At 72.6% G+C, this 47,134-nt stretch carries 40 protein-coding genes; 28 read left to right on the top strand and 12 right to left on the bottom strand.

Annotated elements, in window-relative coordinates; genetic code table 11:
- Both NFU81_RS31780 and NFU81_RS31775 read left to right on the top strand, forming a co-directional pair.
- Positions 1 to 318 (top strand): ROK family protein (locus NFU81_RS31780; protein ID WP_422665340.1); only part of this gene is annotated, 318 nt, incomplete at its 5' end.
- Positions 319 to 509: 191 nt separating this feature from the next.
- Positions 510 to 4,154 (top strand): glycoside hydrolase family 3 C-terminal domain-containing protein, encoded by a 3,645-nt coding sequence (locus NFU81_RS31775; protein WP_274037727.1) that lies wholly within the window; start codon positions 510 to 512, stop codon positions 4,152 to 4,154.
- Positions 4,155 to 4,235: 81 nt separating this feature from the next.
- Here NFU81_RS31775 and NFU81_RS31770 read toward each other — a convergent pair whose 3' ends face one another.
- Positions 4,236 to 5,240, bottom strand: coding sequence for a sugar phosphate isomerase/epimerase family protein (locus tag NFU81_RS31770; RefSeq protein ID WP_251497770.1), 1,005 nt, complete (start codon positions 5,238 to 5,240; stop codon positions 4,236 to 4,238).
- Between the two features lie 79 nt (positions 5,241 to 5,319).
- On the bottom strand, positions 5,320 to 6,480 hold the full coding sequence (locus NFU81_RS31765; RefSeq protein WP_251497788.1) for a Gfo/Idh/MocA family protein: 1,161 nt from the start codon (positions 6,478 to 6,480) through the stop codon (positions 5,320 to 5,322).
- A gap of 252 nt (positions 6,481 to 6,732) precedes the next feature.
- Here NFU81_RS31765 and NFU81_RS31760 point away from each other — a divergent pair, with 252 nt between their 5' ends.
- Entirely contained in the window at positions 6,733 to 7,917 is a 1,185-nt protein-coding gene (locus tag NFU81_RS31760) for an ROK family transcriptional regulator (protein ID WP_251497767.1), read from the top strand.
- Positions 7,918 to 7,923: 6 nt separating this feature from the next.
- Here the strand turns inward: NFU81_RS31760 and NFU81_RS31755 are convergent, their stop codons facing one another.
- Positions 7,924 to 8,700 (bottom strand): VOC family protein, encoded by a 777-nt coding sequence (locus NFU81_RS31755; RefSeq protein ID WP_251497764.1) that lies wholly within the window; start codon positions 8,698 to 8,700, stop codon positions 7,924 to 7,926.
- 135 nt (positions 8,701 to 8,835) lie between these two features.
- Between NFU81_RS31755 and NFU81_RS31750 the strand changes: the two genes are divergently transcribed.
- Complete coding sequence (locus NFU81_RS31750) at positions 8,836 to 9,663, top strand: sulfurtransferase (RefSeq protein WP_251497761.1); 828 nt, start codon at positions 8,836 to 8,838, stop codon at positions 9,661 to 9,663.
- 570 nt (positions 9,664 to 10,233) lie between these two features.
- Here NFU81_RS31750 and sepH read toward each other — a convergent pair.
- The 3 genes from sepH to NFU81_RS31735 all read right to left on the bottom strand — a co-directional run bounded on the left by sepH (position 10,234) and on the right by NFU81_RS31735 (position 14,248).
- On the bottom strand, positions 10,234 to 11,313 hold the full coding sequence (gene sepH / locus NFU81_RS31745) for a septation protein SepH (protein ID WP_251497758.1): 1,080 nt from the start codon (positions 11,311 to 11,313) through the stop codon (positions 10,234 to 10,236).
- A 384-nt stretch (positions 11,314 to 11,697) separates the two neighbouring features.
- The gene (locus tag NFU81_RS31740) at positions 11,698 to 13,047 is read right to left on the bottom strand and encodes a D-arabinono-1,4-lactone oxidase (RefSeq protein ID WP_422665339.1); all 1,350 of its coding nucleotides are present in this window, start codon (positions 13,045 to 13,047) and stop codon (positions 11,698 to 11,700) included.
- A complete protein-coding gene (locus NFU81_RS31735) occupies positions 12,977 to 14,248 on the bottom strand; it encodes an MFS transporter (protein ID WP_251497737.1) in 1,272 nt (423 codons plus the stop codon). Before NFU81_RS31735 ends, NFU81_RS31740 begins: the two co-directional genes overlap by 71 nt.
- A 125-nt stretch (positions 14,249 to 14,373) precedes the next feature.
- Between NFU81_RS31735 and NFU81_RS31730 the strand changes: the two genes are divergently transcribed.
- Together NFU81_RS31730 and NFU81_RS31725 are read left to right on the top strand one after the other, a co-directional pair.
- Complete coding sequence (locus tag NFU81_RS31730; RefSeq protein WP_251497734.1) at positions 14,374 to 15,534, top strand: ferrochelatase; 1,161 nt, start codon at positions 14,374 to 14,376, stop codon at positions 15,532 to 15,534.
- An 8-nt stretch (positions 15,535 to 15,542) separates the two neighbouring features.
- Positions 15,543 to 16,367: an inositol monophosphatase family protein gene (locus NFU81_RS31725; protein ID WP_251497732.1), complete on the top strand. Its 825-nt coding sequence runs from the start codon at positions 15,543 to 15,545 to the stop codon at positions 16,365 to 16,367.
- Between the two features lie 78 nt (positions 16,368 to 16,445).
- Here the strand turns inward: NFU81_RS31725 and NFU81_RS31720 are convergent, their stop codons facing one another.
- A complete protein-coding gene (locus NFU81_RS31720; RefSeq protein WP_198535727.1) occupies positions 16,446 to 16,619 on the bottom strand; it encodes a hypothetical protein in 174 nt (57 codons plus the stop codon).
- Between the two features lie 232 nt (positions 16,620 to 16,851).
- Between NFU81_RS31720 and NFU81_RS31715 the strand changes: the two genes are divergently transcribed.
- From NFU81_RS31715 to NFU81_RS31700, 4 genes are all read left to right on the top strand, one after another.
- Positions 16,852 to 17,505 carry a response regulator transcription factor gene (locus NFU81_RS31715; protein ID WP_251497729.1) on the top strand — a complete coding sequence of 218 codons (654 nt, stop codon included), beginning with the start codon at positions 16,852 to 16,854 and terminating at the stop codon, positions 17,503 to 17,505.
- A 4-nt stretch (positions 17,506 to 17,509) separates the two neighbouring features.
- Positions 17,510 to 18,769, top strand: a complete 1,260-nt coding sequence (locus NFU81_RS31710; protein ID WP_251497726.1) for a sensor histidine kinase — start codon at positions 17,510 to 17,512, stop codon at positions 18,767 to 18,769.
- 451 nt (positions 18,770 to 19,220) lie between these two features.
- Entirely contained in the window at positions 19,221 to 19,520 is a 300-nt protein-coding gene (locus NFU81_RS31705) for a DUF4193 domain-containing protein (protein WP_033173914.1), read from the top strand.
- 5 nt (positions 19,521 to 19,525) lie between these two features.
- Positions 19,526 to 20,359, top strand: coding sequence for a hypothetical protein (locus NFU81_RS31700; RefSeq protein WP_308208340.1), 834 nt, complete (start codon positions 19,526 to 19,528; stop codon positions 20,357 to 20,359).
- A gap of 4 nt (positions 20,360 to 20,363) precedes the next feature.
- Here NFU81_RS31700 and NFU81_RS31695 read toward each other — a convergent pair whose 3' ends face one another.
- The gene (locus NFU81_RS31695) at positions 20,364 to 20,819 is read right to left on the bottom strand and encodes a DUF3093 domain-containing protein (protein WP_251497723.1); all 456 of its coding nucleotides are present in this window, start codon (positions 20,817 to 20,819) and stop codon (positions 20,364 to 20,366) included.
- A 79-nt stretch (positions 20,820 to 20,898) separates the two neighbouring features.
- On the opposite strand from NFU81_RS31695, the gene NFU81_RS31690 reads away from it, so the two are divergent.
- The 11 genes from NFU81_RS31690 to NFU81_RS31640 all read left to right on the top strand — a co-directional run bounded on the left by NFU81_RS31690 (position 20,899) and on the right by NFU81_RS31640 (position 35,897).
- A complete protein-coding gene (locus NFU81_RS31690) occupies positions 20,899 to 21,504 on the top strand; it encodes a PaaI family thioesterase (protein WP_251497721.1) in 606 nt (201 codons plus the stop codon).
- Positions 21,501 to 22,025, top strand: a complete 525-nt coding sequence (gene dut / locus NFU81_RS31685; protein WP_251497718.1) for a dUTP diphosphatase — start codon at positions 21,501 to 21,503, stop codon at positions 22,023 to 22,025. The genes NFU81_RS31690 and dut overlap by 4 nt, the downstream gene beginning before the upstream one ends.
- A gap of 2 nt (positions 22,026 to 22,027) precedes the next feature.
- Positions 22,028 to 22,798: a DUF3710 domain-containing protein gene (locus NFU81_RS31680; protein WP_251497716.1), complete on the top strand. Its 771-nt coding sequence runs from the start codon at positions 22,028 to 22,030 to the stop codon at positions 22,796 to 22,798.
- 269 nt (positions 22,799 to 23,067) lie between these two features.
- Complete coding sequence (locus NFU81_RS31675; RefSeq protein ID WP_251497713.1) at positions 23,068 to 26,415, top strand: ABC transporter permease; 3,348 nt, start codon at positions 23,068 to 23,070, stop codon at positions 26,413 to 26,415.
- A 196-nt stretch (positions 26,416 to 26,611) separates the two neighbouring features.
- Positions 26,612 to 29,446 carry an FtsX-like permease family protein gene (locus tag NFU81_RS31670; RefSeq protein WP_251497711.1) on the top strand — a complete coding sequence of 945 codons (2,835 nt, stop codon included), beginning with the start codon at positions 26,612 to 26,614 and terminating at the stop codon, positions 29,444 to 29,446.
- Between the two features lie 50 nt (positions 29,447 to 29,496).
- Entirely contained in the window at positions 29,497 to 30,489 is a 993-nt protein-coding gene (locus NFU81_RS31665) for an ABC transporter ATP-binding protein (RefSeq protein WP_422665338.1), read from the top strand.
- Positions 30,486 to 31,235 carry an ABC transporter ATP-binding protein gene (locus NFU81_RS31660; protein ID WP_422665337.1) on the top strand — a complete coding sequence of 250 codons (750 nt, stop codon included), beginning with the start codon at positions 30,486 to 30,488 and terminating at the stop codon, positions 31,233 to 31,235. The genes NFU81_RS31665 and NFU81_RS31660 overlap by 4 nt, the downstream gene beginning before the upstream one ends.
- 175 nt (positions 31,236 to 31,410) lie before the next feature.
- Positions 31,411 to 33,951 (top strand): sensor histidine kinase, encoded by a 2,541-nt coding sequence (locus NFU81_RS31655; RefSeq protein ID WP_251497707.1) that lies wholly within the window; start codon positions 31,411 to 31,413, stop codon positions 33,949 to 33,951.
- Positions 33,952 to 34,013: 62 nt separating this feature from the next.
- Positions 34,014 to 34,697 (top strand): response regulator, encoded by a 684-nt coding sequence (locus NFU81_RS31650; RefSeq protein WP_251497779.1) that lies wholly within the window; start codon positions 34,014 to 34,016, stop codon positions 34,695 to 34,697.
- Between the two features lie 24 nt (positions 34,698 to 34,721).
- Positions 34,722 to 35,120 (top strand): OB-fold nucleic acid binding domain-containing protein, encoded by a 399-nt coding sequence (locus NFU81_RS31645; RefSeq protein WP_078582256.1) that lies wholly within the window; start codon positions 34,722 to 34,724, stop codon positions 35,118 to 35,120.
- A gap of 3 nt (positions 35,121 to 35,123) precedes the next feature.
- A complete protein-coding gene (locus NFU81_RS31640) occupies positions 35,124 to 35,897 on the top strand; it encodes a DUF3159 domain-containing protein (protein WP_422665336.1) in 774 nt (257 codons plus the stop codon).
- Between the two features lie 30 nt (positions 35,898 to 35,927).
- On the opposite strand, the gene NFU81_RS31635 is transcribed toward NFU81_RS31640, so the two are convergent.
- Together NFU81_RS31635 and NFU81_RS31630 are read right to left on the bottom strand one after the other, a co-directional pair.
- The gene (locus NFU81_RS31635; RefSeq protein WP_251497704.1) at positions 35,928 to 36,602 is read right to left on the bottom strand and encodes a potassium channel family protein; all 675 of its coding nucleotides are present in this window, start codon (positions 36,600 to 36,602) and stop codon (positions 35,928 to 35,930) included.
- Positions 36,599 to 37,267: a potassium channel family protein gene (locus NFU81_RS31630; RefSeq protein ID WP_251497702.1), complete on the bottom strand. Its 669-nt coding sequence runs from the start codon at positions 37,265 to 37,267 to the stop codon at positions 36,599 to 36,601. Before NFU81_RS31630 ends, NFU81_RS31635 begins: the two co-directional genes overlap by 4 nt.
- Before the next feature lie 202 nt (positions 37,268 to 37,469).
- On the opposite strand from NFU81_RS31630, the gene NFU81_RS31625 reads away from it, so the two are divergent.
- On the top strand, positions 37,470 to 39,521 hold the full coding sequence (locus tag NFU81_RS31625) for an APC family permease (protein ID WP_251497699.1): 2,052 nt from the start codon (positions 37,470 to 37,472) through the stop codon (positions 39,519 to 39,521).
- 78 nt (positions 39,522 to 39,599) lie between these two features.
- A complete protein-coding gene (locus NFU81_RS31620) occupies positions 39,600 to 40,928 on the top strand; it encodes a class I SAM-dependent RNA methyltransferase (RefSeq protein ID WP_251497697.1) in 1,329 nt (442 codons plus the stop codon).
- Positions 40,929 to 41,264: 336 nt separating this feature from the next.
- Here NFU81_RS31620 and NFU81_RS31615 read toward each other — a convergent pair whose 3' ends face one another.
- Positions 41,265 to 41,720: a MarR family winged helix-turn-helix transcriptional regulator gene (locus NFU81_RS31615; RefSeq protein WP_251497696.1), complete on the bottom strand. Its 456-nt coding sequence runs from the start codon at positions 41,718 to 41,720 to the stop codon at positions 41,265 to 41,267.
- Positions 41,721 to 41,826: 106 nt separating this feature from the next.
- On the opposite strand from NFU81_RS31615, the gene NFU81_RS31610 reads away from it, so the two are divergent.
- Positions 41,827 to 42,852, top strand: coding sequence for an aldo/keto reductase (locus tag NFU81_RS31610; RefSeq protein WP_251497773.1), 1,026 nt, complete (start codon positions 41,827 to 41,829; stop codon positions 42,850 to 42,852).
- Positions 42,853 to 43,149: 297 nt separating this feature from the next.
- Positions 43,150 to 44,310, top strand: a complete 1,161-nt coding sequence (locus NFU81_RS31605; RefSeq protein WP_251497693.1) for a Gfo/Idh/MocA family protein — start codon at positions 43,150 to 43,152, stop codon at positions 44,308 to 44,310.
- A 41-nt stretch (positions 44,311 to 44,351) separates the two neighbouring features.
- Here NFU81_RS31605 and NFU81_RS31600 read toward each other — a convergent pair whose 3' ends face one another.
- On the bottom strand, positions 44,352 to 44,903 hold the full coding sequence (locus NFU81_RS31600) for a DUF1697 domain-containing protein (protein WP_251497690.1): 552 nt from the start codon (positions 44,901 to 44,903) through the stop codon (positions 44,352 to 44,354).
- 187 nt (positions 44,904 to 45,090) lie between these two features.
- Here NFU81_RS31600 and NFU81_RS31595 point away from each other — a divergent pair, with 187 nt between their 5' ends.
- From NFU81_RS31595 to NFU81_RS31585, 3 genes are all read left to right on the top strand, one after another.
- Complete coding sequence (locus NFU81_RS31595) at positions 45,091 to 46,431, top strand: AAA family ATPase (RefSeq protein ID WP_251497674.1); 1,341 nt, start codon at positions 45,091 to 45,093, stop codon at positions 46,429 to 46,431.
- Complete coding sequence (locus NFU81_RS31590) at positions 46,428 to 46,784, top strand: nucleotide pyrophosphohydrolase (protein WP_251497671.1); 357 nt, start codon at positions 46,428 to 46,430, stop codon at positions 46,782 to 46,784. Before NFU81_RS31595 ends, NFU81_RS31590 begins: the two co-directional genes overlap by 4 nt.
- 143 nt (positions 46,785 to 46,927) lie before the next feature.
- Positions 46,928 to 47,134, top strand: a 207-nt coding sequence (locus NFU81_RS31585) for a DUF6099 family protein (protein ID WP_251497668.1), incomplete at its 3' end; no start/stop codon positions are given.

The following is a 47,134-nucleotide window of genomic DNA, read 5'->3' as shown; positions in this document are numbered from 1 at the left end:
GCGGCAGGCGGCGACCCCGCGGCGGCCGGTGCGCTGCGCGAGGTCGCCGGGGCGATCGGGCGGGGCGCGCTGGGCCTGGTCGACCTGCTGGACATCGACCTGATCGTGCTGGGCGGCCCGTTCTTCACCGACGACGCGGCGCCCTTCTACCTGGAGGAGATCGGCCGGGTGGTGAACGACTTCCCGCTCGCCCGCCGGCTGCGCCGGGTCGAGGTGGAGCGCTCGGTGCTCAGCGCGGAGGCCGCGGCGGTCGGTGCCGCCTCGACCATCTTCCACGCCACGTTCACTCCGCGGCTGCGCGGCAGGGAACGCGCCTGAGTTCCGCCGCCATCGGGCCGAACCGTCCTGTGAATTCGGCCGCCGCCCTTGACCTTGTGTCAAACCTGGCCACACACTGCCCAGTTGTTACCGCAATCCCGGAACTTTCTTCGGACTTTTCTTCGGAACTTGCGCGGAAGTCGGTCGATGGATCCGGTCCCTGATCCCTGTTCGACGACGACGGAGGCAGGATGGACCAGCGAAGGCGCCGGCGCGCGGGCCTGGCGGCAGCGTGCGCGATGGCGTGCGCGGCCGCGATGACCGCGGGTCATGGGGCTACGGCCGCGGCCGACACCCCGCGCGCGACGGCCGCGGCGAGCCCGATCTACCTGGACACCCACCACTCCTTCCAGGAGCGTGCCGCGGACCTGGTGTCCCGGATGACCCTGCAGGAGAAGGTCCAGCAGCTCAGCACGAACAGCGGCCCGGCCATCCCGCGGCTCGGCGTCCAGCAGTACACCTACTGGAGCGAGGGCCAGCACGGCGTCAACCAGCTCGGCGCCGACCAGCACAACGGCGGTGTCCAGGGCGGTGTCCACGCCACCAGCTTCCCCGTCAACTTCGCCTCGTCGATGTCCTGGGACCGCGACCTGATGTACCAGGAGACCACCGCGATCTCCGACGAGGTGCGCGGTTTTCTCGACAAGTCGCTTTTCGACAAGGGGCAGAACAACCTCGGCCCGTCCGCCGACGACTACGGCTCGCTGACCTACTGGGCGCCCACCGTCAACCTCGACCGCGACCCGCGCTGGGGGCGCACCGACGAGGCGTTCGGCGAGGACCCGTACTTCGTGGGGCAGATGGCCGGGCAGTTCATCGACGGCTACCAGGGCAACAACCAGGACGGCAGCCCGCAGACCGGGTACCTCAAGGTCGCCGCGACCGCCAAGCACTACGCGCTGAACAACGTCGAGGACAACCGCACCGGCATCAGCTCCGACGTCGACGACACCGACCTGCGCGACTACTACACCGCCCAGTTCCGCGACCTCATCGAGCAGGCGCACGTCGCGGGCCTGATGACGTCGTACAACGCGATCAACGGCACCCCGTCGGTGTCGGACACGTACACCACCAACGAACTCGCCCAGCGCACCTACGGCTTCGACGGCTACATCACCTCCGACTGCGGCGCGGTGGGCACCAACTGGCGGCTCTTCCCCGGCGGACACGACTGGGCGCCGCCTGGCTGGACCACCGACCACAAGGACAACCCGACCTGGACCGAGACCGCCACCGGCAGGACGATGTCGGGCCAGGCGGGCGGCCAGGCGTACGCGCTGCGGGCCGGCACCGACCTCAACTGCACCGGCGACGAGGCCACCACCGCCAACATCCAGGAGGCCGTCGAGGCCGGCGCCCTGAGCGAGGGCGTCATCGACACCGCGCTGGTCAAGGTCTTCACCGTGCGGATGGCCACCGGCGAGTTCGACCCGGCCGGCTCCGCGCCGTACACCGCGCTCACCGCCGACCAGGTCGAGAGCCCCGCGCACCAGGCGCTGGCCACCAAGGTCGCCGACAACTCGCTGGTGCTGCTGCAGAACGGCAAGCCGGCCGGGGCCAAGGCGCCGCTGCTGCCGGCCGACGTGAAGGCGGCCAAGAAGGTCGTCGTCCTCGGCGACCTCGCCGCCACCACGTCGCTCGGCCTGTACTCCGGCGAGCCGACCCACACCACGACCCCGCTGCGGGGCGTGCAGAACGCCGTGCACGCGGTCGACCCGTACGCCTCCGTCGTCTACGACGCGGCCGGCACGTCCTCCACCGCGACCACCCCGGCGGCGCTCAGCGACACGACGAAGGCCGCGATCAAGGCCGCCGACCTCGTCGTCGTCTTCGTCGGCACCACCAAGGCCGACGGCGACGAGGGCAACGACCGCGACAACCTGGCCATGCCCGGCAACTACGGCTCGCTCATCGACCAGACCGCCGCCCTCGGCAACGACAAGACCGCGCTGGTGATCCAGTCCGACGGGCCGGTCAAGCTGGACGACGTGCAGGGCAAGGTCTCCTCGATCCTCTTCAGCGGCTACAACGGCCAGGACCAGGGAACCGCGCTGGCCGACGTGCTGTTCGGAAGGCAGAACCCGTCCGCACACCTCAACTTCACCTGGTACAAAGACGACTCGCAGCTGCCCGACAAGCAGGACTACGGCCTGACCCCCGCCGAGACCGGCGGACTCGGCCGCACCTACCAGTACTTCACCGGCGCCCCGACCTACCCCTTCGGCTACGGCCTGAGCTACACCACGTTCTCGTACCGGAACGTCACGGCGAGCACGTCGAAGACCACGGCGGACGGCACCGTGAAGATCGGCGTCGACGTCAGCAACACCGGCAGGACCGCCGGTGCCGCCGTCGCCCAGCTCTACGCGGCCACCCCCTTCGCCGTGGCCGGTGTCGACATGCCCCGGCAGCGGCTCGCGGGCTTCGCCAAGACCAAGGTGCTCGACCCCGGCAGGTCCCAGCACCTGACCTTCACCGTGAAGGCCGCCGACCTGTCGGTGTGGGACGCCGCGCACTCCCGGCAGACCGTGCCCGCCGGCGGCTACCGCTTCTCCGTCGGCCCGGACTCCGCGCACCCCGCGGGCAGCACCACGGTGAAGGTCACCGGCGCCCTCACCCCGACGGTGCAGACCGTCACCGTCCAGCCGGAGAACGTCGTCTTCGACGCCGGCGACACCTTCAGCCTGGCCGGCAGGAACCGCTGGATCAAGGACGACACCGACCACTCCAAGGAGCAGCGCGACACCTCCATCCACGCGGACGGCGTCGTCGAGGCGGTCAACAACGACCAGTCCTTCGTGGACCTGGCCACGGCCGAGGTCACCTACGCCAGCAGCAACCCGGCGGTCGCCTCGGTCGACGAGGACGGCACCGTCCACGCGGTCGCGGACGGCGTCGCGACCCTGTCGGCCACCGTCGGCGGCGTCACCGGCTCCGCGCCGATCGTGGTCCGCAACACGCTCACCCTCAAGGCACTGCCCGTCGCCGCCGCGGGCAGCACCCTGGAGGCGACCACCACCTACACCAACGGCAGCCCGCAGCCGGTGCGGGACATCGCCGTCGCGCTCGCCGCCCCGGACGGCTGGACCGCCACCGCGGACACCCCTGACGTCTTCGGCGAGGTCGCCCCCGGCCAGTCGGTCACCACCACCTGGTCCGTGACCGTCCCCGACGGCGCGGAACCCGCCGCCTTCACCCTGGACGCGACCGTCTCCACCCCGGCGGGCGACTACACCACGCAGGCGCCGGTGACCGTGCCGTACGCCTCGGTGAGCGCCGCGTTCGACAACTCCGGCATCAGCGACGACGCGAACACCAAGACCGGCAGCATCGACGCCGAGGGCGCCAGCTTCTCCCTGCAGGCGCTGTCCGCGCTCGGCTGGAAGCCGGGCCAGAGCACCGAGCACGACGGGATCCCCTTCCCCTGGCCCGCCACCGCGGGCACCGGGAAGCCCGACAACGTCGTGGCCGGCGGCCAGGCCGTCCAGATCACCGGGAGCGGCAGCAGGCTCGGCTTCGTCGGCACCAGCACCTTCGGCAGCACCTCGGGCACCGGCACCGTCGTCTACACCGACGGCACCACGCAGACGTACGCCCTCGCGCTGTCCGACTGGTGGGCCGGCTCACCCACCCAGGGCAGCGACTTCGCCGCCTCCACGCCGTACCTGAACAACGGCGGCGGGCAGCAGACGCAGACCGTGCACATGTCCGCGGCGACCGTCGACCTGCTGCCGGGCAAGACCGTGCAGGCGATCACCCTGCCGAACGTCAGCAAGGGCCAGGTGGACCACCAGGTGGGCATGCACCTGTTCTCCGTCACCATCGGCGGCTGAGACCGCAGCCGGCGCACAAAGACGGCCGCCCCGCCCGGTGACCCCGGGCGGGGCGGCCGTGTGTCCGGCCCCCGTACGCGCTCAGGAGGAGCTGAAGGCCGAGTCGAAGGACGCGGCGGGCGGCTCGATCGCGGCCAGCGCCCGCACGTGCGCCAGCGCCTGGGGGGCGCCCAGCGTGCGGTCCATCCCGGCGTCCTCCCACTCCACCGAGATCGGCCCCGCGTAGCCGATGCTGTTGAGCATCCGGAAGACCGGCTCCCACGGCACCTCGCCGTGCCCGGTCGAGACGAAGTCCCAGCCGCGCCGCGGGTCGCCCCACGGCAGGTGCGAACCCAGCCGCCCGTTTCGCCCGTTCAGCTGCTTGACGGACTCCTTGCAGTCGACGTGGTAGATGCGGTCCTTGAAGTCCCACAGGAAGCCGACCGGGTCCAGGTCCTGCCACACGAAGTGGCTCGGGTCGAAGTTCAGCCCGAAGGCCGGGCGGTGGCCGATCGCCTCAAGGGTGCGCACGGTCGTCCAGTAGTCGTACGCGATCTCGCTGGGGTGCACCTCGTGCGCGAAGCGCACACCCACCTCGTCGAAGACGTCCAGGATCGGGTTCCAGCGGTCGGCGAAGTCCTGGTAGCCGCGGTCGATCATCTCCGGCGGCACCGGCGGGAACATCGCCACGGTGTGCCAGATCGACGACCCGGTGAAGCCCACCACGGTGTCCACGCCGAAGGCCGCCGCGGCCCGCGCGGTGTTCTTGATCTCCTCGGCCGCCCGCTGCCGCACGCCCTCCGGCTCCCCGTCGCCCCAGATCCTGGGCGGCAGGATGCCCTTGTGGCGCTCGTCGATCGGATGGTCGCAGACCGCCTGCCCGGTCAGGTGGCAGGAGATCGTCCAGCACTTCAGCCCGTGCTTGTCCAGGGTGTCGCGCAGCCGCGGCAGGTAGCCGTCGTCGCTGAGCGCCGCCTCGACGTCGAAGTGGTCGCCCCAGCAGGCGATCTCCAGGCCGTCGTAGCCCCACTGCGAGGCCAGCCGGCACACCTCGGTGAAGGGCAGATCGGCGAACTGGCCGGTGAAGAGCGTGACGGGTCGTGCCATGTGCGGCCTCCTGTGGCAGCGGATGGGCTGTGTCGGGGCGTTCCGGGACGTGCGTGCGGTCAGGATTTCGCCGGTGCGGTCAGGACTTCGCCGGTGCGCCCTGCACTGGGATGTGGACGCCGAGCGCCGCCGCGCTGGACTCGACGGCCGCGAGCACCTTCTGCACCTGGAGCCCGTCGCCGAACGACGGCCGCGGGTCCGTACCCTCCGCGACGGCCGTGACGAAGTCGCGCACCTGGTGGGTGAAGGTGTGCTCGTAGCCGATCAGGTGGCCCGGCGGCCACCAGGCGTCGAGGTACGGGTGGGTCGGCTCGGTCACCAGGATGCGCCGGAACCCGGCCGTCGAGGAGTCCTCGGAGCGGTCGTGGAAGGCCAGTTCGTTCATCGACTCGGCGTCGAAGGCCAGCGAGCCCGCCGACCCGCTGATCTCGATCCGCATCGCGTTCTTGTGCCCGGTGGCGAACCGCGTCGCCTCGAACACCCCGATCGCGCCGCCGTCGAACCGGGCTGTGAACAGCGCCGCGTCGTCGACCGTCACCGCACCGCGCTCGCTGCTCGCCGTCCCCGACAGGCCGCTGGAGCTGGCCGGCAGCGGGCGCTCGGTCACGAACGTCTCCAGCACCGCGCCCACCGAGGAGATCCGCTGACCGGTCAGGTACTGCGCCACGTCGATGCTGTGCGCGCCCAGGTCGCCGAGCGCGCCGGAGCCCGCCCGGTCCTTGCGCAGCCGCCACGCCAGCGGGAACTCCGGGTCCACCAGCCAGTCCTGCAGGTACTGCGCCCGCACCTGGTGGATCCTGCCCAGCCTGCCCTGCTCGACCAGCTGTCTGGCCAGCGCGAGCGCGGGCACCCTGCGGTAGTTGAAGGCCACCATGGAACGGACGCCGTCCGCCGCGGCCTTCTGCGCGGCAGCTGCCATCTCCTCAGCCTCGCGCACCGAGTTGGCCAGCGGCTTCTCGCACAGCACGTGCTTGCCCGCGGCGAGCGCCGCAAGCGCGATCTCGGCATGGCTGTCACCTGGCGTGCAGATGTCCACCACGTCGATGTCGGGGCGGGCGACCAGCTCCCGCCAGTCGGTCTCGGCGGACTGCCAGCCGTACCGCTCCGCGGCCTGCTGCACGCGCTCCGCCGACCGGCCGCAGACCGCGGCCAGTTCGACCCGCAGCGGCAGTTCGAAGAAGCGCCCGGCGGTGCGCCACGCGTGCGAGTGCGCCGCTCCCATGAAGGCATGTCCCACCATGCCGATCCGCAGGGGCTGCGGAGCTGTCGTCGTCACGTGCGTCCTCCTCGGGCGGCACTGGGCCGTGAATCGTTATTCATCCGGCATCGACTGAAACTCGTGGAGTTGGATAGAACAGTTCGCGAGTTTCTGCCTGAACTTCGTCATAAGTCAAGGCTCTTGACCGGGCCGGACGCAAGAGGGCGCGGCGCGCGGACCAGGACACCGCGTGCCGACATGCACACACCCCCGGGGGTAACGATCGACACACCAGTGAACCTGCGCGAGGTCGGAAGGCTGCGGGTCCTCGAAGCCCTGCATGCCACACCGCGCAGCAGCCGCCCCGAACTGGTACGGGTCACCGGCCTGTCCCGGGCCACCGTCTCGTCGCTGGTCGCCGACCTCATCGCGGTCGGCCTGGTCACCGAGGAGGAGCCGGACACCGACGACCCGGAGCCGCGCCGCACCGGGCGCCCCGCACAGTCGCTGTCCCTGGTGCCGACCGCGGGCTACGCGATCGGCGCCGACATCGGGCACCAGCACGTGCGGGTGAACCTGTGCGACCTGTTCGGCACGGTGCTGTGGGAGCACTGGGTGGCCAAGGACGTCGACCGCGCGCCCGAGGAGACCCTCGACCTGGTCGCGGTCCTGGTCGGCCGCGCCCTCCAGGAGACCGGCGTCGCCAGGAGCCGGGTGCTCGGCATCGGCGCCGGCATCGCCTCCCCGGTCGAGAAGGGCAGCGGCGAACTCGGCGCCGAGGGCATCATGCCCGGCTGGGTCGGCCTGCACCTCACCGACGAGCTGAAGAAGCGCACCGCGCTCCCGGTCCGTGTCACCAACGACGCGAACGCCGGCGCCCTGGCCGAGCTGATGTACGGGGCCGGGCGGCAGATCGGCGACATGGTCTACGTACGGCTGTCCGCCGGTATCGGCGCCGGCATCGTCAGCAACGGGCAGCTGCTGCTCGGCGCCCGCGGGCTCGCCGGCGAGATCGGCCACCTGCCGCTCATCGCCGACGGCCTCATCTGCCGCTGCGGCAACCGCGGCTGCCTGGAGACGGTGGCCAGTCCCGTCGCCATCGCCCGGCTGCTCACGCAGAGCTGGGGCCGGCCGGTCGCCGCACGCGAACTGCCCATGCTGATCAAGCAGCGCAACACCGGGGCGCTGCGGGCCGTCCGGGACGCCGGTGACGCGGTGGGGCGCGCGCTGTCCACCCTGGTCACGCTGCTCAACCCGCGGCTCATCGTGGTCGGCGGCGACCTGGCGGGGGCCGGCGAGGACCTGCTCGAACCGCTGCGCGCCGGGGTACGGCGGCACACCCTGCCCTCGGCGGCCCGGGGCGTCGAGATCGTCACCGGCGGGCTGGGCGACGGCGCGGAAGTCCGCGGAGCCGCGGGCCTGGTCCTCGCCGGCGCCCCCCACCTGCTGTCGACCATGCCCCCGGGCGAGGCGGCGTGACGGCGGTCAGGTCCGGGCGAGCAGGGTGAAGGCGGCGCCCTCGGGGTCGGCCACCGTCGCGGCGGTGCCGTACGGCGTCGGGTGCGGCGGGGACAGGACGCGGCCGCCGAGCCGGGCGGCCAGTGCCGCGGAGTCCGCGACGTCCTCGACGGCGAACGAGGTCGTCCAGTGGGCGCCGCGGTCCCGCGGAAGGTCCCGGCCCACCCCGTGGATGCCGGCCACCGCGCGGCCGTCCAGCGTGAGCACGGCGCGGTCCTCCGCGTCGTCCCCCGCCGCCCGCTCCAGGCCGTAGCCGAAGACGGCCTCGTAGAACTTGCCGACCAAGGTCGCGTCGTTCGTGACGAGTTCGCTCAGCGCCACGCTCCCCGGCACGCCGGTGACGTCGGCGCCGCTGAGCAACCCGCCCTGCCAGATGCCGAAGACGGCGCCCGACGGGTCCACCGCGACCGCCAGCCGGCCGTCCTCGCCGATGTTGAGCGGCCCGATGCCGACCGTGCCGCCGCACTCCCGTACCGACTCCGCGGCATGGTCGGCGTCGTCGGCGGCGAGCATCGTGGTCCAGGACACCGGCCGGTGCGGCTCCGGTGCGCCCTCGCCGATGCCGGCGACCCGCAGGCCGCCGATCCCGGCGAGCGAGTAGTTGCCGAGCTGCTGCGGGCCGGGGGTGAACTCCCAGCCGAACAGCGTCCCGTAGAAGTCCCGGGCCAGGTCGGCCCGGTGCGCCATCAGGCTGGCCCAGCAGGGTGTGCCGGGGGGACGCCGGGACGGTACCTCGGTGGTCATGCGAACGCTCTCCTCATCGGCAGCCCGCTGCCTGCCCGGCTTCCGCGGGGTTGGCAGGTCCGATCGTCGCACCGACGGGAGCCGGAGCGCTGTCGGCCGCGCCGGGTACAACTGCCCTGCCTCCACAATAGGTACATGGAATTTCTCATCAGCGCGGCCGAACTGGCCGCCGCCCCCGTACCGCCGGTCCTGCTGGACGTGCGCTACCGGATGGGCGGCCCGCCCGGACACGGCGAATACGCCAAGGGCCACATCCCCGGGGCGCGTTACGTCGACCTGGACGCGGAACTGGCCGCGCCGCCGGGAGCGGCCGGGCGGCACCCGCTGCCCGACGCGGCCGGGTTCGGCGCGGCAATGCGCCGCGCGGGGGTCGGCGCGGACACCGACGTCGTCGTGTACGACGACTGGAACGGCTGGGGTCCCGCCCGTGCCTGGTGGCTGCTGCGCTGGGCGGGTCACCGGCGGGTCCGGGTCCTGGACGGCGGCCTGGCCGCCTGGCGGGCCGCAGGGCAGCCGCTGAGCGCCGAGGAACCGGTGCCGGGGGAGGGCGACTTCGTACCGGAGCCGGGCGCCATGCCCATGGTGGACGCGGAGGGCGCCGCCGCGCTGGCCCGGCGGGGGACACTGCTCGACGCCCGCGCGGCGGAGCGCTACCGCGGCGAGGTCGAGCCCATCGACCCGGTCGCCGGCCACATCCCCGGCGCCGTCAACGCCCCCACCACGGCCAACGCGGCACCCGACGGCACCTTCCTGCCCGCCGCGGACCTCGCCGCCCGCTTTGCCGCGCTGGGCGTGGCACCCGGCACGGAAGTCGGCGTCTACTGCGGCTCCGGCGTCTCCGCCGCCCACCAGATCCTCGCCCTCGCGGAGGCGGGCATCCCCGCGACCCTCTACCCGGGCTCCTGGAGCGAATGGGTCGCCGACCCCACCCGTCCCATCGCCACGGGCCCGAGCCCGGACTGAGAGCCCGGGCCGGGTGCCCCCGCGCCAGGACGGCGCCCCCAGGGGCGCGAGGCCGCGCCTGATGTGCGGCCGGCGCCGCGCGGGCGCGCCCAGCCTGCAAACGACCGCGGTGCGGCGACGGACCGCCACCACGTCCGGGCGGCTCCGGGGGCGGAACTGCGGGCTCAGGCCCCGCTTACCGTCCCGCGCGGACGGACCGCCGCCACCTCAGGGGCGCGGGGAACCGCGCGACCGGCCCACCACCGGGGCGCGGGTCGTCACCGACCCGCAGGGGCTGTCCCTGTCGGAGACGGACCACCGGCCGCTGGCGAGCTGAGCGCGCAGTTCCCCGCGCCCCTGGTAAGGAACCCACCGACGCGGTGGCACCCGGAAAAGTCCACCGGGCAGGGAAGAGGCACCCACCGACGCGGTGGCGCCCCCGGCAGGCAGGTGCAGGCACACTCCGGCGAAACCGGGCGCGGCAGGGCACCCCGAAGGAGCTCTGCACCGCAGGGGCACCCTGGGGGACGCTCGCCCGGCAGGGCAGGGAACCCCCACCCGGGGGACCCGGGGGTGGCTCACGGCAGGAAGTTATTCCTGCTTCTTGCGGCGGCTGCCGAAGACGATCTCGTCCCAGCTGGGGACGGTCGCCCTGCGGCCCGGCCGGACGCCGTCCGCCTCGGCCTGGCGGTCGGTGGTGCCGACCAGCCGGTCGCGGTGGCCCGCGACGGCCCGCGGCATCAGGACGTCCGCGTAGGCCGACCCCGCGCTTGCCGCGGGTGCCGCCGTCTCCTGCTCGGCCTCGGCCGCCGGCTCGGCCGGCACCGGGTCCGGCGGAGCCGTGGGCGGCGCGGGTACGACCATGTCGCCGCGGAAGCTCGGCACCGCCTCCAGCAGGCTGGTCAGCGAGTCGCGCTCCTCCGGCTCCACGGCCGCCGCGGCCCGTTCCTCGGCCCGTGCCTCCCGGGCGTCGCGGGCGGATTCGCGGTCCTGGCGGTCCAACTGCCGGTCGAGTGCCCGGTCCAGCGGGCGGTCCCGCGGCAGCCGGGCGATCCTGGGCACGAAGGGAAAGCTCGGCTCCTGCGCCTGCGACTGCGCCTGGGTGGTCTCGCCGATCAGCGACCTGGCCTCGTCGTCGACGGCCTGTACCAGCCGGCGCGGCGGGTCGTACGTCCAGCTCGCCGAGTGCGGTTCACCGGCCACCCGGTAGACCAGCAGCACCTCCCAGGTGCCGTCGTCGCGCCGCCAGGAGTCCCAGAGCACGGTCTCCTTCTCGGCGCCGCGCAGCAGCAGCCGCTCGGCCACCGCCTCGCCGAGCTGCGGGCCTGTGCTCTCGCCCTGCCGCCTGACCGGGGTCTTCCTGGCCCGCTCGGCCATGAATGCGCGCTCGGCCAGCACGGGACCCTCGAAGCGGCGCACGCGCTCGACCGGGATGCCGGCCATCTGCGCGACCTCTTCCGCGGAGGCACCCGAGCGTATCCGCGCCTGGATGTCGCGGGGCCGCAGGTGGCTCTCGACCTCGATCTCGATCTGGCCCAGCCTGGCGCGGTCGTTGCGGACCGCGGCGCGCAGCCGCTCGTCGATCGGGAGCGTGTATTCCGTGCTGTCTGCAGCCTTGAGCACCAGTCGTGTGCCGTCGTTGCTGACGGCCACGACGCGCAGTTCGGGCACGGTTACCTCCCGGGTGGTGCCTGCCGACGTCGGTTGCGTCGCTGCTCCCGTTGGACGAGTGTGGCCTGCCCGGGTGCAGCGTGCCACAACCTTGCAGAGTTACCCGGCGTGTCGGCACTGCCTGGTGACACGCCGTTATGGGACGGTGGTCGATTGGCCACTCAGTGTGACCGATCGCCGCACACCGGGACGAGTGCCGTCGAGGCTTCCTCCCGTTCGTCCGGGCGACCGGACGGGCAACCGGGAGCACGGATTCGTCACGGTACTCCATTTGGGCCAGCGGGGGGCGGCTGCCGCGCCGCCGAATGTGGTGCGCGGAGCGGTAGTTGAGTGACCCGGCTCACTCGTTCGTGACGCGCACCGGGGGCAAAAAGGGGCGAAGGGTTACGAACCAAGCACCCGCCGGAGGTAGTCGTTGGCGAACAGCCGTCCAGGGTCCAATTGATCACGGAGCTGTGTGAACTCCGCGAAGCGCGGATAGACCGTCCGAAAATAGTCCGCGTCCCGGGTGTGCATCTTGCCCCAGTGCGGCCGGCCGCCCCGCTCTGTCATGATCTTCTCGACCGCGGTGAAATACTCCTGGTATCGGCTGCCGCGGTACATGTGCACCGCGATGTACGCACTGTCCCGGCCGGAAGCCGTCGACAGCGCGATGTCGTCGGCCGGCGCGACCCGCACCTCCACCGGGAAGCTGATCCGCAGCGAGGACCGCTCCACCATCGCCTTGAGCTGCCGGATCGCGTCCACCGCGGCCTCCCGCGGCACCGCGTACTCCATCTCCACGAAGCGCACCCGGCGCGGGCTGGTGAAGACCTTGTAGGGGATGTCGGTGTACGTGCGGGCCGACAGCGCCCTGCTGGAGATCCTGGCGATGCCCGGGATGGCGGCGGGAGCGGCCCTGCCCACCGCGCAGGCGGCCTGGAAGACCCCGTTGGACAGCAGTTCGTCGTCGATCCAGCCGCGGACCGCGGGAAGCGGCGCCGCAGGACCCTGACTGCGGTTGTTCCGCTTGGTGTTGCAGCTGTCGGTGTGCGGGAACCAGTAGAACTCGAAGTGCTCGTTCTCCGCGGCCATCGCGTCGAACTCGGACATCACCCGGTCGAAGGGCATCGGCTCCTCGCGGGCGGTCAGCAGGAAGACCGGCTCCACCGCGAAGGTGACCGCGCTGATCACGCCGAGCGCGCCGAGGCCGACCCGGGCCGCGGCGAAGACCTCGGGCCGCTCGTCGGCCGAGCAGGTGAGCACCGAGCCGTCCGCCGTGACGATCTCCAGCGCGGTGATCTGCGCGGCGATCGACCCGGAGTCGCGCCCGGTGCCGTGGGTGCCGGTGCTGGTGGCGCCGGCGACCGTCTGCTCCATGATGTCGCCCATGTTGGTCGGCGACAGGCCCTCGGCGGCCAGCGCCGCGTTGAGGTGTTTGAGCTGCACGCCGGCCTCGGCGGTCACGGTGCCCGCGGCCTTGTCGATGGAGCGGATCGCGGTCAGCCGCTCGGGGCGGATCAGCACCCCGCCGGTGGCGGCGGCCGAGGTGAAGGAGTGGCCCGAGCCGACCGCCTTGGCCGTCAGGCCGTCGGCGGCCGCCGCCCGCAGCACCTCGGCCAGTTCACCGGCCGAGGCCGGCGCCACGGTGCGCACCGGGCGCGCGGCGACGTTGCCCGCCCAGTTACGCCACACCCTCGTGTCCGTCGACCGCGTCGTGCGCGTCGATCGTGCCGTGCCTGTCGTCGTGCCCACCGCGCGGCTCCTCCCGCTCCGCCGCCGGACGCAGCCGGCGATACCCGAGTCCTGCCACCGTCGCGGCGAACAGCGCCGCGCAGGCGGGCACCGCGAACGCCGTCGAGGCGCCGTGCGCGTCGGTCACCCGCCCGGCGAGCGCGGCCCCCAGGGCGACGCCGATCGCGAGCCCCGTGGAGGTCCACGTGATGCCCTCGGTCAGCCGTGCCCGCGGTACCAGCCGTTCGACCAGGTTCATCGTCGTCACCATGGTCGGTGCGATCGTCAGACCGGAGAAGAACAGCGCCATGGCCAGGAACGCGAGATTTCCGACCAGTAGTGGCGGGATCATACTCACCGCCATCAGGCACACGCCCAGCAGGAACCGCCCTTGTGCGCTCCCACGCGGTCTGATCAGGCCGAAGGCGAGTCCGGCCAGGCACGAGCCGAGGGCATATGTCGCCAGCACCAGGCTCGCGGCCGGCTTGTGGCCGCGCTCGTCCGCGAAGGCCAGGGTGATCACGTCCACCGCGCCGAAGACCATCCCGGTGCCCACGAACACCCCGAAGAGCACCGGCATGCCGGGAGCCCGCAGCGCCGAGCCACCCGCGTGGTCGGCGCGCGGATGCGGCTGCGGCTCGGTGCGGCGCTGCGCGGTCAGCAGCAGCACGCCGATGCCCAGGAAGACGGCGGCCAGCAGCGGCCCCGCCTCGGCGAACCAGACCGTGCACAGTCCGATGGACAGAATCGGGCCGAGAATGAAGACGATCTCGTCCACCACTGACTCGAACGAATACGCCGTGTGCAGAAGTTCCGGCGCCCCCCGGTGGATGGCCGACCAGCGCGCCCGCACCATCGCGCCCAGGCTCGGCGTGGTGCCGACGCCCACCGCGCACACGAAGAGCAGCCAGCGCGGCGCCCCGCCCTTCACCGCGGCCAGCAGCGTCAGCACCGAGAGCACGGTGACCGCCGCGGTCGGCCGCAGCACCCGCGCCTGCCCGTACCTGTCCACCAGCCTCGACACCTGCGGCCCCATGGCGGCGCCGGAAAGCGCCACGGTCGCCGACAGCGCGCCGGCGAGCCCGTACTGCCCGGTGGTCTGCGAGATCATCGTCACGATGCCGATCCCCAGCATCGACAGCGGCATCCGCCCGACCAGGCCGGCGGCGGAGAAGGCCCTGGTGCCGGGCGCCGCGAAGATCGCGCGGTAAGGGCTGGTCACGAAGGCGCTCCCGGTAAGGACTCTGGTGGGTCCTTACAGCTTACGAACCCTGGCAACCGGTTAAACGCCTCGCGCGCGGCGGGGCCGGTCGGGGGCGCTCGCCGGCTGGTGGCAGGATCGGAGCCATGCCAGAGCAGTCACCCAAGACCGACGCCCGCGTGCCGGGGACCGCAGCGCCGGGCACCGATCCGGCCCCCTACGACGCGCTGTTGCTGCTGTCCTTCGGCGGCCCCGAGGGACCCGACGACGTGGTGCCGTTCCTGGAGAACGTGACCCGCGGCCGCGGCATCCCGCGCGAGCGCCTCAAGGAGGTCGGCAGGCACTACTTCCTCTTCGGCGGCGTCAGCCCGATCAACGCGCAGAACCGCGACCTGCTGGACGCGCTGCGCAAGGACTTCGCCGAGCACGGCCTCGACCTGCCGGTCCACTGGGGCAACCGCAACTGGGCGCCCTACCTGACCGACACCCTGCGGGAGATGTCGGACGCCGGCCACCGCCGGATCGCCGTGCTGGCCACCAGCGCCTACGCCTCCTACTCCGGCTGCCGGCAGTACCGCGAGAACCTGGCCGCCGCCCTTGCCGCGCTCGCCGCCGAGGGGCGTGCGGTGCCGCAGGTCGACAAGCTGCGGCACTACTTCAACCACCCCGGCTTCGTCGAGCCCATGGCCGAGGCGACGCTGGCCGCGCTCGCCGCCCTGCCGCCCGCGGTACGGGCCGGCGCGCGGCTCGCCTTCACCACCCACTCGATCCCGACCGCCTCGGCCGACACCTCGGGTCCCGTGGAGGGCCACGGCGACGGCGGCGCCTACGTCGCCCAGCACCTGGACACCGCCCGGCTGGTCGCCGACGCGGTGCGGGCCGCGGACGGCGTCGAGCGCCCCTGGGAGCTGGTCTACCAGTCCCGCAGCGGCTCTCCGCAGATCCCGTGGCTCGAACCCGACATCTGCGACCACCTGGAAGAGGCGCAGGCCGACGGAGCGCCCGCCGTCGTCATGGTGCCGATCGGCTTCGTCTCCGACCACATGGAGGTGAAGTACGACCTGGACACCGAGGCGGCCGCCAAGGCCGCGGAGCTGGACCTGCCGGTGAGCAGGGCCGCCACCGTCGGGGCCGACCCGCGCTTCGCCGCGGCCGTGCGCGAGCTGGTGCTGGAGCGGGCCGCCACCGAGCGCGGCGCGGCCCCGGTACGGTGCGCGCTCGGCGCGCTCGGCCCGAGCCACGACATCTGCCCCGCGGGCTGCTGCCCCGCAAGGAACCCGCTGCCCGCCGCCGCAGGAATGGAGTGAGGAGTCACGTGAGCACCCATGCGTCACCGTCCGACCGCACCGCGCAGTACGCCGAGCTGCTCGGGGTCGCCCTCGACGCGGCCCGCAGGGCCGGCGCCCTGCTGCGGGACGGCCGCCCGGCCGACCTCGGTGTCGCCGCCACCAAGAGCAGCCAGGTCGACGTCGTCACCGAGATGGACATCGCGGCCGAGAAGCTGATCACCGACCACATCGGCCGGCTCCGCCCGGACGACGGCCTCCTCGGCGAGGAGGGCGCGAGCCGCGCGGGCACCAGCGGGGTGCGCTGGGTCATCGACCCCCTGGACGGCACCGTGAACTACCTCTACGGCCTGCCGTCCTGGGCGGTCAGCATCGCCGCCGAGTGGGACGGCGAGGTGGTCGTGGGCGTCGTGGAGGCCCCGATGCGCGGCGAGACCTACCAGGCGGTGCTGGGCGGCGGCGCCCTGGTCAACGGCGCCCCCGCGCGCCGCAGGCCGGCGCCGGAGCTGTCCCACGCGCTGGTGGGCACCGGTTTCGGCTACGTCGCCCAGCGGCGTGCCGCGCAGGCCGAGGTGGTGCGCACGCTGCTGCCGCAGGTCCGCGACATCCGGCGCGGCGGGTCGGCCGCGATCGACCTTGTCGACGTGGGCTGCGGTCGGCTCGACGCGTACTACGAGCGCGGGCTCAACCCCTGGGATCTCGCCGCGGGCGACCTCTTCGCCCGCGAGGCCGGTGCGCTCACCGGCGGGCGGCCGGGGGAGCGTGCGTCGGGCGACCTCACGGTCGCCGCCCCCACGGGGCTCTTCGAGCCGCTCCAGCAGCACCTGGAGGCGCTGGGCGCCTGGCACGACTGACCCGACCCCGGTCCGTACAGGCGGCGGGCATGCGAACGCCCCGGCTCCCTCCTGGGGCCGGGGCGTGCGGCTTGGGGGTCAGGCGACCTTGGGCCGTACGTCCACGCCGTGCTCCGCTGCGAGCCTGCGCAGGTCGTCCAGCTCGCCCTGCTCGACCTCGGCGAGGAATTCGTCGCCCGTCTCCCGCGCCTTCCGCAGGTCGGACTCCGTCGTGTGTATGCGCTGCAGGATTCCGGTGGTGAACGCGTCCATTGCGCCCCCTCGTCGTCTCCGTTGACACGGGGAATGTGTCAAGCCAGATGCCACGCGCGGCAACGCGCGACAGGCGTGGTGGGTGGGTGTGCAGTCGTCCTCCCCGCCATGCCCGGAGCGGAAACCTCATCGGTACGAAGGAAATTCCGCGGGCGGCGCACTTACCGCCGATTTACCGGTGCCCGGTGCAGGATGGAGGAGCATTCCCACAGCTCACGGAAGGAACAGCGCCTTGCGCGTACTGGTCGTCGAGGACGAGCAACTGCTCGCAGATGCGGTTGCCACCGGCCTTCGCCGCGAGGCCATGGCCGTCGACGTGGTCTACGACGGCGGCGCCGCCCTGGAGCGGATCGGTGTCAACGACTACGACGTGGTCGTACTGGACCGTGACCTCCCGGTCGTGCACGGCGACGACGTGTGCCGGCAGATCGTCGAGCTGGGGCTGCCCACCCGGGTGCTGATGCTCACCGCCGCGGGCGACGTCAGCGACCGGGTCGAGGGCCTGGAGCTGGGCGCCGACGACTACCTGCCCAAGCCCTTCGCCTTCACCGAGCTCACCGCCAGGGTCCGCGCGCTCGGCCGCCGTACGACCGCGGCCCTGCCGCCGGTGCTGGAGCGCTCCGGCATCCGGCTCGACCCGAACCGCCGCGAGGTGACCAGGGACGGCGCAGAGGTGCACCTGGCGCCCAAGGAGTTCGCCGTGCTCGAGGTGCTGATGCGCAGCGAGGGCTCGGTGGTCTCGGCCGAGCAGCTGCTGGAGAAGGCCTGGGACGAGAACACCGACCCGTTCACCAACGTGGTGCGCGTCACGGTGATGACGCTGCGACGCAAGCTCGGCGAGCCCCCGGTGATCGTCACCGTGCCCGGCTCCGGCTACCGGATCTGATCACGTGGCCACCGCATCCCCCTCCTCCCCGCCGCCCCCCGCCCCGAACGCCCCGCCGCGCCCGCCGTGGGACCCGCAGTCCGCCGAGGGCCAGCCGCCGTGGCTGCGGCCGACCATCCGGATACGGCTGACCGTGCTCTACGGCGGCATGTTCCTGATCGCCGGCGTCCTGCTGCTGTGGATCATCTACCTGCTGGCCGCACAGGCCATCCGGCAGGGCAGCGAGCTGCCCTTCAAGATCATCAACGGCAGCATCCAGCCGATCGACTGCGCCGCGCTGCCCTCCAGCGGGCAGAGCACCCAGCAGGAGTTCACCGCCGCGATCAACAGCTGCATGCAGCACCAGCGCGACCTGGCGCTCAACACCATGCTCAAGCGTTCGCTGCTGGCCCTGATCGGCCTCGCGGTGGTGGCCTTCGCCTTCGGCTACGTGATGGCCGGCCGGGTGCTGGCCCCGCTGGGCCGGATCACCAGGACCGCCCGCAGCGTGGTCGGCTCCGACCTCAAGCGCAGGATCGAGCTGGACGGCCCGGACGACGAGCTCAAGGAGCTGGCCGACACCTTCGACGAGATGCTGGACCGGCTGGAGCGCTCCTTCGACGCCCAGCGCCGCTTCGTGGCCAACGCCTCGCACGAGCTGCGCACCCCGCTGGCGATCAACCGCACGCTGCTGGAGGTCCAGCTCTCCGATCCGGAGGCCTCCGCCGACCTCCAGCAGCTCGGCAAGACCCTGCTGGCCACAAACGAGCGCAGCGAGCAGCTGGTGGAGGGCCTGCTGCTGCTGGCCCGCAGCGACAACGAGATCATCGACCGCAAGCCGGTGGATCTGGCCGAGGCGGCCTCCCAGGCGCTGGAGCAGACCCGTGGCGAGGCCCAGGCAAAGGGCGTGGAGCTGCGCGCCGCCCTGGAGCCCGCGGTCGTCCAGGGCAACGGCGTGCTGCTGGAGCGCATCGCGCTGAATCTGGTGCAGAACGCGGTCCGGTACAACGTCCCCGAGGGCGGCTGGGTCGAGGTCGGCACCGAGGTGCGCAACGGCCACGCGCTGATCGTGGTGGCGAATACCGGACCTGTCGTCCCGGCATATGAGATCGACAATCTTTTCGAGCCCTTCCGGCGGCTGCGCACCGAGCGCACCCGAAGCGACAAGGGCGTCGGACTCGGCCTCTCCATCGCCCGCTCGGTGGCCAGGGCACACGGCGGGGTGATCACCGCGGAGCCGCGCGACGGCGGTGGCCTGGTCATGAGGGTCGCCATCCCGGTCTGACCGGCGGCGCGAAGATGCCCAAGTGCGGTGTGAACCGCGTCACGCCGATGATCACCGGCCGTGGCGGCCCGCCCGAGCCCTGTTCGCTTTGGGAGTAATTTTGCGGTCTGTGCCGCGTCCGAGCGAGTTGTGATCGATCGCACACACGATTTCCCCATCGCCTACACTCAGTGATCAAGACATTGGGGAAAAGACCGGAAAATCCATGTTTCCGCAGGTCATGATCACGGGAAGTACACAGACTGGTGGCCGCGGCGGAACCGATCCCGGCCAACGGAGACCATGATCGGCCACCCGTGCGATCACCCCTTCGGGGGCGTAGCTGGGTGTCGATTGAGTAACAGGCCTTGATGTGAGGCAAAATCTCCGCCTCAGGTCGGGCACAAGTCCGGCCTCCCGCGCGTTACGTGCGCTGGAGACACCGCAGACACCCACAGGGGGAGAGCGAAAAATGGCTACGGATTACGACACCCCACGCAAGACCGACGATGACGTCAACGAGGACAGCATCGAGGAACTGAAGGCACGCAGGAACGAGAAGTCGACCTCCGCGGTCGACGTCGACGAGTTCGACCAGGCCGAGTCACTGGAACTGCCTGGCGCCGACCTCTCCAACGAGGAGCTGTCGGTCCGCGTGCTGCCGAGGCAGGCGGACGAGTTCACCTGCATGAGCTGCTTCCTGGTCCACCACAGGAGCCAGCTCGCCTCCGAGAAGAACGGCAACCCGATCTGCCGCGACTGCGCGGCCTGATAGGTGTGACCGGTACGCCGGAGGGCCGTGAGGGCGCCGAGCGAGGCCGTGCGGCCTCGCTCGCGGCCACGACCGCCCGCGGCCTCGGCCGGGGCGTCAGGTACGGCGTGAGCGGTGTGAGCGGCGGGGCCCGCAAAGGCGGCACCGTCGCGCGGGCCGGGATCGGTTCGGTCGCCGAGCGGCTCATCGACGTGGCACCCCGCATTCCGGTGCGGGACCTGGCCACCTTGCGCCGGCAGTTTCCCGGGTTCGGCCCGGAAGCGATCGCGGACCGGCTGATCGCCACCGCGGTCAAGGGCACGATGACGGTCGGCGCCGGGGTCGGCGCCGCCGCGATGCTGCCCACCCCGCCGGCCATGCCGGCCGAACTGGTGACCGAGACGCTGGGCGTCGCGGCCATCGAGTACAAGCTCATCGCCGAGCTGCACGAGGTCTACGGACTGCGCGTCCCCGGCGGCGCCCGCGAGCGGGCGACCGCCTATCTGTGGTCCTGGACCGAGCAGCGCGGTATCGATGTGCTGAAGCTGTCCACCGTCAATGTCGCGCTGGGCAGCAGCATGAAACGCGAGATGCGGCAGCGGCTGCTGCGCAGGACACTGCGCAACGCACCCGTCCTGACCCCGTTCATGATCGGCGCGGCCGTCGGGGCGGTGATGAACCGCCGGGACACCCGCAAACTCGCCGAGCGGGTCCGCCGCGACCTGCGCGCGACGCAGTTCCCCTGGCCGGACCTGCCGGTGGCCGAGGCCGGCCCCGGACCGTATCCCGCGCCCGGCGCGGCCGCGGGCGACCGGGGCGAGGACCCGGGAGCCCCCGGCGACGGCGAAGCCGGACCGTAAGGCTCTAGCCGGCGTCCACGGTCCTGACCGCGTCGAGAGCCGCCGCGAGCCGCTGCGGAGAACGCGTCGACAGATAGACGTACGGCGTCGGGTCCGCCGGATCGGTCACCTCGACCTTGAGCGCCGTCGGCACGTACGAGCGCATCAGCATGAAGGCCCGCGGGTCCGCCTTGTGCGACCGCCAGGCCACCGTCTCCTGCGGATCCAGCACGGTCGCCGCACCCAGTGCCTCCACCGGGATCCTCGCCTTGCCCGCGACCAGCGAGCCGGCCACCACCCTGATCCGGGCCGACCCGTAGGAGCTGACCGCCATCATGGACAGGGCCGCCCCGCCGACCAGGCCGGCCAGCAGCGGCAGCGGGCCGAAGGGAAGCAGGATCAGCGCCACCGCCACGCCCGCGGCGATGGCCAGGAACCACCAGGAACGCGGGACGGTGAGGCGTTCGTCGTAAGGCTGCATGGCACCAGACTGCCATGTGCCGCCGGGACGGCCGCGGGCACGGCGGGAAGGCACAGCGCAGGAGGGTAGGGTCTCGGGCGTGAGTGCAGCCACGACACCCTCCGGCGCGGGACGGCCCAGCCTGACGCCGCCGTCCGACGCCACCGAGCCGGTACGGCACCCCGACGCGCCCGCGCCGGGCGAACTGCTGGGCGCGCACTACGACCAGTGCTTCGGCTGCGGCGATGCGCAGCCGCACGGACTGCACCTGGCGGCCAGGGCGGGCGAAGGCGTCAGCGTGACCGCGGAGTTCACCGTGCAGCCCGCCCACCAGGGGGCTCCCGGGCTCGCGCACGGCGGAGTGCTCGTCTCCGCCCTCGACGAGACGCTGGGCTCGCTTGGCTGGCTGCTGCGGGTCATCGCGGTCACCGGCCGGCTGGAGTCGGACTTCGTCCGCCCGGTGCCGGTCGGCGCCACCCTGCATCTGACGGCCCGCTGCACCGCGGTCGCCGGCCGGAAGATCTACAGCAGCGCCGTGGGCCGGATCGGCGGCCCCGAAGGACCGGTGGCGGTCCGCGCCGACGCGCTCTTCGTCGAGGTCAAGCTCGACCACTTCACGGCCAACGGCAGGCCCGAGGAGATCAAGGCCGCGATGGACGACCCCGACCAGGTCAAGGTCGCCCGCGCCTTCGAGGTGAACCCGTGACCCGGCCCCCGGTGGACGTGCTGCTGCGCCGGCTCGACGAGTCGGTTCCGGTGCCCTCCTACGGGCATCCCGGGGACGCCGGTGTCGACCTGACCACCACCGAGGCCGCCGAGCTGGCGCCCGGCGAGCGGGCGGTGCTGCCCACCGGGATCTCCATCGCGCTGCCCGACGGCTACGCGGCCTTCGTGCACCCGCGCTCCGGCCTTGCCGCGCGCTGCGGAGTAGCACTGGTGAATGCCCCGGGAACGGTGGATGCCGGGTACCGTGGAGAGATCAAGGTGATCGTGGTCAATCTGGACCCACGCGAGCCCGTGCGGTTCGACAGGGGCGATCGGATCGCCCAACTGGTCGTCCAGCAGGTCGAGCGGGTCCGGTTCCACGAAGTGGCGGAGCTGCCCGGCTCCGCCAGGGCCGCGGGGGGCTTCGGCTCCACGGGGGGTCATGCCGCGGTGGAGACGCCGCAGGCTGACACGTCCAGATACGGATACGCATCGGTCGTAGCAGACCGGGAAGGACAGTGACCGTGTTCCGTCGTCGCAAGGAGCGCGAAGACGCCCTCGACGAGCTCGATGAGGCCGTCGAGGCCGAAGACGAGCTGGCCGAAGACGTCGAGGAGTCGGACGACTCCGGTGACTCCAACCGGTACAACCTTCCGCCCGCGCCGCGGCCCGACGGCCCGTGGGATGTGAGCGAGGTCAGGGAGCCCGGCGAAGGACGGGTCGACCTCGGCGGACTGTTCGTGCCCGGGGTCGAGGGCATGGAGCTGCGGGTGGAGGTGGCGGGCGAGTCGATCGTCGCTGCCACCGTGGTGCTGCGGGACAGCGCCGTCCAGCTGCAGGCGTTCGCCGCACCCAAGTCCGAGGGGATCTGGGGCGAGGTGCGCGAGGAGATCGCGTCCGGCATCACCCAGCAGGGCGGTGTCGTCGACGAGGTCGAGGGTCCGCTGGGCTGGGAGCTGCGGGCGCAGGTGCCCGTGCAGCTGCCGGACGGCACCAACGGGGTACAGCTGGTGCGCTTCGTCGGCTGCGACGGGCCGCGCTGGTTCCTGCGCGGGGTGATCTCCGGGCAGGGCGCTGTGCAGCCCGCCGCCGCGGGAGTGCTGGAGTCGGTCTTCCGCGACACCGTGGTGCTGCGCGGCGACTCCCCGATGGCGCCGCGCGACCCGATCGTGCTCAAGCTGCCCAACGACGCCCAGATGGTGCCGGACGGCACCGCGCCCGAGCAGGAGCCGTCGAAGTTCGGTGACGGCATCGACCCGATGCGCCGCGGCCCGGAGATCACCGAGCTGCACTGATGCCCGGGGCGCTGCGCGCCGTACGAGCGGTGCCCGCGGGTCCGGAACCGGCAACTGCCGTATCCGGACCCGCACCCGCGACGCGCCGAGGAGCGGGACCGGTATACGTGCCTGGCGCACCACGGCATTTCCGCAAAGATTGCGCAAAAATATTGCATCAACCGGAAAAATCCCCTCCGGTTATCTGAAAAGTCTTGCGCAGTGCCATCTACGGGACTAGCGTCACCGCCGGGCACGCTCGGTCGCCCGCAGCGCGGGGGGATCGGCATATGGCAACGGACTTACGGCCCGGGCGTGTGCGCCGCAGAGCCGGCGGCCCCACCGCGCCCGCCGCCGTCCGCGGCGGCACCCACCACCTCGCCGTACTACTCGCCGCGGCCCTCGCGATCCTGCTGTCCGCCACTGTGCTGTCGGCCCTCGCCGCGCTCGCGGACCGCTCCGTGCAGAGCGCTGTCCAGCAGCGGCTGTCCGACGACACCGACACCGGCGTCGACATCTTCGGCCAGTACCGGCCGCAGGACCTGGCCGACGGAGACAAGGCAGCCCGCGCCGCGCTCGACCGGGTCTTCGGCGAGGTGCCGTACCGCACGTACACCGCGCTGCGCTCCCCCGCCTCGACGAGCTCCGAATACTCCCTGATCCGCGCCGACGGCAATCTCAGCGGCGCATCGTCCGTGGTCGTCGCCCTGCCCGACCCCGCCGCGCATGCCCGGCTCACCGCCGGAGGCTGGCCGCAAGCCGCCGCGGGCAGGCCCGGAGCCCGCCTTCAGATGGCCCTCAGCCAGCCCGCCGCCGCCCGTGTCGGCCTGCGAGTCGGCGACAGCTTCCAGCTCCAGGTAGGCCCGCATCGCCTCGCTGTGCGACTCACCGGCACCTACCGTCCCGCGCCCGGCGACCCCGGTGTCCTGGCCGGACTCAGTAGCTCCTCCGGCACCACCGACAGCCTCGCGGTCGTCGCCCCCAGCGCCTTCACGGCGCAGCCGGCGCTCGCAGCCGATGCGCTCGCCGCCTGGATCGGTGCCCCCGACAGCTCCCGGCTGAGCCTCGGCGCGATCGGCCCGCTCCACGACCGCGCCGCTCGCTTCGCCGGCAGCGACACCGCCGTCTCCGTCTTCCAGGGCAAGCCGCCCGCCATGGGGGGCGTCTACACCTTCTCGCGCCTGCCCGACACGCTCGCGGCCCTGTCCGCGCCGATGGCCGTCGCACGCGCCGGGATCGACATCCCCGCCGCGCTGCTCGCCGCGCTCGCCGCCGCGGCCCTGGTGCTGACCGCCCGTCAGCTCGCCCAGGCGCGGGCTGCGGAGATCGCCCTCAAGGGTGCACGGGGCGCCGGAACGGGCCGGCTGGTCGGCGCGGCCGCCGGGCAGTGGGCAGTCGTCGCGTTACCCGCCGCGGTGGCCGCGCCCTTCCTGGCCGGCCCGCTGCTCGCCGGCCTGCACCGCGCCGGTCTGCTGCACGGCGCCCTGCCCGCGTCCGGCGCGACCGCCGTCGGCTGGACCGCGGCCCTGCTGGCCCTCGCGGTGCACGGCGCCGCGGTACTGCTCCCGACCGCCCGCACGGCCGCCGACCGCCGGGCGGGGACGCGGCTGCGGCTGCGCGGCGCCCGCGCCGCCGCCTTCCAGCGGGCCGGCACCGACGTGGCACTCACCGCGATCGCCGTCTCCGGCTGGCTCGAACTGCGCCGCTACCGCAGCCCGGTGGTCGGCGGCGGTGTCAGCGGCACCTCCGTCGACCCGGTGCTGATCCTCACCCCTGTGCTGATGACCGCGGCCGCCACGCTGCTGAGCCTGCGGCTGCTGCCGCTCGCCGCGCCGCTCATCGACCGGGCCGCGCGCCGCGCCGCCGGCTTCGTCCTGCCGCTCGGCGGCTGGCAGATCGGCCGCCGAGCCGCTCGGCACACCGGGCCCGCGCTTCTCATGACGCTCGCTCTCGCCGTCGGCTCGCTCGGCGTGACCTCGCTCGCGATCCTCGATCGCGGGGCGACCGACCAGGCCGCCTTCGGCGTCGGCGGCGACCTGCGGGTCGCCCCGCCGCTGCAGACCCTCGGGCGCGTGCCGCCCACCGCCCAGCGGCACGACGTCTATGCGGCCCTGCCCGGCGCCACCGCCGTCACCCCGGTCACCGACCTGGGGGTCAGCCGCGGCGAGCAGATCCTGACCGTGGAAGGCGTGAACACCGCGGCGATCCTCGCGACCCAGACGTCCGCCGACACCGGGCCTGTGCCCGCGTTGCGCTCCGACCTCACCGACCGGCCCGCCGCCGACCTGCTCGCCGGCCTCGGCGCCGCGGTCCCCGACCACGGCTTCACCCTCCCCGGCCGCCCGAACGAACTGACGGTCACCGTACGGCTGTCGGCGGACGGCGAGGGGCCGTACGCGCCGGTGGAGCTGACCCTCACGACCGAGGACGCCGACGGGCTTCCCGACCACCTCGCCACCTCGCTGCCGGTCACCGACGGCACGCCGTACACCGTGCGGCTGCCGCTCGGCTTCACCGGGCGAGCCCCGGCCGCCCGCCGCTACCCGCTGCGCGTCATCGGGCTCGGCGTGAGTATCCGCTTCCCCTACGAGCGCCGCACGTACCACCTGCGGATCGACTCCGCAGCGGCGCCGCGCGGCGCCCTGTGGCGGGACCTGACCGACCCGGTCTACGACCCCGCCGGGTGTGACCTCGAGACCGTCGACTCCGAGACGACGGCGAATCCGCACCTGTGCGCCAACGCGCGGACGCCCGGCGCGCTCTTCTCCGGCACCTTCCGCGGCCCCGCGCCCGGATCCGTCCCGCCGCAGTGGGACATGGCCCTCGGCCCCGTCGCGGCGCCCCACCAGCCACCCGTGCCCGCACTCGCTGACGCCGCGCTCCAGGCCACGGGGGAGTTCGACACCGGGGCGGTGGTCGCCCTGGACGCCGGGGACGGCGACTCCGTCAAGGTGAAGATCATCGGCCGGATCACCGCAGTGCCCGGCGTCGACCGCTCGCAGGGCCGGCTGCTCGTCGACTCGCGTGCACTCGCCGCCGCCGTGGTCGCGTCGGGCAACGAACCGCCGCTCGACGACTTCTGGCTGCTGTCCGCCCGGCATGGCGACGCCACCGCCGCCGCGGCCGCCCTGCGCGCCGATCCGGCGGCAGGCACCGGTACCACCGTGCGGCAGGCCGCCCGGCAGATCCGCGACGACCCCCTGCAGAGGGGCACCCGCGCCGCCCTGGTGCTGGCCCTGGTGCTCGCCCCGGCCTTCGCGGTCATCGGCTTCACCTTGCACACCGCGATGTCGGCCCGTTCGCGGCGCGGCGAGTTCGCTCTGCTGCGCGCCATCGGCGTCCGCAGACGCCAACTGGCCGCGCTGCTGTGGACGGAGCAACTCGGCCTCGCCCTGCTCGCCGTCGTGGTGGGCAGCGCGCTGGGCGCCCTCCTCGCGGCCGCGATCACCCCGCTGGTCAGCGTGGACGCCACCGGCGCCCCGATCGTTCCGAGCCTCGCCGTGAGCGTCCCCTGGCTGAAGGTCACCGCGGTCGCTCTCGGTACCGCCCTGCTGATCGTCGCCGTGGTCACCGCCCTGGCCCGGGTCTTCGCCCGCGTCGACCTGGTCCGCGTCCTGCGCGCGGGTGACGAGGGATGAGGCCGGTGCGCCGCGCGCCGCGCGGCAACAGGGACTGGATACGCCGTGCGTATGCCCGGGGGCCGGCAGTGGCGTGCGGCCTCCCGGCCGAGGGCCTGAGGGCAGGGCGGACGCTCTTTCACGGCGGGTCGGGGGGACGGGTGTGAGCAGGCTCGGAGTGTTGCGGGGGTTGCGGGGGTTGCGGCCGGGGAGCGGGGTGCGGGATCCGGGGGTGCGGCGGGAGGCGTGGGCGGAGGCGCCGCTGCTGGCGTGCCTGGCCCTGGTCGTCGCGATGCTCGCGCTGGTCACAGCCGCCGGGCCGCCGCTGCTCGACCGGTGGGCGGCAGACGCGCTGCGCAGCCGCTTTGCCGTCGCCCAGCAGAACGACGGTGAGATCCGGCACAGCCTCAGCTTGAAGGGGAACGACGCCGTACCCGCCGACGATCCCTCCGGCTCCACCCTCGCGCATGACCTCCGCCAGACCGGGGACGAGTTGCTCACCGCGGCCAAGCCGCCGCTGGACGCGGTGCTCGTGCACGCCTCCACCCGCATCGAGGTGCCCCAGCTCGCCGCTGTCACCGCCGCGGGCCCCCTCCAGGTCGGGCTGCTGTACGCGGACGACGCACCGCCGAGGTCCGCCTACACCCAGGGCGCCATGCCCGGCCCGGCGACTGCGACCTCTCCGATCCCGGTCGCCTTCTCCACCGCCGCCCGCGACGTCCTGCACCTCAGCGTGGGCCAGCGCTTCCACCTCTGGCCGGACGTGGGCGGCAACGACACCGACGCCGTCGTCAGCGGTTTCTTCGCGCCGCCGACCGGCGCCGCCCCGCGGCTCTGGCACGAGGAGGCGCTGCTTGCCCGGCCGATCCGCACCGAGGGCCGGTGGCGCGCCCAGGCCGTGGTCGACGCGGCCTCGATCGACGCGCTGCTGCAAGGCAGCCGGGGGCACGACCCCCGCGTCACCGTGCAGTGGCGCGACTCGATCCGGATGACGCCCGGGCAGGCGACCCGGATGGCGACCCCTGGGGGGCTGCGCACGCTGCGGGACGCGGCCGACAGCTTCGCGGCTGCCGTCGGCGACGTCTACTGCCCCGCCGCAGAGGACTACATGGCCAACTCCTGCACTTTGGGGTTCTACCCGACGTCCCCGCTCACCACCGACGACGGCGTGCCCGACGTGCTGGTGCCCTTCGCACGGGCCCGCGACCAGGCTCGCACCCTGGAGTCCTTCGCCCTGGCCGGTCTGATCGCGGTCGGCCTCGCCACCGTCGTCGTCACCGCACGCCTGGCGGTCCACCGCAGGGCCGCAGCCCAGGCCCTGCAACGCGCCCGCGGCGCCTCCGCGACCGACCTGGCACTCGTGCGGCTGGTGCAGACCGCGCCCGCCGCGCTGCTGGGGACGGTGCTCGGCATCGGCGCCGCCATCCTGTCCACGCCCGCGGGGGGCACAGGGCACGGCAGCCTGCTGCCGGCGCTCGTGGTCGCCGCTGCCGCCTGGCTGACGCTGCCGCTGCTCACACTGGCCGCGGCCCGCGACCGGAGCGGACGGGAGAGCCGTCCTGCGGCGGTACGGCGGCTCGCCGTCGAGGGAACGGTGCTGCTGCTCGCCGTCGCGGGGGTGCTGATGGTGCGCGCCCACGGCGCCGGGGCGGGCGGGCTGGACGTGCAGCTCGCGGTGGTGCCCGCGCTGCTGGGGGCCGCCGCCGTGGTGCTGCTGGTGCGGCTCTACCCGCTGCCGCTGCGGCTGGTGTCCCGTGCCGCGCGCGGCCGCCGCGGGACCGTGCCGCTGATCGCGTTCTCGCGTGCGGCCCGGGAGGCGCCCGGGCATGCGCTGGCTCTGCTGGTGCTGGTCATGACGCTGTCCACGGCGGTCTTCGGCGGCCTGGTGTCCCGTACGGTCGCCGATGGCAGTGCGACCGCGGCGGTGTGGAGTTCGGGCGCCGACGCGGTCGTGATCGGCGCGGGCCGGGACGGCACCGTGGACAAGGCCCTGACGACGGTCCAGGGCGTCCGCCGGGCCACAGTCGTCCGCAGCCTGGTCGACCAGCTCACCAGCGCGACGGACGGCGCCCGTTACACCACGGCCCGCCTCGCGGGCCTCGACGCCGGGGTGGTCGCCGCCCAGGCCCCGGACTCCGCCGCGGCCCGCGCGCTCACCGCCGCCGGCCTCGCGGGCAGGCCCGAGCCCGCACCGGTCAACGGCCACTACGTCCTGCCCGCCCTGGCCAGCGCCGACTTCGCGGGCGGCACGATCGGCGACACATACACCACCGTCCTGCGGCACCGCACGGTCTCCGTCCGCGTCGTGGGCCGGCTGCCGGACGCCGCTCGGCGCGACCCGGCACTCGGACCGCTGTTGAGCGTCGACCAGCGGGACGCCGGGCGCGGTGAGGGAGGCGACAGCCGTACGGCGGTGGCCGCCGGCGGCCCGCTGCTGCTGGTGGACGCCGCCGAACTGGGCATGCTAGGCCCGGACGAGTACGACAACGCAGCCGTGCTGCTCTACGGTCCGCATCTGGACGGCGACGTGCTGCGCACCGAGGGCGGGCGGATCGCCGGTCCCTCCGGCCAGGTCCGGATCAAGGCCGACGAGCTGTCGCTCGCCGCGCACGACGGGCTGCTGCGCGGAGTACGGCGCACGTACGCGGCGGCCACTGCGCTCGCCGTGCTGTTCGCGCTGGTGGCACTGCTGCTGGAGATGCTGCTCTCGGCCCGCGACCGCGGCCGTACCGCCTCCCGTCTGCGCACTCTGGGCCTGCCGACTCGCGGTATCGCGGCTCTCGACCTGCTGGAGCTGCTGCCCATGACGCTCGCCGCGGCCGCCGGGGGTGTGGCGCTCGGTCTGCTGCTGCCCGGCTTCCTGGGGCCCGCGCTGACCTTGCGCGAGTTCACCGGCGGGCCCGCCGCGCCCGCGGTGCACACCGACTACGCCCTGACGGCCGGCCTCGGCGTCGGCCTCGTCGCCCTGGTGGCCGCAGCCGTCGCCGCCGAGACCTGGGCGGGGCGCCGCCGCGGCTTGGGCACGGTCCTGCGGCTGGGGGACTCCGTATGAACAGCCCGCCGCACGAGGACCGGACCACCGGCACACCACGGGGAGACCGTATGACCGACCTCGCCGTCCTGCAGGCCCGCGCCATGGCGAGGTCCGCGCCCGAGCCGGACGAGGGCCTGATCGTCTGCGACAACCTGGTGCGCGTCTACCGCACCGAGGGCGTCGAGGTGCAGGCGCTCCAGGGGCTGGACCTGACCGTCGACGAGGGCGAGCTGCTTGCCGTCGTCGGCGCCTCCGGCTCGGGCAAGTCCACCCTGCTGGGCATCCTGTCGGGACTCGACCTGCCGACCGCGGGCCGCGCGAGGGTCGCCCGGCACGACCTGCTCACCATGAAGCGCCGCGAACGCCTGGACTACCGGCGCCGCACGGTCGGCTTCGTCTGGCAGCAGACCGGGCGCAACCTGCTGCCGTACCTGACGGCGCTGGAGAACGTGACGCTGCCCATGGGCTACGCGCGCATCCCGCGCGCACAACGCGCCGGGCGGGCCATGGAACTGCTCGACATGCTGGGCATCGCCGACTGCCGCAACCGCCGCCCCGGTGAGCTGTCCGGCGGCCAGCAGCAGCGCGTGGCCATCGCCGTTGCGGGCGCCAACACCCCCCGGGTGCTCTTCGCCGACGAGCCCACCGGCGAGCTGGACACCGCAAGCGGCGAGGAGGTCTTCGCCGCCCTGCGCCGTACGAACGCGGAACTCGGCGTCACCGTCCTGATCGTTACCCACGACCCCGCGGTCTCGGAGCAGGTCAGGCGTACGGTACGGATACGCGACGGCCGTACCGCGACCGAAGTGCTGCGCCCGTCCGCGGGCGGGGCGGGGCAGGACGCGGGCGGCGCGCAGGAGTACGCCGTCCTCGACCGCGTCGGGCGGCTGCAGCTGCCGCGGGAGTACACCGAGCGGTACGGCCTGCACCGCCGCGTACGGTTGACCGCGGAACCCGACCACCTCGGAGTGTGGCCGGACCGGGGCGCCGGGCAGGAACCGGCACAGGACGGGCAGGACGCCGCTCCCGGCGCGGGCGGCCAGGAGGGGGACGAAGGATGACCGACCAGCATGGGGGAGCAGGGATGACCGGGCAGTCCGGCACGGCCGTGGCGACGTCGCCGAAGACCGGCGAGATGGTGGTGGTCGAGGACCTGCGGCGTACCTACGGCAGCGGCGAGACGGCCGTGCACGCGCTGCGCGGGGTGTCGTTCGCGGTGCCGCGCGGCGAGCTGGTGGCGCTCAAGGGCCGATCGGGGTCGGGCAAGACCACGGTGCTCAACCTCGTGGGCGGCCTGGACACCCCCGACGGCGGACGCATATCGCTGGACGGCACCGACCTGGCGGGGCTCGGCGACGACGACCTGCTGGCCCTGCGCAGGGACCGGATCGGCTTCGTCTTCCAGTCCTTCGGCCTGATCCCCATCCTGACCGCGGCCGAGAACGTCGGGGTGCCGATGCGGCTGCGCAAGACGCCGCCGCGCGAGCGCGAGGAGCGCGTCGAGCTGCTGCTCGCCCTGGTCGGCCTCGCCGACCACGCGGCCCAGCGCCCCGGCGAGCTGTCCGGCGGCCAGCAGCAGCGCGTCGCCATCGCCCGGGCGCTGGCCAACCGCCCCGACCTGATCATCGCCGACGAGCCCACAGGCCAGCTCGACGCCGACACCGGCCTCGCCGTGATGGAGCTGCTGCGGGCCGTGGTCCGCAGCGAGGGGGTGACGGCCCTGGTCGCCACCCACGACAACCAGCTGCTCGCCCTGGCCGACCGGGTCCTCGAACTGCGCGACGGCCGGATCGTCGCTGACAGCTGAGCGCGTGCCGCGGTGACGCAAAGTCGCCGTACATGACCGACGGTGTCCGGTGCCGGTGTTTTACCCGGTACATGGCCACGTCATGGCGATTTTCGCCGTCAAGACGGCGTCAAGGTGTCCCCGGACGGACGGCCGAGTCTGATGTGTCCGCTTCGGCCGTTCTAAGGTCGTAGACATGGCACGCGGCATATTGCGGATCTACCTGGGGGCGGCCCCCGGCGTCGGCAAGACCTACGCAATGCTCTCCGAGGCCCACCGGCGGGTGGAGCGCGGCAGCGACCTGGTCATCGGCTACGTCGAGCACCACCGCAGGCCGCGCACCGAGGTCATGATGCACGGCCTGGAGGAGGTCCCGCGCCGCGAGCACGACTACCGCGGCACCGCCTTCACCGAGATGGACGTCGACGCGGTGCTGCGCAGGGCACCTGAGGTGGCGCTGGTCGACGAGCTGGCCCACACCAACGTGCCGGGCTCGCGAAACGCCAAGCGCTGGCAGGACGTCGAGGAGCTGCTGCAGGCGGGCATCGACGTGGTGTCCAACGTCAACATCCAGCACCTGGAGTCACTCGGCGACGTTGTCGAGTCCATCACCGGGGTCCGGCAGCGCGAGACCGTGCCCGACGAGGTGGTCAGGCGGGCCGACCAGATCGAACTCGTCGACATGTCGCCGCAGGCCCTGCGCCGCCGCATGGCGCACGGCAACATCTACGCCCCCGACAAGGTCGACGCGGCCCTGTCCAACTACTTCAGGCCCGGCAACCTGACCGCGCTGCGCGAGCTGGCCCTGCTGTGGACCGCCGACCGGGTGGACGAGTACCTGCGGGAGTACCGCGCGGAGCACCGGATATCCGCCGCGTGGAAGGCCCGCGAGCGGATCGTCGTCGGCCTGACCGGCGGCCCCGAGGGCCGCACCCTGATCCGGCGGGCCGCGCGGATGGCCGCCAAGGGCTCGGGCAGCGAGATCCTGGCCGTTCACATCGTGCGCAGCGAGGGGCCGGTGTCGGGGTCCGCCAAGGAGCTGGCCGTCCAGCGCACCCTGGTCGAGGACCTCGGCGGCTCCTTCCACCACGTCATCGGCGACGACGTGCCCGACGCGCTGCTGGACTTCGCCCGCGGCGCCGACGCCACGCAGATCGTGCTCGGCAGCAGCCGCCGCAAGACCTGGCAGTACGCCTTCGGGCCGGGCGTCGGCACCACGGTCGCCCGCGAGTCCGGCGACATCGACGTCCACATCGTCACCCACGAGCACGCGGCCAAGGGCCGCGGCCTGCCCGCCGCCCGCGGCGCCACGCTCGGCCGCTCCCGGGTCGTGGCGGGCTGGCTGACCGGTGTGGCCGGCCCCGTGCTGCTCGCGGTGCTGCTCACCCGCTTCCACCCCGGCCCCGGCCAGGCCACCGACATGCTGCTCTTCCTGACGCTCACGGTGGCCGCGGCCCTGGTCGGCGGGCTGCTGCCGGCGCTGGCGTCCGCGGTGGTCGGCTCGCTGCTGCTGAACTACTACTTCACCCGGCCCATCCACTCCTTCACCATCGCCGAGCCGGAGAACATCGTCGCGATCGTGATCTTCGTGCTGGTCGGCGCGGCCGTGGCCTCGGTGGTCGACCTTGCCGCCCGGCGCACCCAGCAGGCCGCCAGGCTGCGCGCGGAGGCGGAGATCCTGTCGCATCTGGCCGGCAGCGTGCTGCGCGGCGAGAGCTCGCTCGAGGCGCTTCTCGAGCGGGTCAGGGAGACCTTCGGGATGGAGTCGGTGGTGCTGCTGGAGCGGGAGGGCGAGCACGCCCTCTGGAAGTGCGCCGCGGCCGTCGGCAGCCGGCCCTGCATGCGCCCCGAGGACGCGGACGTGGAGGTGGCCGTCAACGACCGGCTCTCGCTCGCGCTGCTCGGCCGGGTGCTGCCCGCCTCCGACCGCCGCGTGCTGTCGGCCTTCGCCGCGCAGGCCGCGGTGGTCCTCGACCGCAAGCGGCTCGCCGACGAGGCCGGCAGGGCTCGGGAGCTGGCCGAGGGCAACCGGATACGCACCGCGCTGCTCGCGGCCGTCTCGCACGACCTGCGCACCCCGCTGTCCGGCATCAAGGCCTCGGTGTCCTCGCTGCGGTCCGCCGACGTCGCCTGGTCCGAGGAGGACGAGGCGGAACTGCTGGCCGGCATCGAGGACGGCGCCGACCGCCTCGACCACCTGGTGGGCAACCTGCTGGACATGTCCCGGCTGCAGACCGGCACCGTCAACCCGCTGATCCGCGAACTGGACCTCGACGAGGTGGTACCGATGGCGCTGGGCGGCGTCCCCGAGCCGAGCGTCACCCTGGACATCCCCGAGTCGCTGCCGATGGTCGCGGTGGACCCCGGCCTGCTGGAGCGCAGCGTCGCCAACGTGGTGGAGAACGCCGTCAAGTACAGCCCGCCCGGCGAACCCGTCCTGGTGGCCGCCAGCGCGCTCGGCGACCGGGTCGAGGTCCGGGTGGCCGACCGCGGCCCCGGAGTCCCCGAGAGCGCCAAGGAACAGATCTTCGAGCCCTTCCAGCGGTACGGCGACGCGCCGCGCGGCACCGGTGTGGGCCTCGGCCTCGCGGTCGCCCGCGGCTTCGCCGAGGCCATGGGCGGCACCCTGGTCGCCGAGGACACCCCGGGCGGCGGCCTGACGATGGTGCTCACCCTGCGGGCCGCGGCGGACGGGCGGCCGGCCCGCCCCGGCCTTCCCGCGACGGCGACCACATGAGCCGGGCGGCGGGGCAGGAGCCGGCGGGTGCCGGCGCGCAGGGGGACACGAAAGGGCGGCGGATGTACCGGGTGCTGGTGGTGGACGACGAACCGCAGATCGTCAAGGCGCTGGTGATCAACCTGCGGGCACGGGCCTACGAGGTGGACGCAGCCCATGACGGCGCCGCTGCGCTGCGGGTGGCCGCGGCCCGGCACCCCGACGTGGTGGTGCTCGACCTCGGGCTGCCCGACATGGACGGCGTCGAGGTGATCCGCGGGCTGCGCGGCTGGACCCGGGTGCCGATCATCGTGCTGTCGGCCCGGCACGCCTCCGACGAGAAGGTCGAGGCACTGGACGCCGGCGCCGACGACTACGTGACCAAGCCGTTCGGCATGGACGAGCTGCTGGCCCGGCTGCGGGCCGCGGTCCGCCGCGCCACGCCGAGCGGCTCGGACGACGACGCCTCGGCGGTGGAGACCGAGACCTTCACCGTGGACCTGGCGGCCCGCAAGGTCCACCGCGACGGCGCCGACGTGCGGCTCACCCCCACCGAGTGGCACCTGCTGGAAGTGCTGGTGCGCAACCCCGGCCGGCTGGTCTCGCAGAAGCAGCTGCTGCAGGAGGTCTGGGGACCCGCGTACGGCACCGAGACCAACTACCTGCGGGTCTACATGGCCCAGCTGCGCAGGAAGCTGGAGGCCGACCCGGCCAGGCCGCGGCACTTCATCACCGAACCCGGCATGGGCTACCGCTTCGAGGCGTGAGGTCCGGCCGGTACGCTGGACCGTATGAGTGGTGCCATCCGTTCTGAGCGACCTGCCGGTCGCTTCCGCCGCATGCTCGACCGGCTGTCCTCCTCGCAGGAGGAACTGCACTCCGAGGAGTTGCAGGAGGAGACCAGGGCCGTCGGCTGCACGCGGATCAAGGACTGCTCCGACCGCCAGATAGTGTCCGTCACGGGTACGCTGCGTACGGTCACGCTGCGTCCCCGGGCGGGCGTGCCCGCACTGGAGGCGGAGCTGTTCGACGGGTCCGCCGCGCTGGACGTGGTCTGGCTCGGCCGACGCAGCATCACCGGTATCGAACCCGGCCGCCGGATCATCGCCTCCGGCCGGATCTCCATGAACCGTGGCCGTCCGGTGCTGTTCAACCCCAAGTACGAACTGCGTCCGGTCGGACAGGAGTAGCTGGTGGCGTCGATCGACAACACGGACCACGAGAAATCGGCCGGCCCGCAGGGGCAGGCGGGCGACGAAGCCGAGGTCAGGGCGGCAACCGAGGCCGCACTGCTGGACGCCTTCGGCGGCATCCTCGGCATGGTGGAGACCACCGTGCCCGGCTTGATCTTCGTGGTGATCTACACGGTCAACCACGACATCAAGTCCTCCGCGCTGGCGGCGCTGGGCCTGTCGGTGGTGCTCGGCGTGGTCCGGCTGGCCCGCAGGGACACCCTCAAGCACGCCTTCAGCGGCGTCTTCGGCATCGCCTTCGGCGCGCTGTTCGCGATGATGTCCGGCAATGCCAAGAACTTCTACCTGCCCGGCATGCTCTACACCCTGGGCCTCGGCGTCGCCTACGTGGTCTCGGCGCTGGCGGGCTTCCCGCTGCTCGGCCTGATCCTCGGCCCGGTGTTCAAGGAGAACCTGTCCTGGCGCACCCGCAATCCGGGGCGACTGCGCGCGTACACCAAGGCCAGCTGGGCCTGGGGCCTGATCCTGCTGGCCAAGTCGGCGATCCTCTTCCCGCTGTACTGGTGGGGCAACGCCACGCAGCTGGGCTGGGTGAAGGTCGCGCTCGGCATCCCGCCGTTCCTGCTGTCGGTGTACCTGACCTGGATCTTCCTGGTGAAGGCGCCGGCCCCGATCGACGTGATCGCGGAGATGGAGGCGGCCGAGCAGGAGCGCAAGGCCGAGAAGGAACGGGCCAAGGCCGACGAGACGTCGGCCGGGCAGACGGTCAAGTAGATCCGGCCTGCCCGGCCGTTGCCGGGCAGGTCAGCCGCTGCTGCCGTCCTGGACGGACAGCAGGTCCTCCAGCTGCTCCTCACGGTGCGGCGCCGCCACGAACAGCAGCTCGTCGCCGGCCTCCAGCGCGTCGTCCTTCGACGGGGTGAGCACCCGGTTGCCGCGGATGATGGTGACCAGTGAGGTGTCCTGCGGCCACTCCACGTCACCGACCCGGGTGCCGACCAGCGCGGCCTCCTCGGGCAGCGTCAACTCGACGAGATTCGCGTCACCCTGGCTGAAGCGCAGCAGCCGGACCAGGTCGCCGACGCTCACCGCCTCCTCGACCAGGGCCGACATCAGCCGCGGTGTGGAGACGGCGACGTCCACGCCCCACGACTCGTTGAACAGCCACTCGTTCTTCGGGTTGTTCACCCGGGCGACGACCCGCGGCACGCCGTACTCCGTCTTGGCGAGCAGCGACACCACCAGGTTGACCTTGTCGTCGCCGGTCGCGGCGATCACCACGTTGCAGCGCTGCAGCGCGGCCTCGTCGAGCGAGGTGATCTCGCACGCGTCGGCCAGCAGCCACTCGGCCTGCGGCACCCGCTCCACCGAGATGGAGGTGGGGTTCTTGTCGACGAGCAGCACCTCGTGCCCGTTCTCCAGCAGCTCGGCCGCGATGGACCGGCCGACCGCGCCGGCCCCGGCGATGGCCACCCTCATGAGTGGTCCTCCTCGGGTCCCTTGGCGAAGGCCGCCTCTACGTCGGCGACCTCGTCGGAGCGCAGCATCACGTGGACGAGGTCGCCCTCCTGCAGCACGGTCTGCGCGGTGGGCAGCATCGCCTCGCCGAGCCGGGTGAGAAATGCCACCCTGGCGCCGGTCTCCTCCTGCAGCCTGCTGATCTTGTGCCCGATCCACGCCGGAGAGGTGTGCACCTCGGCGAGCTGGACCCCGCCGCTGGGGTCGCGCCACAGCGGCTCGGCGCCGGACGGCAGCAGCCGCCGCAGCATCTGGTCGGCGGTCCACCGCACGGTCGCCACGGTCGGGATGCCCAGCCGCTGGTAGACCTCGGCCCGGCGCGGGTCGTAGATCCTGGCCGCGACGTTCTCGATGCCGAACATCTCCCTGGCCACCCGGGCCGCGATGATGTTGGAGTTGTCGCCGCTGCTGACAGCCGCGAAGGCGCCCGCCTCCTCGATACCGGCCTCACGCAGTGTGTCCTGGTCGAACCCGACTCCGGTCACCCGGCGCCCGCCGAACCCGGAGCCCAGGCGGCGGAACGCCTTGGGGTCCTGATCGATCACCGCGACCGTATGACCTTGCTGTTCGAGGGAGTGCGCGAGAGTGGAGCCCACTCGCCCGCATCCCATAATCACGACGTGCACGACCGTCCTTCCGGCTGTCAACGTTATCGACTGAGACTGTGTGCTGAGTCGTAGAGGTCGTTCCAAGCGTCTCAGACCGCGGCCAAAGCTACACACGCGCGTCGCACCGCAGAAGGTTGCGTCGTGGCGGCCTCACAAGTTCGCCACACTCCATAAGGGACTGGGGCACCCGCACGTATGGCCGATCCCTTAACATCGCGGAGTGTCCAAACTGACCGACCTGCCGAAACGGATCCTCATCGGCCGGGCGCTGCGCAGCGACAAGCTGGGCGAGACGCTGCTCCCCAAGCGGCTCGCGCTCCCTGTCTTCGCCTCCGACCCGCTGTCGTCCGTGGCGTATGCGCCGGGCGAGGTACTGCTCGTCCTGTCGATCGCCGGAGTGTCGGCCTACCACTTCAGCCCGTGGATCGCGGGCGCCGTCGTGGTCCTGATGTTCACCGTGGTCGCCTCCTACCGGCAGAACGTGCACGCCTACCCCTCAGGCGGCGGTGACTACGAGGTCGCCACCACCAACCTGGGGCCGAGGGCGGGGCTCACCGTCGCCAGCGCGCTGCTGGTCGACTACGTGCTCACGGTTGCGGTGTCGGTCGCCTCCGGCATCGAGAACCTGGGCTCGGCGGTGCCGTTCTTCGTCACGCACAAGGTGGTCGGCGCGGTCGGCATGATCGTCATCCTGATGCTGATGAACCTGCGCGGGGTGCGCGAGTCCGGCACGATCTTCGCGATCCCCACCTACGCCTTCGTCTTCGGCGTCTTCTGCATGATCGCGTGGGGCGTGTTCAAGATCGCCACTGGGCATGACATGCACGCGCCCACGGCGGGCTACACGATCCACGCCGAGTCCTCGGGGATCGGCGGCTTCGCACTGATCTTCCTGCTGCTGCGCGCCTTCTCCTCAGGATGTGCCGCCCTCACCGGCGTCGAGGCCATCAGCAACGGTGTACCGGCCTTCAAGAAGCCCAAGTCCAAGAACGCCGCCACCACGCTGGCGGCGATGGGCCTGCTCGCCGTCACCATGTTCTGCGGCATCATCGCGCTGGCGATAAACACCCATGTGCGGATGGCCGAGAACCCCGCCACCGACCTGCTCAACCACGGCACACCGGTCGGCTCGGGCTTCACCCAGGACCCGGTGATCGCCCAGGTCGCCGAGGCGGTCTTCGGCCACAACTCGATCCCGTTCGTCTTCCTGGCCGCGGTCACAGCGCTGGTGCTCTTCCTGGCCGCCAACACCGCGTACAACGGCTTCCCCGTGCTCGGCTCGATCCTCGCCCAGGACCGCTACCTGCCGCGCCAGCTGCACACCCGCGGCGACCGGCTTGCCTTCTCCAACGGCATCGTGCTGCTGGCCGGCTTCGCCTGCGTCCTGGTCTACATCTACGGCGCCGACTCCACCCGGCTGATCCAGCTGTACATCGTGGGCGTCTTCGTCTCCTTCACGCTCAGCCAGACCGGCATGGTCAGGCACTGGAACCGGCACCTGCGCACCGAGACCGACCAGGCCAAGCGCCGCCACATGGTGCGCTCCCGGGCCATCAACACCTTCGGCGCCTTCCTCACCGGCCTGGTGCTGGTCATCGTGCTGCTCACCAAGTTCACCCACGGCGCCTGGGTCGCGGTGCTCGGCATGGTCGTCTTCTACGCCACCATGACCGCGATCCGCCGCCACTACACCCGGGTCTCCGACGAGATCGCCGCCGAGGACGAGCCGGGCGACGACTACGTGCGCCCCTCCCGGGTGCACTCCATCGTCCTGGTCTCCAAGGTGCACAAGCCCACCCTGCGGGCGCTGTCCTACGCCAAGCTGGTGCGCTCCGACACCCTCGAAGCGCTCAGCATCAACGTCGACCCCGACGACACCAAGGCGCTGCAGGCCGACTGGCAGCGGCGCGGCATCGACGTACCGCTGAAGGTCCTCGACTCGCCCTACCGCGAGATCACCCGGCCGATCATCGACTACGTCAAGGGGCTGCGGCGCAACAGCCCGCGGGACGTGGTCAGCATCTACATCCCCGAATACGTCGTCGGCCACTGGTACGAGCACCTGCTGCACAACCAGAGCGCCCTGCGGCTCAAGGGCCGGCTGCTCTTCACCCCCGGTGTGATGGTCACCTCGGTGCCCTACCAGCTGGAGTCCTCCGAGGTCGCCCGCGCCCGTGCCCGCCGCCGTGCCGACTGGAACGCGCCCGGCTCCATCCGCCGCGGCCCGGTCGGGCCGCAGCAGCGCGAGCGCGAGCACCAGCGCGAGCACTGAGGGCGCGGCCGGGACCTGCCGCGGACCCGTAGAGTGGGCTGTCGCGCACCCCGAGAAGAGCCCAGGAGCACCACCGACATGCAGACCGAGCCCGCCCCGTCACTGGTCGGCCAGGAGTACGAGGTAGAGATCGGCGCGGTGGCGCACGGCGGCCACTGCCTGGCACGGACCGCCGAGGGCCAGGTCCTCTTCGTCCGGCACACCCTGCCCGGCGAGCGGGTCGTCGCCCGGGTCACCCACGGCGAGGTCGGTGCGAGCTTCCTGCGGGCCGACGCCGTCCGCGTCCTGACCGCGTCCAGGGACCGCGTCGAGGCGCCCTGCCCCTTCTCGGGACCCGGCCGCTGCGGCGGCTGCGACTGGCAGCACGCCGCCCCCGGCGCCCAGCGCCGCCTCAAGGCCGCGGTCATCACCGAGCAGCTGGCCAGGCTCGCCGGCATCACCCCCGAGGAGGCCGGCTGGGACGGCACGGTGGAGCCCGCCCCCGGCGACAAGGTCGCCAAGGGCGAGGTCCCCGCCTGGCGCACCCGGGTGCAGTACGCCGTGGACGACGAGGGACGCGCGGGGCTGCGCAGGCACCGCTCGCACGACGTCGAGGTCATCGACCACTGCATGATCGCCGCACCCGAGGTCAGCGAGCTGGGCGTCGAGGCCCGCCGCTGGCCGCAGATCGCCGCGGTCGAGGCGATCGCCGCCACCGGCTCCAGCGACCGGCAGGTCGTGCTGACCCCCCGGCCGGGCGGCCGGCTGCCGATCGTGGAGCTGGACAAGCCGGTGTCCGTCCTGCGGATCGGCGAGCGTGACAAGGCCGTCCACCGCGTCCACGGCCGCGACTTCGTCCGCGAGCGCGCCGCGGGCCGCACCTGGCGGGTCGGCGACGGCGGCTTCTGGCAGGTCCACCCGAAGGCCGCCGACCTGCTGGTCGAGGCCGTCATGCAGGGCCTGATGCCGCGCAAGGGCGACATGGCGCTCGACCTCTACTGCGGTGTCGGCCTCTTCGCCGGCGCCCTGGCCGAGCGGGTCGGCGAACGCGGCGCCGTCCTCGGCGTCGAGTCGGGCAAGCGTGCCGCGCAGGACGCCCGGCACAACCTCCAGGACCTCGACCGGGTCCGTATCGAGCACGGCAAGGTCGAGCAGGTCCTGCCCCGCACCGGCATCACCGAGGTCGACCTGATCGTCCTCGACCCGCCCCGCACCGGCGCCCGCCGCCCCACCGTCCGCCACCTCGCCTCCCTCGGCGCCCGCCGCATCGCCTACGTCGCCTGCGACCCGGCGGCCCTGGCCCGCGACCTGGCCTACTTCGCCGAGGAGGGCTACCGCCCGGTGGGCCTGCGTGCCTTCGACCTCTTCCCGATGACGCACCACGTGGAGTGCGTGGCGGTACTGGCGCCGGTCAAGAAGAACGGCTGACCTGCTGTTTTCTCTTTTTCCTCCTGTTCTGGCGGCAGTGCTGACCCTGACAACCGGCGTAGGGGCACTTTCCGGCGCAAAGGGGTCAGGTCGCGGTGCCCCGGGTGAGCGCCACAGGATGGAGTGTGTGTCGGGTTCGCGGGAGAGGCGGGCCATCCGGCGGAGGGGTGACGTGGCCGAGGGCATCGTGTTCGTAGCGCACCCTCCGGCGCGGATGCGGGAAGTGCCGTGGTGCGTCCGCAGCGCAGTGGCTTCTTGGGCGGCTCAAGGGTGCTGGGCTCATCTGGCCGGGGATCGGTGATCGCGCCCTGTGCTTTTCGGCTTCTGTGCCGGCGGCTACAACCGGCGGAGGGCGGAACTCAGTGTTTCGATCTCCTGCGCGGAGAGCTTGTCGGTGAAGTGGCGGCGTACCGCAGCGTCCAGGCCGGGGTGCACGGCGGTGATGGCCTGCCGTCCGGCGTCGGTGAGGGTGACGACGACACCGCCGGCGCGTTCGCGGGTGACGAGTTGGCGCTTGCTCATGCGGGTGAGCTGGTGGGAGATGCGGGTGCGGTCCCAGGCGAGCGACGCGGCGAGCTCGCTCTGACGCAAGGACCCCCCTGCCTTGTTCAGGTTGACCAGGATCGTCAAGTCCGGCTCTGACAGGCCCGCCGCCTCGGCGGCGTCCGCGATCACACGGCTTCGGACGATCTCGTGGGCGCGCTTGAAGGCGGACCAGAGGTCGACCGGATCCGGTGCGGCCTTGCCCATGGGCTCGTCCGGCTCGTGATCTCCGCGATCCGGTGTTGACATATCAACGCACCCGTTCTTAGTGTTGAGATGTCAACAATAGCAGGTGGCTGCCGCCTCGCCGGCCCCCGTCGGCCTCGCCCACCTTTTTCACCCCGCAGAAGGATCCATGCAAACCCGAACCCTTGGAACCGGTGGCCCGCAGGTCACTCCTCTCGCGTTGGGCTGCGCGGGCATGTCCGATCGGACGGCCCCCGCTGACGAAGCTGACGCCATCGCCACGATCCACGCGGCCCTCGCTGCCGGCGTCACCCTCCTCGACACCGCCGACTTCTACGGCATGGGCCACAACGAGGACCTCATCCGCCGCGCGCTCCACGACCGCGATCGCGAAAAGGTTCTCCTGAGCGTGAAGTTCGGCGGTCTGCGCAGCCCCGACGGAGCCTTCGTCGGCATCGAGGGCCGTCCCGCCCATGTGAAAAACGCGCTCGCCTACTCGCTGCGTCGCCTCGGGACCGACCATGTCGACATCTACCGCCCCTCCCGCCTCGCCCCCGACACCCCGATCGAGGACACGATCGGCGCCATCTCCGAACTGGTCCAGGCCGGATACGTCCGCCACATCGGGCTGTCCGAGGTAGGGCCGGAGACCATCCGCCGCGCCCACGCCGTGCACCCGATCTGCGACGTACAGATCGAATACTCCCTGTTCAGCCGTGGCCCCGAGATAAACGGCATCGTGGACACCTGCCGCGAGCTGGGGATCGGCGTCACCGCTTACGGGGTCCTCGCACACGGCCTGCTCACCGGCACCTACCGACAGTCCGCCGGAGGCGACCCACGCGCCCACTGGCTGCCCCGCTTTCACCCCGACAACCTCGCCGCGAACCTCACCCTGGTCGACCGGCTGCGGCCGCTCGCCGACGCACACGGCATCAGCGTCGCACAACTCGCCACCGCCTGGGTCATTGCCCAAAGCCGCGAGCGCGGCACCATCGTGGCCGTCTTGGGCGCCCGCCGACCTCACCGCGTCGATGAGGCCTTGGCCGCGGTCGACGTCACACTGACCGACGCGGACCTTGGCGCGATCGACGAGGCCATCCCGGCCGACGCGGTGGCCGGAACCCGGTACGCCGCACCCCTTATGGCTTTGCTGGACAGCGAGCGCGGCCCGAAGTCCCCTGCAAGCACGTGAGATTGACCGCCGACGGTCAAGTATGCGCGTCCTCTACCGAGACGGTCTTCAGCCAGCATGCTCGGTGAACCGAGCCAGAGGTTCCGCGACACCTGCAATAGCACCGTGTCCTGCACGCCCGTCCGCGGCATCACCCGCTGACCCCGCACCCACTGTGCGTGAATCCTCCACGCCGGCGCCTGCTCGACGCGCGGCCCCGCCTCTCGTGACGGGGCTCTGTGATGGGCACTCCCGTATGCGGTTCACGGCCACAGCGAGTGACGTCGGTGCCATCTACACAAAGAACAGGGGACGAGTATGAACACATCTGAGTCACTGCTTGCCGAACTGGCCCGGTCCGAGAGGCCGATCGGAGTAGGGATCATCGGACTCGGGGCGCACGGTAGCTGGGCCGAGCGCTCCCACCTGCCCGCCCTGCGCGCTGTCCCGGGTTATGAGCTGAGGGCCTTGAGTACGAGTTCGAAACAGTCGGCGGAGCGCTCCGGGCAGAAGCACGGTGTATCCAGGGCCTTCGGGACGGCCGCCGAACTGGTTGCCTGCGACGAGGTCGACCTCGTGGTCGTGGCGGTGAAGGTGCCTCACCACCGGGAACTGGTGCAGACGGCGCTGAGCGCCGCAAAGAGCGTGCTGTGCGAGTGGCCGCTGGGCAACGCGCTCGCGGAGGCCGAGGACATGGCGCAGCTGGCGAGCAGTCGCGCCGTGCCGACCGTCGTCGGACTCCAAGCGCGGTCGCACCCGGCGCTCGCCTACGTACGGCACCTCGTGGCCGACGGCTACGTGGGGGAGGTGCTGTCCACGTCGGTTGTGGGCTCCGGCGGCGCTTGGGGTGCCACCGTCGGCCCCGGCGATCACTACGTGCTCGACGCCGCGAACGGCACGACGCTGCTGACCGTTCCCTTCAGCCACGCCCTCGACGGACTCGCGTCGGTCCTGGGAGAGCCCGAGGAACTGCGGATTCAACTGGCGTCGCGGCGTACGTCGGCCGTGGACACCGAGAGCGGACAGCCCGTGCCCATGACCGCCGCGGACCAGGTGGTGGCCTCGGGACGGCTGCCGAGCGGCGCGGTGGCCACCTTCCACTACCGCGGAGGCATGGCCCGGGGAACCAACTTCCGCTGGGAGATCAACGGCTCCGAGGGCGACCTCGTTCTCACCGCCCCGATCGGCCACCCCCAGCTCAGCCCGCTCACCCTCGAAGGCGGCCGCGGAACATCCACCGTAGTCGCTCCCATGACGGTGCCGCAGTCGTACGTTCGTGTTCCGGAACTGGACGCCCGGGCCGACGCGCCGGCCTACACGGTTGCTCACGCCTACCGGCAGTTCCTGGACGACCTGCGCGAGGGCACATCAGGGGTACCCGATTTCGCACACGGCGTCGCCCGGCACCGCAGCATCGAATCCGTAAGGACGACGCGTGACCGGACGTGTGGGCCTCGGGTGGATGAGCCGAGCCGGTGATGAACAAGGACTGAGGCCCGGGCGACCGCCGGCCGAGGCCGTCATGCGTCGGCCAGCTCCAGGAGTCTGGTGACCGTGTTCCAGTTGCGGCCCGTGGCCGGCAGGCCCAGGCCGCGGTCGGTCAGGCGGGCGGCGAGCTTGGAGTCGCGGATGGAGTCGGGGAAGTGGGCGTAGACCTCCCGCTCGCCCGCCCGGAGTTCGTCCGGCGCGTGGTCCGCCTGCTCGATCGCCGCGAGGCGGTCGAGGGGGACGGGGCCGGCGAGGAAGACGACCAGGAAGCGGGAGCCGTTGATCCCGGTCATGTCGAACGGGTTGGCCGCCACGACCCGCCGCAGGTCCTCCGCGGTGCGCACCATGCAGGTGACGGTCAGGCCCAACTCGTCGGCGAGCGCCTGCTGCAGCGCGTCCGCCAGCCGCTGCGGGTCGGTGTCCTCGTGGGTGAAGACGGCGTTGCCGCTCTGCAGGTGGGTACGGACGCCGGTGCCGCCGATCGCGGCCAGCAGCTCGCGCAGGGTCTGCATCGGGACCCTGGCCCTGCCCCCGACGTTGATCCCGCGCAGCAGTGCGACGTATCTGGTGCTGGTCGTGGTCACGCCTGCCACCGTAGCCGCCGGCACTGACATGCACCCGTACCGACGTTCACCTGCGTGAAGGGCTGTGGCGGTGAGCGGCGTATCTGATTTCCGGATATCCGCAGATCATGCGCGATGTCCCTCGTTCGAGTTACCCCGGGGCCGCTGGAACGGTTCGGCAGGGCCGACCCTGGCTACCTTCGCGGCCATGAGCACCAGCGCCCCCGAGGACACCGGCCACGACCGCCCCGTCGTCACCGAACTGCGGTTGTCCGCCTTCAAGTCACACCGCGGGGCGACCTTCGCGCTCGGTCCGCTCACCCTGCTCACCGGCGGGAGCGGCACCGGCAAGTCCAGCGTGCTCGAAGGGCTCACGGCACTCGGCCGGCTGGCCTGCGGCGCAGAACTCGCCGAGGTCTTCGGAACCGCGGTGCGCGGCGGTGCGGCGGCCTGCGTGCCGCAGGGTGCGCAGCCCGACGCGCAGGGGCGGCGCGGCTTCCGCATCGGCTGCACGGTGACCGGCCCGGTCGGCCCGGTGCGGCTGGACGTCGCGGTGCAGGCCGAGCCGACGCTGCGGATCGTCGGCGAGCGGCTGACCGGCGCGGGCGAGACGCTGCTGACCACGGCGCTGCGCGATCCGGCCAGGCGCACCGTGCAGGCCGCCTGGCACACCGCAGGCGAGGTCTCCGTCACCCGGGCGCCGCTGCCGGACAACGTCCTGGCCAGCGCGCTGCTGCCGCTGCGGGTCTCCGGGCGCACGGACGGGCAGCGGCTGGTGCTGGCCGCCGCGGAGCAGTTGGTGGTCGCGCTGCGCGGGGTCTTCCCCGTCGCGCCCAGGCCCGAACTGATGCGCGCCCCCGTACCGCACGGCGACGGGCGGCTGCGGACCGCGTGCGACAACCTGTCCGCGGTGCTGGCCAGGACCGAGGGCGAGTGCGCCACGCGGCACGCGGCGCTGGTCAACGCGGTGCGCGCGGTCTGCAGTCCGCCGGTCGAGGGACTGACGGTGCTGCCGGCGGTGCTGCCGCGGGGCGACGGGCGGGCGCCGCTGGACGCGGTGATCGCCGCGGTGGACCGAGGCCCGCTGGGCGTGGTGCCGGTCGACCGGCTCGGTGACGGTGAACTGCGCTTCGTGGCACTGGCGTTGGTGCTGCTCACTGGCCCCGGTGTGCTGGACGTCGACACCAGTACGGAGCTGCTGCCGGCCGGCCAGGTGCTCACGGTGCTCGGTGACGGGCTCGATCTGGGCCTGGACCGGCGGCAGTTGCGGGAGCTGCTGCGGCTCGCCGGGATGGCTGCCGCGCGCGGCCACATCCGGCTGCTCGGCACGGTCCAGGACCCGGACTGCGCGGAGGGCCTCGGCGGCGTGACGGTCGCGCGGCTCGGCGAGGGACGCCGGGTGCCCGCGCAGGACACGGGCGAGGCGGAACGCGGTACGGCGGGGTCGGGTGCCGGCGCGGGTGCCGGTACGGCAGGGGCGAGGCGCGCGGCCGAGGAGGCGGGGCGGGCGGAGGAGGGCTGCGACGATGCGGTAGACACGTCGGGGTGACCGGACAACCACCCGACCTGGCGGCCCTGCAGCGCCGCCTGGTCGACTTCGCCGCCGCCCGTGACTGGCAGCCCTTCCACACCCCGAAGAATCTCGCCTCCGCGCTGAGCGTCGAGGCGGCGGAGCTGCTGGAGATCTTCCAGTGGCTGACCCCCGAGCAGGCGTCGGCGGTGATGGCGGACCCCGGCTCGGCCCACCGGGTGCGCGACGAGGTCGCGGACGTGCTGGCGTATCTGCTGCAGTTCTGCGCGGTGCTGGAGATCGACGTGCTGGAGGCGCTCGCGGCGAAGATCGACAGGAACGAGGAGCGCTTCCCGCGGCCTGACCGCCCGGCAGGTCCCTCCGCCGGGTGACCGGGCTGTCGTGGTTGTCCACAGGCGCGGGGTTATCCACAGGTGCCGGGACTCCCCCCTTTCCGTGAGCTGAGACTGTGTCACGCTGAGTGATGTCGGCAGGTGGTGAAGGGGTCACCACCGCCGGGTCGAGGGGGTGCGAGATGGACGCGGCACGGCTGGTGGCGGAGTCGGAACGGGTGATGCGCGGGGCGCCGCAGCCCGAGGACGTCATCGAGGAGGCCTGGCAGGCGGGCGAGCTGGTCGAGGCGGTGGACCGGCTGCTGGCCGCGGGGGAGCGGCCGGCGGCGGGCGCGGGTTCGGCCGGCTGGGCCGCGGGGGCGGGCGGCCGGGCGGGGCCGGTGCTCGCC

Origin of the sequence: Actinacidiphila cocklensis, assembly GCF_907177275.1 — a bacterium.
GTDB classification, from domain to species: domain Bacteria; phylum Actinomycetota; class Actinomycetes; order Streptomycetales; family Streptomycetaceae; genus Actinacidiphila; species Actinacidiphila cocklensis.
The sequence above is the reverse complement of the archived record's forward strand: the minus strand, read 5'-3'. Positions and strand labels throughout refer to the sequence as shown.

Excerpts from the sequence above, each read along its gene's own strand:
- NFU81_RS31595 (WP_251497674.1), top strand. The coding sequence starts at position 45,091 with ATGAGCACCAGCGCCCCCGAGGACACCGGCCACGACCGCCCCGTCGTC.
- NFU81_RS31635 (WP_251497704.1), bottom strand. The coding sequence starts at position 36,602 with ATGAGGGTGGCCATCGCCGGGGCCGGCGCGGTCGGCCGGTCCATCGCG.
- NFU81_RS31750 (WP_251497761.1), top strand. The coding sequence starts at position 8,836 with ATGGAATTTCTCATCAGCGCGGCCGAACTGGCCGCCGCCCCCGTACCG.
- NFU81_RS31720 (WP_198535727.1), bottom strand. The coding sequence starts at position 16,619 with ATGGACGCGTTCACCACCGGAATCCTGCAGCGCATACACACGACGGAG.
- NFU81_RS31755 (WP_251497764.1), bottom strand. The coding sequence starts at position 8,700 with ATGACCACCGAGGTACCGTCCCGGCGTCCCCCCGGCACACCCTGCTGG.
- NFU81_RS31605 (WP_251497693.1), top strand. The coding sequence starts at position 43,150 with ATGAACACATCTGAGTCACTGCTTGCCGAACTGGCCCGGTCCGAGAGG.
- NFU81_RS31610 (WP_251497773.1), top strand. The coding sequence starts at position 41,827 with ATGCAAACCCGAACCCTTGGAACCGGTGGCCCGCAGGTCACTCCTCTC.
- NFU81_RS31620 (WP_251497697.1), top strand. The coding sequence starts at position 39,600 with ATGCAGACCGAGCCCGCCCCGTCACTGGTCGGCCAGGAGTACGAGGTA.
- NFU81_RS31650 (WP_251497779.1), top strand. The coding sequence starts at position 34,014 with ATGTACCGGGTGCTGGTGGTGGACGACGAACCGCAGATCGTCAAGGCG.
- NFU81_RS31615 (WP_251497696.1), bottom strand. The coding sequence starts at position 41,720 with ATGTCAACACCGGATCGCGGAGATCACGAGCCGGACGAGCCCATGGGC.
- NFU81_RS31770 (WP_251497770.1), bottom strand. The coding sequence starts at position 5,240 with ATGGCACGACCCGTCACGCTCTTCACCGGCCAGTTCGCCGATCTGCCC.
- NFU81_RS31730 (WP_251497734.1), top strand. The coding sequence starts at position 14,374 with ATGCCAGAGCAGTCACCCAAGACCGACGCCCGCGTGCCGGGGACCGCA.
- NFU81_RS31695 (WP_251497723.1), bottom strand. The coding sequence starts at position 20,819 with ATGCAGCCTTACGACGAACGCCTCACCGTCCCGCGTTCCTGGTGGTTC.
- NFU81_RS31655 (WP_251497707.1), top strand. The coding sequence starts at position 31,411 with ATGGCACGCGGCATATTGCGGATCTACCTGGGGGCGGCCCCCGGCGTC.
- NFU81_RS31660 (WP_422665337.1), top strand. The coding sequence starts at position 30,486 with ATGACCGACCAGCATGGGGGAGCAGGGATGACCGGGCAGTCCGGCACG.
- NFU81_RS31775 (WP_274037727.1), top strand. The coding sequence starts at position 510 with ATGGACCAGCGAAGGCGCCGGCGCGCGGGCCTGGCGGCAGCGTGCGCG.
- NFU81_RS31665 (WP_422665338.1), top strand. The coding sequence starts at position 29,497 with ATGACCGACCTCGCCGTCCTGCAGGCCCGCGCCATGGCGAGGTCCGCG.
- NFU81_RS31675 (WP_251497713.1), top strand. The coding sequence starts at position 23,068 with ATGGCAACGGACTTACGGCCCGGGCGTGTGCGCCGCAGAGCCGGCGGC.
- NFU81_RS31645 (WP_078582256.1), top strand. The coding sequence starts at position 34,722 with ATGAGTGGTGCCATCCGTTCTGAGCGACCTGCCGGTCGCTTCCGCCGC.
- NFU81_RS31765 (WP_251497788.1), bottom strand. The coding sequence starts at position 6,480 with ATGGTGGGACATGCCTTCATGGGAGCGGCGCACTCGCACGCGTGGCGC.
- NFU81_RS31705 (WP_033173914.1), top strand. The coding sequence starts at position 19,221 with ATGGCTACGGATTACGACACCCCACGCAAGACCGACGATGACGTCAAC.